This is a genomic window from Pseudomonas mosselii (genome assembly GCF_005796105.1).
Lineage (GTDB): Bacteria > Pseudomonadota > Gammaproteobacteria > Pseudomonadales > Pseudomonadaceae > Aquipseudomonas > Aquipseudomonas mosselii_C.
Map to the genome: position 1 here is coordinate 1 of NZ_VAUO01000014.1, position 55,225 is coordinate 55,225.

General features: G+C 63.1%; 53 protein-coding genes and 1 riboswitch (1 of these 54 cut by a window edge). Of the genes, 28 read left to right on the forward strand and 25 right to left on the reverse strand.

Annotated features, from left to right (window positions below; all coding sequences use genetic code 11):
• The first annotated feature begins 255 nt into the window (after positions 1-255).
• A complete protein-coding gene (ribA, locus tag FEM01_RS20880; RefSeq protein ID WP_138221357.1) occupies positions 256-873 on the forward strand; it encodes a GTP cyclohydrolase II in 618 nt (205 codons plus the stop codon).
• Complete coding sequence (locus FEM01_RS20885) at positions 870-1,289, forward strand: MFS transporter (RefSeq protein WP_138221358.1); 420 nt, start codon at positions 870-872, stop codon at positions 1,287-1,289. Before ribA ends, FEM01_RS20885 begins: the two co-directional genes overlap by 4 nt.
• Before the next feature lie 104 nt (positions 1,290-1,393).
• On the opposite strand, the gene dxs is transcribed toward FEM01_RS20885, so the two are convergent.
• The 3 genes from dxs to FEM01_RS20900 all read right to left on the reverse strand — a co-directional run bounded on the left by dxs (position 1,394) and on the right by FEM01_RS20900 (position 4,547).
• Complete coding sequence (gene dxs / locus FEM01_RS20890; RefSeq protein ID WP_138221359.1) at positions 1,394-3,289, reverse strand: 1-deoxy-D-xylulose-5-phosphate synthase; 1,896 nt, start codon at positions 3,287-3,289, stop codon at positions 1,394-1,396.
• 131 nt (positions 3,290-3,420) lie between these two features.
• Complete coding sequence (gene ispA, locus FEM01_RS20895) at positions 3,421-4,308, reverse strand: (2E,6E)-farnesyl diphosphate synthase (protein ID WP_138221360.1); 888 nt, start codon at positions 4,306-4,308, stop codon at positions 3,421-3,423.
• A complete protein-coding gene (locus FEM01_RS20900; protein ID WP_011531978.1) occupies positions 4,305-4,547 on the reverse strand; it encodes an exodeoxyribonuclease VII small subunit in 243 nt (80 codons plus the stop codon). The genes ispA and FEM01_RS20900 overlap by 4 nt, the downstream gene beginning before the upstream one ends.
• Before the next feature lie 234 nt (positions 4,548-4,781).
• Between FEM01_RS20900 and FEM01_RS20905 the strand changes: the two genes are divergently transcribed.
• Genes FEM01_RS20905 through FEM01_RS20915 form a run of 3 tightly spaced genes read left to right on the forward strand, consistent with a single transcriptional unit; the run spans position 4,782 to position 8,503 of the window.
• Positions 4,782-6,185 carry an MBOAT family O-acyltransferase gene (locus FEM01_RS20905; protein WP_138221361.1) on the forward strand — a complete coding sequence of 468 codons (1,404 nt, stop codon included), beginning with the start codon at positions 4,782-4,784 and terminating at the stop codon, positions 6,183-6,185.
• Positions 6,172-7,308, forward strand: coding sequence for an SGNH/GDSL hydrolase family protein (locus FEM01_RS20910; protein WP_138221362.1), 1,137 nt, complete (start codon positions 6,172-6,174; stop codon positions 7,306-7,308). The genes FEM01_RS20905 and FEM01_RS20910 overlap by 14 nt, the downstream gene beginning before the upstream one ends.
• A 1-nt stretch (position 7,309) precedes the next feature.
• A complete protein-coding gene (locus tag FEM01_RS20915; RefSeq protein ID WP_138221363.1) occupies positions 7,310-8,503 on the forward strand; it encodes an SGNH/GDSL hydrolase family protein in 1,194 nt (397 codons plus the stop codon).
• Between the two features lie 61 nt (positions 8,504-8,564).
• Here the strand turns inward: FEM01_RS20915 and ribB are convergent, their stop codons facing one another.
• Entirely contained in the window at positions 8,565-9,209 is a 645-nt protein-coding gene (ribB, locus tag FEM01_RS20920) for a 3,4-dihydroxy-2-butanone-4-phosphate synthase (protein ID WP_138221364.1), read from the reverse strand.
• A 79-nt stretch (positions 9,210-9,288) separates the two neighbouring features.
• A riboswitch (FMN riboswitch) is annotated at positions 9,289-9,430 on the reverse strand.
• Between the two features lie 117 nt (positions 9,431-9,547).
• Here ribB and FEM01_RS20925 point away from each other — a divergent pair.
• The gene (locus tag FEM01_RS20925) at positions 9,548-10,576 is read left to right on the forward strand and encodes a type II restriction endonuclease (protein ID WP_138221365.1); all 1,029 of its coding nucleotides are present in this window, start codon (positions 9,548-9,550) and stop codon (positions 10,574-10,576) included.
• Here the strand turns inward: FEM01_RS20925 and yhdJ are convergent.
• From yhdJ to exaC, 10 genes are all read right to left on the reverse strand, one after another.
• Positions 10,541-11,419, reverse strand: a complete 879-nt coding sequence (gene yhdJ / locus FEM01_RS20930; RefSeq protein ID WP_138221366.1) for an adenine-specific DNA-methyltransferase — start codon at positions 11,417-11,419, stop codon at positions 10,541-10,543. The two genes, FEM01_RS20925 and yhdJ, sit on opposite strands and share 36 nt — an antisense overlap.
• An 811-nt stretch (positions 11,420-12,230) precedes the next feature.
• Complete coding sequence (locus tag FEM01_RS20935; protein WP_138221367.1) at positions 12,231-12,929, reverse strand: LexA family transcriptional regulator; 699 nt, start codon at positions 12,927-12,929, stop codon at positions 12,231-12,233.
• A 162-nt stretch (positions 12,930-13,091) separates the two neighbouring features.
• Entirely contained in the window at positions 13,092-13,619 is a 528-nt protein-coding gene (ppa, locus tag FEM01_RS20940; protein WP_003255365.1) for an inorganic diphosphatase, read from the reverse strand.
• A gap of 93 nt (positions 13,620-13,712) precedes the next feature.
• Positions 13,713-14,528, reverse strand: a complete 816-nt coding sequence (locus tag FEM01_RS20945) for a zinc-dependent peptidase (RefSeq protein ID WP_138221368.1) — start codon at positions 14,526-14,528, stop codon at positions 13,713-13,715.
• Positions 14,529-14,535: 7 nt separating this feature from the next.
• Complete coding sequence (locus tag FEM01_RS20950) at positions 14,536-15,183, reverse strand: DedA family protein (RefSeq protein ID WP_138221369.1); 648 nt, start codon at positions 15,181-15,183, stop codon at positions 14,536-14,538.
• A gap of 466 nt (positions 15,184-15,649) precedes the next feature.
• On the reverse strand, positions 15,650-16,108 hold the full coding sequence (locus FEM01_RS20955) for a GNAT family N-acetyltransferase (RefSeq protein WP_138221370.1): 459 nt from the start codon (positions 16,106-16,108) through the stop codon (positions 15,650-15,652).
• 108 nt (positions 16,109-16,216) lie between these two features.
• Positions 16,217-17,035, reverse strand: coding sequence for an ethanolamine ammonia-lyase subunit EutC (eutC, locus tag FEM01_RS20960; protein WP_138221371.1), 819 nt, complete (start codon positions 17,033-17,035; stop codon positions 16,217-16,219).
• A gap of 12 nt (positions 17,036-17,047) precedes the next feature.
• A complete protein-coding gene (locus FEM01_RS20965; RefSeq protein ID WP_138221372.1) occupies positions 17,048-18,442 on the reverse strand; it encodes an ethanolamine ammonia-lyase subunit EutB in 1,395 nt (464 codons plus the stop codon).
• 49 nt (positions 18,443-18,491) lie between these two features.
• Positions 18,492-19,940: an ethanolamine permease gene (gene eat / locus FEM01_RS20970; protein WP_138221373.1), complete on the reverse strand. Its 1,449-nt coding sequence runs from the start codon at positions 19,938-19,940 to the stop codon at positions 18,492-18,494.
• Between the two features lie 215 nt (positions 19,941-20,155).
• Positions 20,156-21,676 carry an acetaldehyde dehydrogenase ExaC gene (gene exaC, locus FEM01_RS20975; protein ID WP_138221374.1) on the reverse strand — a complete coding sequence of 507 codons (1,521 nt, stop codon included), beginning with the start codon at positions 21,674-21,676 and terminating at the stop codon, positions 20,156-20,158.
• Between the two features lie 265 nt (positions 21,677-21,941).
• Between exaC and FEM01_RS20980 the strand changes: the two genes are divergently transcribed.
• The 4 genes from FEM01_RS20980 (at position 21,942) to FEM01_RS20995 (ending at position 26,253) form a co-directional block, all read left to right on the forward strand.
• Positions 21,942-23,927 (forward strand): sigma-54-dependent Fis family transcriptional regulator, encoded by a 1,986-nt coding sequence (locus FEM01_RS20980; protein ID WP_138221375.1) that lies wholly within the window; start codon positions 21,942-21,944, stop codon positions 23,925-23,927.
• A 66-nt stretch (positions 23,928-23,993) separates the two neighbouring features.
• Positions 23,994-25,343, forward strand: coding sequence for a UDP-N-acetylmuramate:L-alanyl-gamma-D-glutamyl-meso-diaminopimelate ligase (gene mpl / locus FEM01_RS20985; protein ID WP_138221376.1), 1,350 nt, complete (start codon positions 23,994-23,996; stop codon positions 25,341-25,343).
• Entirely contained in the window at positions 25,340-25,969 is a 630-nt protein-coding gene (gene ubiX / locus FEM01_RS20990; RefSeq protein WP_138221377.1) for a flavin prenyltransferase UbiX, read from the forward strand. Before mpl ends, ubiX begins: the two co-directional genes overlap by 4 nt.
• 23 nt (positions 25,970-25,992) lie before the next feature.
• Positions 25,993-26,253 (forward strand): YceK/YidQ family lipoprotein, encoded by a 261-nt coding sequence (locus FEM01_RS20995; RefSeq protein WP_138221430.1) that lies wholly within the window; start codon positions 25,993-25,995, stop codon positions 26,251-26,253.
• A 63-nt stretch (positions 26,254-26,316) separates the two neighbouring features.
• Here FEM01_RS20995 and FEM01_RS21000 read toward each other — a convergent pair whose 3' ends face one another.
• The 3 genes from FEM01_RS21000 to FEM01_RS21010 form a co-directional block, all read right to left on the reverse strand.
• Positions 26,317-26,958 carry an oxidoreductase gene (locus FEM01_RS21000; RefSeq protein ID WP_138221378.1) on the reverse strand — a complete coding sequence of 214 codons (642 nt, stop codon included), beginning with the start codon at positions 26,956-26,958 and terminating at the stop codon, positions 26,317-26,319.
• 26 nt (positions 26,959-26,984) lie between these two features.
• Complete coding sequence (locus tag FEM01_RS21005; RefSeq protein ID WP_138221379.1) at positions 26,985-28,718, reverse strand: C13 family peptidase; 1,734 nt, start codon at positions 28,716-28,718, stop codon at positions 26,985-26,987.
• Between the two features lie 115 nt (positions 28,719-28,833).
• The gene (locus FEM01_RS21010; RefSeq protein WP_138221380.1) at positions 28,834-29,289 is read right to left on the reverse strand and encodes a MaoC family dehydratase; all 456 of its coding nucleotides are present in this window, start codon (positions 29,287-29,289) and stop codon (positions 28,834-28,836) included.
• Between the two features lie 148 nt (positions 29,290-29,437).
• Between FEM01_RS21010 and FEM01_RS21015 the strand changes: the two genes are divergently transcribed.
• From FEM01_RS21015 to FEM01_RS21025, 3 genes are read left to right on the forward strand one after another with little or no spacing between them, the layout of a single operon-like run.
• Positions 29,438-29,800, forward strand: coding sequence for a CidA/LrgA family protein (locus FEM01_RS21015; RefSeq protein ID WP_138221381.1), 363 nt, complete (start codon positions 29,438-29,440; stop codon positions 29,798-29,800).
• On the forward strand, positions 29,797-30,513 hold the full coding sequence (locus FEM01_RS21020; protein ID WP_138221382.1) for an LrgB family protein: 717 nt from the start codon (positions 29,797-29,799) through the stop codon (positions 30,511-30,513). Before FEM01_RS21015 ends, FEM01_RS21020 begins: the two co-directional genes overlap by 4 nt.
• Positions 30,514-30,522: 9 nt before the next feature.
• Positions 30,523-31,113 carry an LON peptidase substrate-binding domain-containing protein gene (locus FEM01_RS21025; RefSeq protein WP_138221383.1) on the forward strand — a complete coding sequence of 197 codons (591 nt, stop codon included), beginning with the start codon at positions 30,523-30,525 and terminating at the stop codon, positions 31,111-31,113.
• A gap of 379 nt (positions 31,114-31,492) precedes the next feature.
• Here the strand turns inward: FEM01_RS21025 and FEM01_RS21035 are convergent, their stop codons facing one another.
• Together FEM01_RS21035 and FEM01_RS21040 are read right to left on the reverse strand one after the other, a co-directional pair.
• On the reverse strand, positions 31,493-32,809 hold the full coding sequence (locus tag FEM01_RS21035; protein ID WP_138221385.1) for a bifunctional DedA family/phosphatase PAP2 family protein: 1,317 nt from the start codon (positions 32,807-32,809) through the stop codon (positions 31,493-31,495).
• A gap of 2 nt (positions 32,810-32,811) precedes the next feature.
• Positions 32,812-33,498, reverse strand: coding sequence for a DNA-3-methyladenine glycosylase (locus FEM01_RS21040; protein ID WP_138221386.1), 687 nt, complete (start codon positions 33,496-33,498; stop codon positions 32,812-32,814).
• Between the two features lie 386 nt (positions 33,499-33,884).
• Between FEM01_RS21040 and FEM01_RS21045 the strand changes: the two genes are divergently transcribed.
• The 13 genes from FEM01_RS21045 to FEM01_RS21105 all read left to right on the forward strand — a co-directional run bounded on the left by FEM01_RS21045 (position 33,885) and on the right by FEM01_RS21105 (position 46,330).
• Positions 33,885-35,156 carry a glutamate-5-semialdehyde dehydrogenase gene (locus FEM01_RS21045; protein ID WP_138221387.1) on the forward strand — a complete coding sequence of 424 codons (1,272 nt, stop codon included), beginning with the start codon at positions 33,885-33,887 and terminating at the stop codon, positions 35,154-35,156.
• Positions 35,125-35,817 carry a nicotinate-nucleotide adenylyltransferase gene (gene nadD, locus FEM01_RS21050; RefSeq protein WP_138221388.1) on the forward strand — a complete coding sequence of 231 codons (693 nt, stop codon included), beginning with the start codon at positions 35,125-35,127 and terminating at the stop codon, positions 35,815-35,817. Before FEM01_RS21045 ends, nadD begins: the two co-directional genes overlap by 32 nt.
• Before the next feature lie 42 nt (positions 35,818-35,859).
• On the forward strand, positions 35,860-36,279 hold the full coding sequence (gene rsfS, locus FEM01_RS21055) for a ribosome silencing factor (protein ID WP_138221389.1): 420 nt from the start codon (positions 35,860-35,862) through the stop codon (positions 36,277-36,279).
• Between the two features lie 9 nt (positions 36,280-36,288).
• On the forward strand, positions 36,289-36,756 hold the full coding sequence (gene rlmH / locus FEM01_RS21060) for a 23S rRNA (pseudouridine(1915)-N(3))-methyltransferase RlmH (RefSeq protein WP_138221390.1): 468 nt from the start codon (positions 36,289-36,291) through the stop codon (positions 36,754-36,756).
• A gap of 17 nt (positions 36,757-36,773) precedes the next feature.
• A complete protein-coding gene (gene mrdA / locus FEM01_RS21065; protein ID WP_138221391.1) occupies positions 36,774-38,672 on the forward strand; it encodes a penicillin-binding protein 2 in 1,899 nt (632 codons plus the stop codon).
• A gap of 38 nt (positions 38,673-38,710) precedes the next feature.
• Positions 38,711-39,814, forward strand: coding sequence for a rod shape-determining protein RodA (gene rodA, locus FEM01_RS21070; RefSeq protein ID WP_171031003.1), 1,104 nt, complete (start codon positions 38,711-38,713; stop codon positions 39,812-39,814).
• A 17-nt stretch (positions 39,815-39,831) separates the two neighbouring features.
• Positions 39,832-40,842: a lytic murein transglycosylase B gene (gene mltB / locus FEM01_RS21075; protein ID WP_138221393.1), complete on the forward strand. Its 1,011-nt coding sequence runs from the start codon at positions 39,832-39,834 to the stop codon at positions 40,840-40,842.
• On the forward strand, positions 40,843-41,841 hold the full coding sequence (locus tag FEM01_RS21080) for a septal ring lytic transglycosylase RlpA family protein (protein WP_138221394.1): 999 nt from the start codon (positions 40,843-40,845) through the stop codon (positions 41,839-41,841).
• Between the two features lie 266 nt (positions 41,842-42,107).
• Positions 42,108-43,268, forward strand: a complete 1,161-nt coding sequence (locus FEM01_RS21085; protein ID WP_138221395.1) for a D-alanyl-D-alanine carboxypeptidase family protein — start codon at positions 42,108-42,110, stop codon at positions 43,266-43,268.
• Positions 43,269-43,341: 73 nt separating this feature from the next.
• Positions 43,342-43,617 carry a DUF493 domain-containing protein gene (locus tag FEM01_RS21090; protein ID WP_011535839.1) on the forward strand — a complete coding sequence of 92 codons (276 nt, stop codon included), beginning with the start codon at positions 43,342-43,344 and terminating at the stop codon, positions 43,615-43,617.
• Positions 43,617-44,264 carry a lipoyl(octanoyl) transferase LipB gene (lipB, locus tag FEM01_RS21095; RefSeq protein WP_138221396.1) on the forward strand — a complete coding sequence of 216 codons (648 nt, stop codon included), beginning with the start codon at positions 43,617-43,619 and terminating at the stop codon, positions 44,262-44,264. Before FEM01_RS21090 ends, lipB begins: the two co-directional genes overlap by 1 nt.
• A gap of 2 nt (positions 44,265-44,266) precedes the next feature.
• On the forward strand, positions 44,267-45,283 hold the full coding sequence (lipA, locus tag FEM01_RS21100; protein WP_138221397.1) for a lipoyl synthase: 1,017 nt from the start codon (positions 44,267-44,269) through the stop codon (positions 45,281-45,283).
• A 108-nt stretch (positions 45,284-45,391) separates the two neighbouring features.
• A complete protein-coding gene (locus FEM01_RS21105; RefSeq protein ID WP_138221398.1) occupies positions 45,392-46,330 on the forward strand; it encodes a S66 peptidase family protein in 939 nt (312 codons plus the stop codon).
• Positions 46,331-46,459: 129 nt separating this feature from the next.
• On the opposite strand, the gene FEM01_RS21110 is transcribed toward FEM01_RS21105, so the two are convergent.
• The 5 genes from FEM01_RS21110 to leuS all read right to left on the reverse strand — a co-directional run bounded on the left by FEM01_RS21110 (position 46,460) and on the right by leuS (position 52,529).
• On the reverse strand, positions 46,460-47,776 hold the full coding sequence (locus tag FEM01_RS21110; RefSeq protein WP_138221399.1) for a lytic murein transglycosylase: 1,317 nt from the start codon (positions 47,774-47,776) through the stop codon (positions 46,460-46,462).
• Between the two features lie 61 nt (positions 47,777-47,837).
• On the reverse strand, positions 47,838-48,002 hold the full coding sequence (gene arfA, locus FEM01_RS21115) for an alternative ribosome rescue factor ArfA (protein WP_138221400.1): 165 nt from the start codon (positions 48,000-48,002) through the stop codon (positions 47,838-47,840).
• A gap of 183 nt (positions 48,003-48,185) precedes the next feature.
• A complete protein-coding gene (gene holA / locus FEM01_RS21120) occupies positions 48,186-49,223 on the reverse strand; it encodes a DNA polymerase III subunit delta (protein WP_138221401.1) in 1,038 nt (345 codons plus the stop codon).
• A gap of 37 nt (positions 49,224-49,260) precedes the next feature.
• Positions 49,261-49,866: an LPS assembly lipoprotein LptE gene (lptE, locus tag FEM01_RS21125; protein WP_138221402.1), complete on the reverse strand. Its 606-nt coding sequence runs from the start codon at positions 49,864-49,866 to the stop codon at positions 49,261-49,263.
• A 56-nt stretch (positions 49,867-49,922) separates the two neighbouring features.
• Positions 49,923-52,529 carry a leucine--tRNA ligase gene (gene leuS, locus FEM01_RS21130; protein WP_138221403.1) on the reverse strand — a complete coding sequence of 869 codons (2,607 nt, stop codon included), beginning with the start codon at positions 52,527-52,529 and terminating at the stop codon, positions 49,923-49,925.
• Between the two features lie 241 nt (positions 52,530-52,770).
• On the opposite strand from leuS, the gene FEM01_RS21135 reads away from it, so the two are divergent.
• Positions 52,771-53,085 (forward strand): hypothetical protein, encoded by a 315-nt coding sequence (locus FEM01_RS21135; protein WP_138221404.1) that lies wholly within the window; start codon positions 52,771-52,773, stop codon positions 53,083-53,085.
• Between the two features lie 128 nt (positions 53,086-53,213).
• Positions 53,214-53,975 (forward strand): YdcF family protein, encoded by a 762-nt coding sequence (locus tag FEM01_RS21140; protein WP_138221405.1) that lies wholly within the window; start codon positions 53,214-53,216, stop codon positions 53,973-53,975.
• A 36-nt stretch (positions 53,976-54,011) separates the two neighbouring features.
• On the opposite strand, the gene lnt is transcribed toward FEM01_RS21140, so the two are convergent.
• Positions 54,012-55,225, reverse strand: partial view of an apolipoprotein N-acyltransferase gene (lnt, locus tag FEM01_RS21145; RefSeq protein ID WP_138221406.1) — the 3' portion only. Its footprint extends 304 nt past the window's final position; only the last 1,214 of its 1,518 coding nucleotides appear in the window; its start codon lies beyond the right edge, outside the window; the stop codon is at positions 54,012-54,014.

The following is a 55,225-nucleotide window of genomic DNA, read 5'->3' on the forward strand; positions in this document are numbered from 1 at the left end:
CCGGTCGTACACCGCGAACACCGGCGAAGCCGGTGCCATCCACCGCATCGCCTGCTTCGCGGCTAAAGCCGCTCCCACAGGGTTCGCATCAGCTTCCCAATGATCAGCAAGAAAGTTGTTCCCGCGTGCATGATGTGCGCGGCGCCATAAGCATCGAACTTTTCGATCTTGATCCACGGTATTCAGCCTGCGCACCTGCTCCGGGCTGCTGATACAATCGGTCGATCTGAAATTTCCTACCACCAGGAGCACAACGTGCCCGTCGTCTTTGTTGCCGCCTCAAAACTCCCGACGCCCTTCGCGACTTTCACCATGCATGGTTTCCTCGACGAAGCCACCGGCCGTGAGCATGTGGTGCTCAGCCTGGGTGACATTGCCGACGGCCAGCCGGTGTTGGGGCGCCTGCACTCTGAGTGCCTGACCGGCGACGCCCTGTTCAGCCAGCGCTGTGACTGTGGCTCGCAACTGGAAGCTGCGCTGCAAGCCATCGCCCGTGAGGGCCGTGGCGTGCTGCTGTACCTGCGCCAGGAAGGCCGTGGTATTGGCCTGCTGAACAAGATCCGCGCCTACGAACTGCAAGACGGTGGCGCCGATACCGTCGAGGCCAACGAGCGCTTGGGCTTTGCTGCCGACCAGCGCGACTACGCCATGTGCTTGCCAATGCTCGAGCACCTGGGGGTCAGTTCGCTGCGTCTGATGACCAACAATCCGCGCAAGGTCAAAGCCCTGACCGACATGCATATCAAGGTCGCCGAGCGTGTGCCGCTGCACACCGGGCATAACCCGCACAACCGCCTGTACCTGGCCACCAAGGCCGACAAGCTTGGCCACATGATGGGCAACCAGCACCAGGGCGAGGTCCCCCAGGCGTGACCCGTGGCGAGGTCAAGCGCCGACTGGCCCTGGCTTGGTGGCAGTACCTGGCGGTCGGCTTGGTGCCGTTGCCAGTGATGGCTTGGGCTTTTGGTGCTGGTGACCCGCTGATGCCGGTGCTGGCGATGCCGCTGTTCATTGCTGGCACCGCCACGTTGTTTCTCAGCTTGCCGCGCTTCGGCGCCTACAAGCGGGCGCTGATCGCCACCGACAAGGCCTTGGGCAGCGCCGAAGAGCCGGCTGCCTGGATCGCGTTGGCACAGGCGCGACGCATGGCGATGCTGTTTGCTTGTTTCCCGGCTTGGGTGGCCGCGTTGTCGGTGCTAGTGGGGCTGGAGGCGATACCGCAGTGCCTGCTTGCGCTGTCGACGGTGGTGGTGCTTTACCTCTATCGCATCCCACGCCAGCTCGGCTGAGAAAATCCCCGCAAGGCCGCTCCTGCACCGACCGCGCAAGCCAACATTCACGGGCTAGCGCGGACTATGCAAGAGCGGCCTTGCCAATGCCTGTCGCGGGGGCGTTACAGGCCGAGCTTAGCCATGCGGGCGAGTACCGCAGCCTCGATGCCTGCGGCATCCAGTCCGCACTCGGCGAGCATCTGTGCAGGCTTGGCGTGCTCGACGTAGAGGTCCGGCAGGCCCAGGTGCAGCAGCGGCTTGACCACGGCTTCGCGGGCCAGGAACTCACCGACGGCAGCACCTGCGCCACCCATGATGGCGTTTTCCTCGATGGTCACCAGCAACTCATGCTGAGCAGCCATCTCCAGCACCAGCGCCTCATCCAGTGGCTTGACGAAGCGCATGTCGACCACGCTGGCATCGAGCTTTTCAGCCACCTGCAGCGCCTCGGTCAACTGCACGCCGAACACCAGCAGCGCGACGTTGCGGCCATGGCGGCGGACTACGCCCTTGCCGATTTCCAGTGGATCGAGGTCACCGCTGATCGGTACGTTAGGGCCGGTGCCACGGGGGTAGCGTACTGCCGCTGGACCTTTGTAGTGATGGCCGGTGCTGAGCATCTTGCGCAGCTCGTTCTCATCGCTTGGGGTCATCACCAGCATGCCGGGGATGCAGCGCAGGTACGACAGGTCGTAACTGCCGGCGTGGGTCGGGCCGTCTTCGCCGACCAGGCCTGCGCGATCGATGGCGAACAGCACGTCCAGATCCTGCACTGCCACATCATGAATCAGCTGGTCATAGGCGCGTTGCAGGAAGGTGGAGTAGATCGCCACCACCGGCTTGGCGCCTTCGCAGGCCATGCCAGCGGCCAGGGTTACGGCATGCTGCTCGGCGATGGCCACGTCGAAGTAACGCTCGGGGTAGCGCTCGCTGAATGCGACCAGGTCCGAGCCTTCCTTCATTGCCGGGGTGATACCCACCAGGCGGTTGTCGGCGGCGGCCATGTCGCACAGCCACTGGCCGAACACTGCCGAATACTTGGGGCCACTGGGCTTTTTCGGGGCCACTGGCTTGTCGGCCGGCTCCAGCTTGGTGATGGCGTGGTAGCCGATTGGGTCGACTTCGGCCGGGGCGAAGCCCTTGCCCTTCTTGGTGACCACGTGCAGGAACTGCGGGCCCTTGAGGTCACGCATGTTGCGCAGGGTGGCGATCAGTGTGGGCAGGTCGTGGCCGTCGATTGGGCCGATGTAGTTCCAGCCCAGCTCCTCGAACAGGGTGCCGGGGACCAGCATGCCCTTGGCGTATTCTTCGGTGCGGCGGGCGATTTCCCAGGCGCCTGGCAGGCGCGAGAGGACTTTCTTGCTGCCTTCGCGCATGCTCGCGTAAGTGCGGCTGGAGAGGATCTTGGCCAGGTAGTTGGACAGCCCGCCGACGTTGCGCGAAATCGACATGTCGTTGTCATTGAGGATGACCAGCATGTCGGCGTTGACTTCCTGCGCGTGGTTCAGCGCCTCGAAGGCCATGCCGGCGGTCAGCGCGCCGTCACCGATCACCGCGATGGATTTGCGCGGGTCGTTCTGCAGGCGGGCGGCGATGGCCATGCCTAAGGCGGCGCTGATCGAGGTGCTGGAGTGGCCGACGCCGAAGGTGTCGTACTCGCTCTCGCTGCGCCGCGGAAAGGCCGCGATGCCGTCCTTCTGGCGCAGGCTGAGCATGCGCTGGCGGCGACCGGTGAGGATCTTGTGCGGGTAGGCCTGGTGACCGACGTCCCACACCAGACGGTCATCGGGTGTGTCGAAGACGTAGTGCAGGGCGATGGTCAGCTCGATGACACCCAGGCCAGCACCAAAATGCCCACCGGTCTGACCAACGGTGTAGAGCAGCTCCTGGCGCAGCTCGTCAGCCAGGGTCTCCAGGTCGGCTTCGGCCAGCCGGCGCAAGCCGGCTGGCGTATCGGCGCGGTCCAGCAACGGCGTGACCGGGCGTTCGCGGGGGATCTCTTGAAACGTCGTGGGCATCAGGCGAGTCGTTATAGGTTTGAAGACGCGGCAGTTTACCCCATTGTGGGAAAAGCTGCCCATTCAAGCAGGGGCATACACACCCTGTTGGCGCGGGTTGTCCACGCTCGCTCAGGCCTGGGTGTCAGGGCTTAATGGCGGCGTTCGACGATAAAGCGGGCCAGCGCACGCAGCGGCTCGGCGTGCTCGTCAAACCCTTGCAACGCCGCCAGCGCCTGGTCGCGCAGCTCCAGTGCATAGGCCTTGGCCGCGTCCAACCCGAGCAATGCCGGGTAGGTGGGTTTGTCACGGGCGATGTCAGCGCCCTGGCGTTTGCCCAGGGTGGCGGTGTCGCTTTCCACGTCGAGGATGTCGTCCTGCACCTGGAAGGCCAGGCCGATGGCTTGTGCATAGGTCTGCAACGCGTCGAGCTGGGCTTGTTCGGCGTGGCCGCTGGCCAGAGCGCCCAGGCGCACGCTGGTTTCGATCAGTGCACCGGTCTTGTGCCGGTGCATGTATTCCAGCGCCTTCTGGTCGAGCTTAAGGCCCACCGAACCGAGGTCGATGGCCTGGCCGCCGACCATGCCAGCGGGGCCTGCGGCCTTGGCCAGGGCCTGGACCATGGCCAGGCGCAGGCTATCGGGCTGCGGGCTCAGGCGCGCGTCGAGTAGGGCGCTGAACGCCAGGCTTTGCAAACCGTCGCCGGCAAGGATGGCGCAGGCTTCGTCGAAGGCTTTATGGGTGGTCGGCTGGCCACGGCGCAGGTCGTCGTCGTCCATCGCTGGCAGGTCGTCATGCACCAGCGAATAGGCGTGGATCAGCTCGACCGCACAGGCTGCGCCGTTGGCCTGTTCGGCCGGCGCGCCCAGGGCTTGGCAGGCCGCGTAGGCCAGCAGCGGACGGACCCGCTTGCCGCCGTTCATCACGCTATAGCGCATGGCCGCATACAGGCGTTCGAGTTCTTTGGAGGGGGCCTGGAACAGCGTTTCCAAGGCAGCATCCACGCGTGCCTGGCAGTGGGCCTGGTACTGCGCGATCATGCCTCGGGCTCCGCGTCGAACGGCTGGGCCGCCAGTTCGCCGTCACGCTCCAACAGGATCTGCACCTTCTGCTCGGCCTGGGCCAGGGCGCCCTGGCAGTCGCGGGTCAGGGCGATGCCCTGTTCGAAGGCGGCCAGCGATTCTTCCAGCGACAGTTCGCCGTTCTCCAGGCGCTCGACCAGGGCTTGCAGGTCGGCGAGGGATTGTTCGAAATCGATGGAGGCTTTTTTGCGGGCCATGGCGACTGTCTCGGTGGTGTTCAGAACGGCGCGACACTAGCAGAGCGGGGCAGGGGGAGCAAATCAACGCAGGTTTTGTCTTATTTTGTTGCATTTATCTGAGCGGTAACGTCTTGCACATTCAGATGTGATCGGATTGTGAGGGTCTTGGCCCTCTGCCATAATCCGCGCGCTTCGGCCCGCGGCCCCTGTGCGGCGGGTCTTTCCCCTCGATGTCACGTAACGGACTACGTTGTGAGCTTCCTCTCGATCGAATTCGGCCTCTGTTTCACGCTGTTCTTCATTGTCTACTGGAGCCTGTGCTGGAGTGCCCGGCTGCAAAACGTGCTGCTGCTGACGGCCAGCTATGCGCTGGTGGCGAGTTTCAGCCTGCATTCGCTGTATATCCTGCTGGGTTACAGCGCGCTGGTGTATTTGCTTGGAGGCTTGGCCGGGCGCTATCCCGGGCGTGGGTTCTGCAATGCGCTGTTGCTTGCCTTGGTGGTGGGCTGCTTCTACCTGTTCAAGTATCAGGTGTTCTTCGTCGAAGGGGTGCAAAACGCCTTGGCGGCGGCCGGGGTGCAAGTGGCGTTGCCGCTGCTGGACGTGCTGGTGCCCATTGGCCTGTCGTTCTACGCCTTCCATTCGGTCAGCTACGTGGTGTCGATCAGTCGGCGCGAACTGCAACCGGTCGGGCCGCTGGACCTGGCCCTGTACCTGGCGTTCTTCCCCAGCCTGGTGGCGGGCCCGGTGAACCGGGCACTGCACATGCTGGCGCAGATCCGCCCCGAGGCCATGCGCCAAGTGCTCGAGCCGCAGCGTGCGCTGGGCTTGATTGCCCTGGCGGTGATCAAGCTGTTCTTCCTCAGTGCCTGGCTGGGCAGCGAGTGGGTCGACCCGGTGTTCGACACGCCCGGCAGCTATTCGCCCGAGCAGGTGCTGTTGAGTGTGTATGGCTACAGCTTCCTGATCTACTTCAACTTCAGTGGCTACACCAACCTGGTCACCGGCATTGCGCTGCTGCTGGGTTTTCGTCTGCCGGAGAACTTCAACGCGCCCTACATGGCGCACAACCTCAAGGAGTTCTGGGGGCGCTGGCACATCAGCCTGTCGCGGTTCATCCGTGACTACGTCTATATCCCCCTGGGGGGCAATCGCCAGGGGGCCTGGCGCGGCAACCTGAACATGCTGCTGGCGATGCTGGTGTCCGGGCTGTGGCACGGGGCGAGCCTGAACTTCATCATCTGGGGCGCGCTGCATGGCGTGGGCCTGGCGATTTCCAAGCTGTTCAGCCAGTGGCTGCCCGGCTTCGCCAAGTTGCCGGGGGCCGGGCTGATGGCGCGTCTGATGACCTTCCACTACGTCGCCTTCGCCTGGATCTTCTTCCGCAGTACCACGCTCGATGGCGCCCTGGAGATGCTCGGTGATATCGCTGAGCTGAGCCTGGCTGGGCTGGCCAGCAGCACCGGCCTGATGCTGCTGGGCTGCGTACTGTTCGTGGCCAGCTACCCGCAGTGGCTGGCGCTGCTGCGCCAGTGCTTTGCCGCCAGCCAACGACTGCCGTGGCTGTTGTATCCGGTTCCGCTGGGGATCGGTGTGTCGCTGGTGATCTTCGCTTCGCAATCGGGTGTGCCGGGGTTCATCTATGCAAGTTTCTGATAGCAAACAGCTGCTCCAGGTGCAGTTGGGCGCTGCCCGTGCGTTGTACGCGATTGTGTTGACCACCGCGTTGCTGTTCTGGCTGAACCAGGACTCGATCAAGCTCTACTGCCAGCAGAAGTACCACGAGGGTTGCGAGATTCCGCTGTTGGGGCAACTGCCAGCCTGGCGCTACGGCGCGCAGTTGACCTTGGCCCTGGAAGACGGCCGCGACAGTTTCATCGAGCGCTTGCAGCAGGCCCCGCAGTTGGCCCGGTCCCCGGCGCCGGTGGAGTTGCCTGCGCCTGCGCCGGTGGTGACGATCAACCTGGAGACGCCCGCGGCGTTGGCCAAACCGTTGCCGGTGGCGAGCCCACCTGTGCCTGGCGTCGAGCCAGAGCCTGTGCCGCACACATCGGTCCCGGTGATGCGGCCAGCCGTTGTTGCCCAGGCGCCGCACCCGCAGACGTTGCAGGGCGGCACGCTGGTTTCGCTGGCGTCGGGTGACGAGGTGTTCCTGGTCGGCGACTCACTGATGCAGGGCGTCGCGCCGCATCTGGCCAACAGCCTGCGCAAGCGCTACCAGATCCGTACCGTCAACCTCAGCAAACAGAGCACCGGGCTTGCGTATCCGGGGTTCTTCAACTGGCCGAAAACCGTTGCCGATACTCTCGAACATGGCCCGAACATCCGCCTGATGGTGGTGTTCCTCGGGCCGAACGATCCTTGGGACATGCCTCAGGGCAAGGGTAAGCCCTTCCTGCGCTTCAAGTCCCCGGAGTGGGAGGTGGCTTACCGTGCACGCATCGACGCGATCCTAGACCAAGCCCGGGCACATAACGTGCAAGTGCTGTGGGTGGGCCCGCCGAACATGGAGAAGGCGCGGCTGTCCACAGCCATGGGCTACCTGAGCGGCCTGTATCAGGCGCAAACCGCGCTGTACGGCCAGCACTATGTCTCGGCCAACCCGATTCTCGGTTACGCGGACGACACCTTCTCCTATACGGTGCAGACGCCGGAGGGCAAGCGGGTCAAGGTGCGTGTCGACGACGGTATTCATTTCACCATCACAGGCCAGAAGATGATCGCCGAACAGGTACTGTCGCTGATCAGCTTCCCCGGCCTGACCGTAACAGGACATTGAGATGCGCCAATGGCATCACCTGCTGGGCCTGGCCCTGCTGATCAGCGCGGTACCCGGTTGCAGCACCGGCGCGAGCAGCGTGGCCGCCCAGCCCGCAGCACGCCCGGCGCCCGCACCTGCCGCCCGCCAGGACGGCAATCTGTCGCTGCTGGCCAACAAACTGCGCAACGCCAACCGGGCACCGGTGGCGATCGTCCAACTGGGCGACTCGCACACCGCTGCCGACCTGTTCAGCGGCGAGCTGCGCCGGCTGTTGCAGGCGCGCTACGGCGACGGCGGCATTGGTCTGGTGCCCGCTTCGCCGGTGCCAGGGATCCGCAACGACCGGGTGATCATCAAGAGCGAGAAGCGCCAATGGGAGCTGATCTCGGCGCGCAACCAGCAGAGCAGCCAGTTCCCCTTGGGCGGCTACTTGTCGTTGCCGCTGGCCAATCGTTCCAGCGTGGTGCTGCAAGCGCGCGATGAAGACGCGCAGCGCTACAAGGTGTCGGCGTTGTACCAGTCCACCACCAATGCTGCGCTGCTGGTCAACGGCGGCCAGCGCCGCGCGTTGGCGATCAGCAATGGCCAATGGCGTTTCAGTCCGGTCTTCGCGAACGCTGGTCTGCCGCTGCAACTGAGCGTCGAGGGTGGGCGCGGCGTGGCCTTGGGCGGCTGGTACTTGCAGTCGCAGAAGAACGCTGGGGTGATCTACTCGACGCTGGGCATCAATGGTGCGCGCCTGGAGGTGGTGGACAAGTGGCAGCCGGGTTGGCAGGACAGCCTCAAGGCCGTTAAGCCGGACCTGGTGATTCTCGCCTATGGCACCAACGAAGCGTTCGACGACAAGCTAGACCTAGCGCTTTACCAGACCCAGTTGGACACCACGCTGACACGCTTGCGCCAGGATCTGCCGCGTACTGCGATTCTGCTGGTGGGCCCGCCAGACTCGATCAAGCAGCGCAAGGCGCGTACCTGTGCAGCGCGCCAGCCTCAGCCGCTGGCGTCGGTGATCCGCATCCAGCAGCAGATGGCACGTAAGCACCAGGCGCTGTTCTGGGATTGGCAGGCGTTCATGGGCGGGCCGTGCGCGATTGCCGGCTGGCAGGCCAGCGGCCTGGCGCGACCCGATCTGGTGCACCTGAGCGCCGAGGGCTATCGCAAGAGCGCAGCGGGGTTGTATGAATTCCTGAAAGGGCCGTTGGGCCTGCGTTGAGGCTTGCGGCCCTGTCGCGAGACAAGTCGGGAGTGCCGACTTGCCTCGCGATGCTTTCGGGTCAGGCCGGCTCGGCCACCAGCATCGCTTCGCGATAGCGCGCCAGTTCATCGATGGTCAGCACCGGCAGGTTGTACTGCCGGGCGTACACCGCCACCTCCTCGCCCCGTGCCATGCTGCCGTCGGGGTTCATCAGTTCGCACAACACCGCAGCCGGGCGCAGGCCAGCCAAGCGCGCCAGGTCCACCGAGCCTTCGGTGTGGCCGCGGCGGGTCAGCACGCCGCCGTCGCGGGCGCGCAGCGGGAACACATGCCCTGGGCTGACGATATGGCGCTGCTGCGCTGTCGAGCGCAGTGCCGCCTCGATGGTGGTGATGCGGTCCTGTGCCGAGACCCCGGTGCTGACGCCTTCGGCGGCCTCGATGGTGACGGTGAAGCCAGTGCCATGGCGGGCCTGGTTGTTCTGTACCATCGGCGCCAGTTGCAGGGCGTCGACGGTGGCTTCGTCCAGGCACAGGCAGACAATGCCGCTGCAATCTCGGATCATCATGGCCATGGTTTGCAGCGACAGGTTTTCGGCAGCAGCGACGATATCGGCCTCGTTCTCGCGGTCGTCGTCGTCGAGCAACAGCACCGGACGCCCGGCCTTGAAGGCGGCGATAGCGGCAGTAACGCGGGGGAAGTGCAAGTGATGCGTGGTGGACATGAAACGCTCCTCGTGAATGATCGATGAACGTCTCGGGGCGAACAAAACGCGCGCGCAGGGGCACCTGTAGGCCCCTGGCAAACGCCTTCTTTCATCCGGACTATGACCGTCGGCTCTGGAGTTGCACCAGATCTGCTGACCTCCGACATGGCCGGAGCGCTCGCGGGCTCATCTTTCGATTTACCGCCGGTGGGGACTTTCACCCCGCCCTGAAGACCGCGTAAGCATAACGCGCGCTACCATCCGGTTGGCAAGCCTGGGTGGGGGGGCGATGCTTGGTTGCGACTGTCCCTGGTGTACTCTTGCGGCTCTTGGATTGACTACGCGAGCAGGAGCCTATGTCGTTTGTCGAAGCGATAGCTGAAAACCATGGAGTGCCAGTCAGCAACCTTCTGGTGCAGTATTTGGTGCGTAAGACCCGGGCCGCAGATCGAGGGAGCAAAGCGAGGCGCTCGCTGGGGAACGTGTATGCGTTGTTCGTGCTGGCCGAAGACTACAGGGACGGCAAGACTTCTCGCTTTACTGATTTACTGGCGCGCATGCGAATGCTGCCGTTTGGGTCAAAACTTCAAAATCACCCCCTTGATAATCGACTGAATGATGAATTCGCTCGTCAGCTTCGCGTAGACGGTGATTTGCTACCCGTCAGGGGGGCGAAGGTGGGCGGGCAAAAGGCCAGGGCGATATCAGAGCAACTGTTGAGTCATGGCGGTGCCGATCCCAAGCGGGTTGCGAGTGTCATTATCGATGCCGTAAATGAGTACATTGACCTGATTACAGCTAATCAAAGCAGCGTGCTGGAAGAGATTCAGGGTATTGAAACGTTGGAGGATCTCTTCAGGTTCTTCACCGCAGCGTTCGCGCCTAATGCGGATGCCAGATTGTTTGAAATTGCTTCCTATGTGCTGCTGGCGGAGCACTATCGAGGACAGACGATTTTCATCGGCCCGCGGGCTGAGAGTGTTGAGCCTAAACCGCTTGTACTTTTCCGAACTGGGCGAACCAATGCCAACGACGGTGGGATCGATTTTGTCTTGCAACCGTTAGGTCGTTTTTTTCAAGTGACCGAAACGTTGGATTTCAAGAAGTACTTTCTCGATTTTGAGAAGGTCAATCGCTATCCGATGTCATTCGTGATCAAGGTGCCTGCGGACAAAGAGACTGTGAAGAGCCGCATTCACCGCGATGCGTTGCACTCTGGGCAATACAATGTAGATACGGTCTTGATGTATATGGATCTTTTTGAAGAGATTTTCACGCTGCGGGATCTGCAAGCGGTGGCGGCCGGACTATCAGTCGCCACACTTGAACGGATCAAGCACGAACTCGCGTTACAATTCCAATTGGAATATGGGCTGTTGGGCTGATTCCTTGGTTCTCTGCTTTTTGGACAGGTTCTGAGTTTTACGAGCCTTGTGCTTGAGCAGTTCCTCGTCCGAATAGTCTGAAGGGATGCCAATGCGACGAAGTCCGATTTTTATGTAAGTTTCATTTTTTTCAATCGAAATAGAGCGGCGGCCAAGGCGCTTGGCCACCGCCCCTGTCGAAAATGAACCACCGAACGGGTCGAGCACCACTTCGCCTGGATTCGATGATGCGCGAATCACGCGCTCCAGCAGGGACTCAGGCTTTTGAGAGGGATGGTTCTCATATTCATCCATCTTGAAGCGAACGCGGGGGAATTCCCACACATTACCCGGTACTTTCGTTGTGTTGTACGGCTGTGGCGGATTCTTTCGGTAGTCCATCAGGCCGCGCTTTGCCCCAGTCTTCGCCTCAACCAGAATGTCATTGGCATTGAAGGTGTAGGATTTTGGGTTTTTCACCAAATGCAGGATTGGCTCGTATAGCGAACCGAAAAATTTCTTGGCTTGCACCCCTGAGCTGTCGTAAGCCCAGATGATCCGCGACAGAATTTCAAACTGTTTTCGGCAGTAAATGTCCAGGTGAGGCATATTTTGCGTGGAGTTCATCAAGTAGAACGTCCCGTTTGGCTTCAATATGCGGCTGCACTCGTCAATCCATTGCCAGCACCAAGAGAAATACTCTGACTCATCAATGCGGTCATGGATGCCGTCGAAATCTTTTCCAATATTATATGGGGGGTCGGCGAATATCAGGTCAATGCTGGCAGTTTCGATGGACTTGAGAACCTCGACAGCTTCTCCGTGGTATATGGTGTGGCCATCATGAGAGTATTGCTTGGTCATGACTGATAAGGTCCATTCAGGTGGGGGTAGCCCATTTCAATTGCCGCGCATGCGCAGTGCATGGTATCAATTTTCGCGCTTCGGGTAAATGCTGCTTGTCGGCTTTCGTGTTTTAGTCTATTTGTTTGGTTTTTTTGATTTTAAGTCGGTGGGTTATAGCTTTGCGAGCTGGTGTTTTTGTTCTTCGTTTAATCATTGCTCTTTAATTGTTTTGGAGTGTGAGGCACGCTTATGGGATTAATTAAATAATTGCTTTCAGGGGCGTTTATTTTGCTTTGATTTTTTGAGTCAAAAGCGGATAGGTTTGTAGTTCCTGATTATTGTTCCGCTTTGGCTCCAGCGCCTTAATTTTTTGGCGTAGTAGCGCTATGTTCAGGCGGGGGCTGATTCTGCCTACGGCCAGCGCTGAGTCGCCCCAGCCTGTTAACCGTGTCATTGGGGCGTAGCAGTAGCGCTTGCGCGAGTAAAGGGCTGACAGCCGAGCGCGTGAATGCGGGGGAGGGGGTCATGAGCCGCTACCCATAGGGCAATGCCTACCTCCGGCATAGCGAGGCTCTCGGAAAACGTAGGAAAATCTGGGCAATTAAAAAGCCGGCTTGTGGCCGGCTTCTCGGGGACGATCTTGGCTCATTTTTGATAAGCCGCAATCGCCTTAAACGGTTGGCAACATGGCCTGAAAAAGATGGCAGACGTCTGTGTGAGACGTCGCCAGGCCCTCTGGAATGCGGCTTGCACCAACAGGGGGCGTGATGTGCGGCGTAGCATACTAGGGCTTGCCAGCGATGCCCAGCAAAAAATGGTGCGAGGTGTTTCAGGCCGGACGTGCGGCGCGTAGGCACGCCCACCAGAATACCCAGCCGACGATTTCCAGCTGGCGGGTGCGGCGCTGGTTCGGCGTGAGGCGCTCGACCGGGTGGTTGAGGCGATCATGGCTGTGCAGGCAGAGCGTGTCATTCGGGCCATGGCTGAGCTGGTGGACCCGCAGGTGGCCGTCCAGGAGTAATGCGTGGTACTCGCCGTCGGCAATCCAGGTGACGCTGCGATCGATGGCCAGCAGCGCGCCTTGTGGGATTAGCGGCGCCATGTTGCAGCCGGGCATGGCGACGCAGATCGCGTGTCGCGCGTTCACGCCCAGGTTATCGAGGGCTTGGGCCGGTAAGCACTGGTGCAGCCCGGCAGATGGCGTCAACCTGCCCTCGCGGATGTGGTGCAGCGCAACCGATATGCTTGGCGAACCCGGTTCGAGCAGCGCTTTGGGAGGCTCGGCGCGAGGCACGGCGGCGCGCGGGGCGACAAGGGGGTCGGGGTGCTTGGGGCCTTCGCCCGTGCGTAGCCAGCGCGGGTGCACGCAAAACAGCTCGGCAATTTCGTCGAGTCGCGCCAAGGGCACACCGCGCTTGAACCAGTTGTTGACGTGCTGAGGGGTAATGTCGCGATGGGCAGCGAAGTCAGAAGAGGTCAGGTTGCACTCCAGCAGGAGAGCTTTGAGGCGATCACCGGATGTATTCATGGGGAGGAGTGTATCGCCGGTGAATCATCAGGGAAATGAACCTGATGTTGATGCGATCTGTCTGAAAACGCCGCATTTGTAGGGCGCATCCTCAGCTTGCGTAGGCCTTTTCCTGCGGGCAGAAAAAAGCCCCGCCGAGGCGGGGCTTGCGTGTCTGATCTATCAGCCCTTGTAGGCGGCGACCGACTTGGTGATCGCGGCGCGGGCGGCGTCAGCGCCTTCCCAGCCTTCGATCTTGACCCACTTGCCCTTCTCCAGATCCTTGTAGTTGGCGAAGAAGTGCTCGATCTGCTGGATCAGCAGGGCTGGTAGGTCGGTGTATTCCTTCACGTCGACGTACAGCTGGCTCAGCTTGTCGTGAGGAACGGCGATGACCTTGGCGTCGCCGCCGCCGTCGTCGGTCATGTTCAGCACGCCGACCGGACGGGCGCGGATCACCGAGCCTGGAGCAACCGGATACGGGGTCACGACCAGCACGTCCAGTGGATCACCGTCGTCGGCCAGGGTGTTGGGGATGAAGCCGTAGTTGGCCGGGTAGAACATCGGGGTGGCCATGAAGCGGTCGACGAACAGGGTATCGCTGTCCTTGTCGATCTCGTATTTGATCGGCGCGTGGTTGGCCGGGATCTCGATAGCGACGTAGATGTCGTTCGGCAGGTCTTTGCCAGCCGGAATCTTGCTGTAGCTCATTGGGCAATGCCCCCGTGTTTGATCAAAAAAGTGGCGGCGATTATAGGCACATTCCACCGCTGCATGCCACGCCCGCCCTGATGCGTGGGGCATTCAGGCGGGGGGCTGGCGGTAGTCCGGGTGCTCGGCCTGCAGGCGCCGCAGGCGCGCCAGCGGGTCTTGGCGATAGAAGCGTGCCAGCTGTTGGTAGACCTTTGGATAAGTCGCGTGCAGCAGGTCGGGGGCGCTGAAAAAATACTCGCTGGTGACGGCGAAGAATTCGGCGGGGTTCTCTGCCGCGTATGGGTCTATTGCGGTTTCGCGGTCTGGGTCGGCGTCCAATTGGCGGTTCAGGTCGTCGTAGGCGTGTTGCATCGCTTCGGCCCAATCTTCGATACGCATGTCGTTGTGCAGCGGTGGCAGGCCGTTGGCGTCGCCATTGAGCATGTCCAGCTTGTGCGCCAGTTCGTGGATCACCAGGTTGTAAGCTTCCCAGCCGCCGCCAGCCAGTACGCCGTCCCAGGCCAGGATCACCGGACCTTGCTGCCAGGCCTCGCCGCTGTGCTCGGCGTCCCAGACATGCTCCACGCCGCTGGCGTCGCGGTGGCGCTGCGGGCTCTTGAAGTCGTCGGGGTAGAGGATGATCTCGTGAAAGCCCTGGTACCAGTTCAGCTCGCCCAGGTGCAGCAGGGGCAGCTGGGCCTGGGCGGCGAGGAACAGGCGCTGGCCATCGTCCAGTTCGACCCCCGGCAAGGTGGTCAGGTGCTTGTCATGCAGGAACAGCACGCAGGCCTCGCGCAGCCAATGGTCTTCTTCGTCAGTCAGCCCGTCGAGCAGCGGCAGGCGCTCGCGCAGCGTGCGCCACTGGGCGTCGTCCACCGGGTATCGGGCCAAGGTACGCCGGCGCCGCCAGGCGCTGAACGACCACATGTGCGGCTTAGTGGGCCTTGGCCGCGCGGCCCAGGCGCCCGCGCAGCAAGCCGAGAATCATCGGCACCAGTGACAGGACGATGATGCCCACGACCATCAGCGACAGGTGCTGCTTGATGAATGGCACGTTGCCGAAGAAGTAACCCAAGGTGACCAGACCGCCGACCCACAGGATCGACCCGGCCACGCTGAAACCGAGGAAACGGGGGTAGTGCATGTGGGCGATACCGGCGACGAAAGGCGCGAAGGTCCGCAGGATCGGCAGGAAGCGCGCCAGGGTCACGGTCTTGCCGCCATGGCGTTCGTAGAACTCATGGGTACGTTGCAGGTAGTCCTGGCGGAAGATCTTCGAGCGCGGGTTACTGAACAGGCGCTCGCCTGCCGTGCGCCCGATCACGTAGTTGGTGCTGTCACCGAGGATCGCAGCGGCCATCAGCAGGCCGGCCAGCAGTACAGGGTCCATGCCGCCCCCGGCGGCTACGGCGCCAGCGATGAACAGCAGGGAGTCACCCGGCAGGAACGGCATCACCACAAGGCCGGTCTCGCAGAAGATCACGGTGAACAGGATGGCGTAGATCCAGGGGCCGTAGTTGTTGACCAGCAGATCGAGGTAGGCATCGAGATGCAGGATAAGGTCCAGCGGGTTGAAATCCATGTACAGCACCTGTGTTCTTGTCCCGCTTCTACGGGCGCGCGATGACGGACGGCGTCTAGGGCGTGGGCAGATTCACCTGGGAGAAGGTAACTTTTCACACATGACTGGAAAGGGATTATACGGCGAAGACGGGAAAGTGCCCGGAGAGTTTGTAGCGGGGGGTTACGGCATTGTCAGCCGGCACTGCGCAATTTTCTGTAGGAGTTCACCCAGCCCTGCCGGGCTGCGCTGTCGTGCAGAGAACTGATTTCGCAAGCGCGCCACGTACCCTGTGGGAGCGGGCTTGCCCGCGAAGCAGGCGACTCGGTGTATGGCACCGGCTTCGCCGGTGTTCGCGGGCAAGCCCGCTCCCACAGGTCTCTGCTAAATCAAAAAGTTATGTGTAGTTCTATGAGAGCGGCCTTGTGCCGCGATGGGGCGCAAGGCCGCTCCTACAGGTTTTTGCGCAAAGCCTTGCCGCTTGGAGTCACTCCTGGCTGAGCGGCAACACGTAGTTCTCGAACTCGGTATCCTTGCGAAAGCCCATTGATTCGTAGGTCTTGCGCGCGACTTCGTTGCTGCTGCTGGTGGACACGCGCATGCGCACGGCGTTGGATTCGCGGGCCATTTTCTTGGCCTCGCGCATCAGGTGATCGGCCACCAGCATACGCCGTGAGTCTTCGGCCACGTAGATGTCGTTGAGGATCCACACACGCTTGAGCGACAGCGAAGAAAAACTCGGGTAGAGCTGGCAGAAACCGAGCAGCTTGCTGTCGTCGTCCAGCGGCATGGCCAGGTAGATCACCGACTCGCCACGTTCCAGGCGTTTTTTGAGGAAGGACTTCGAACTGTCAGGGTAGGGCAGCTCGCCATAGAACTCGCGGTACTTCACGAACAGCGGGGTGAGCAGGTCGAGGTGTTCCAGGGTTGCCTTGATGATGCGCATGGGCGGGCCTCAGAGTCCATTGGGGGATACGGCGAATTGCCAGCAGCGTTCATCCGCATGCTGCCTAAAGCAGGCGACAAGCGCAATCGGCCATCGGTGACAGGTTTTTTACCCTTCACCAAGCAGGAAGTTCCCGTTTTTGTTGCCTGAATCATCGCTTTCGAGGCTTTGGATTTCGGCTTCGTCCTTTAGGTTCACGCCCGAGAGCTGGCGCCGGCAGGCTTCACGCATCAGATATAGCAGTCGATGGGCGGCCATGCCGTAGCTCAGGCCTTCAAGGCGTACGTTGGAAATGCAGTTACGGTAGGCATCGGTCAGGCCGACCTTGGGCGCATAGGTGAAGTATAAGCCCAGGCTGTCGGGGGAACTCAGCCCAGGGCGCTCGCCGATCAGCATCACGGTCATGCGTGCGCCGAGCAGCTCGCCCACTTCGTCGGCCACTGCCACGCGGCCCTGCTCCACCAGCACCACCGGGGCGCGGCTCCAGCCGTCGGCGGCGGCCTGTTCGTCGAAACGCGTCAACAGCGGCAGGGTGTGACGGTGTACGGCCAGCGCCGACAGGCCGTCGGCGACGACGATTGCCAAATCGACCCCGCCGGGGTTGGCCTGAGCGTGCGCGCGCAGTTGCTGGGCTGAGTCCTCGTGCAGGCGCCGGCCCAGGTCGGGTCGTTGCAGGTACTGGTGGCGGTCACTGGCGGCGCTGCGCAGCAACAGGCTGTCGCGGCCACGCTCGCTGAGCTGCTGGCGCAGGCTGGCGTGGTCGAAGGGCAGGTGCACGGCGTCGCGGGCTTGGGCGTGGGCGTACTGGAAATCCAGCTGGGCGCCAGTGGGCAAGCTGATGCCGGTGCGGCCCAGGGCGATACGCGCCGGGGTGAGGTTGCGCAGGGCCAGCCAAGGGTTTTCAGGGGTGGGGCTGTGTCGGTCCATGGTCGGTCGTCCCTATGCCAACTGCGCCAGGGCCTGGCGGAAGGCTGGCGGCAGGTTGTCGCCGAAGCGGATGCGCCCGTCGGCTTGGGTGAAGATGCCGGTGCGCTCGAGCCAGGCCTCGAATTCCGGGCCGGGGCGCAAACCTAGGGTCTGGCGCGCGTACAGCGCGTCGTGGAACGAGGTGGTCTGGTAGTTGAGCATGATGTCGTCGGAGCCGGGAATGCCCATGATGAAATTGATGCCGGCCACCCCCAGCAGAGTCAGCAGGGTGTCCATGTCGTCCTGGTCGGCTTCGGCGTGGTTGGTATAGCAGATGTCGCAGCCCATCGGTACGCCCAGCAGCTTGCCGCAGAAGTGGTCTTCGAGCCCGGCGCGAATGATCTGTTTGCCGTTGTAGAGGTATTCCGGGCCGATGAAACCGACCACGGTGTTGACCAGAAACGGCTTGAAATGCCGTGCCACGGCATAGGCACGGGTTTCGCAGGTCTGTTGATCGACGCCATGGTGGGCGTTGGCCGACAGCGCACTGCCTTGGCCGGTTTCAAAGTACATGAGGTTTTGCCCGACGCTGCCGCGCTTGAGCGAAAGCCCGGCCTCGTAGCCTTCCTGCAAGACGTTGAGGTTGATGCCAAAGCCGGCGTTGGCCGCCTCGGTGCCGGCGATGGATTGGAACACCAGGTCCAGCGGCACGCCGCGGTTGATCGCCTCGATCGAGGTGGTTACGTGGGTGAGTACGCAGGCCTGGGTAGGGATGTCGTAGCGTTGGATGATGGCGTCGAGCATTTCCAGCAGCGCGCAGATCGAGGCAATGCTGTCGGTGGCTGGGTTGATGCCGATCATGGCGTCGCCATTGCCGTACAACAGGCCATCGAGAATGCTCGCGGCGATACCGGCGGGCTCGTCGGTGGGGTGATTGGGTTGCAGGCGCGTCGAGAGCCGCCCACGCAGGCCCATGGTGCCGCGAAACGCGGTGACTACGCGGATTTTCTGCGCCACCAGCACCAGGTCCTGCACGCGCATGATCTTCGATACCGCCGCTGCCATTTCCGGCGTCAGGCCCGGTGCCAGGGCGCGTAGGCTGTGTTCATCGGCCTGCTCGCTGAGCAGCCAGTCGCGCAGGCCACCGACGGTCAAGTGGCTGACCGGGGCGAATGCTTGGGTGTCGTGGGTGTCGACGATCAAGCGGGTGATTTCGTCGTGTTCGTAGGGGATCAGGGCTTCGTTGAGAAAGTGCTTGAGTGGGATGTCGGCCAGGGCCATCTGCGCGGCGACCCGTTCGCCGTCATTGCTGGCGGCGACGCCGGCCAGGTAATCGCCCGAACGCGCTGGGCTGGCCTTGGCCATCACCTCCTTGAGGCTATCGAAGCGGTACAGCTGGTTACCAACGGTGTGTACGAAAACGGCCATACAGAATCTCCAGGGCGCCACCGGGCGAACCGGTGGCGCAAGTCTGCGATCAGTGCAAGGCCTCTTCGGCCTTCTGGATCGCGGCGAATTCCTCTTCCGGCGTACCGGCTACCAAGTGGTGGCGGCTGTAGAAGGCGAAGTAGGCGATCAGTACCGCGTAGATCAGCGCTGCACCAATCACTACCCGTGGGTCCACCAGGAAGCCTGCGACCACCGCGATGCAGGCCAGCACCAAGGCGACACCGGAGGTGAAGATGCCGCCGGGGGTGCGGTACGGACGCTCCATCTTCGGCCGGCGAATGCGCAAGGTGATGTGCGCGGCCATCATCAGCACATAGGACAGCGTAGCGCCGAATACCGCCACCAGGATCAGCAGGTCGCCTTGACCCGTGAGCGACAGGGCGAAACCGATCAAGCCCGGAATCACCAAGGCCAGCACCGGGGCCTTGCTTTTGTTGGTTTCCGAGAGCTTGCGCGGCAGATAGCCTGCACGCGACAGCGCGAAGATCTGCCGCGAATAGGCGTAGATGATCGAGAAGAAGCTGGCGATCAAGCCTGCCAGCCCGACCAGGTTGACGAAGCCGCCCATCCAGGTGGACCCGCCGTAGGCCTTGGCCAGTGCCTCGACCAGTGGGTTGCCCGAGGACTTCAGGGCTTCGGCGCCCGCGCCACCTGGGCCCACCACCAGGATCAGCAGGGCAAAGGCCAGCAGTACCAGCATCGCGCCGATCAGGCCGCGCGGCAGGTCACGCTTGGGGTTCTTGGTTTCTTCTGCGGCCAGCGGCACGCCTTCGACCGCCAGGAAGAACCAGATCGCGTAGGGAATCGCCGCCCACACCCCGACATAGCCGAATGGCAGGAAGCTGCTTGCACCGACAGCGTCGGTCTTGGCGATGTCGAACAGGTTGGCTGCATCAAAGTGGGGCACCATGGCGATCAGGAACACTGCCAGGGCGATGGCCGCGATGGCGGTGATGATGAACATCAGCTTCAGCGCCTCGCCCACCCCGAAGATGTGAATGCCGATGAATACGACGTAGAACGCCAGGTAGATCATCCAGCCGCCAATCCCGAACAGTGACTCGCAATAGGCGCCAATGAATACGGCGATGGCCGCCGGGGCGATGGCATATTCGATGAGGATCGCGGTACCGGTGAGAAATCCGCCCCAGGGGCCGAAGGCGCTACGGGCAAAGCCATAACCACCGCCTGCGGTGGGGATCATCGAGGACAGCTCGGCCAGCGAGAAGCACATACACAGGTACATGGTCGCCATCAGCAAGGTGGCGAGGAACATCCCGCCCCAGCCGCCTTGGGCCAGGCCGAAGTTCCAGCCGGCGTAGTCGCCGGAGATGACGTAGGCCACTCCCAGGCCGACCAGCAGTACCCAGCCAGCAGCACCTTTTTTCAGTTCGCGTTGCTGGAAGTAGTCGGAGCCGACTTTTTCGAAGTCGACGGAGGAGTTTGCCGGCGCGCCGGCGGATTGATCGCTTGGCATGGATTCACCTGTTTTTTTGAGTTATGGAGCAGCTTCAAGCTGCAAGCGGTAAGTAGAAGCAGCCCGCGTGAGGCTGCTATCACTTGTCGCCAGAAGCTCGAGACTGCTCTTCTTGGTGATGGGTACTGCATGAAACGAGCCACAAGCGCCAGGAAGCGGCTTCACAGCGGCCCGCTCTTTCTTGGCGCTTGTAGCTTCAAGCGTGCAACGGGTGCTTAGAAGAAGCCCAGCGGGTTGATGTCGTAGCTCACCAGCAGGTTCTTGGTCTGCTGATAGTGATCGAGCATCATCTTGTGGGTTTCACGGCCGACGCCGGACTTCTTGTAGCCACCGAACGCGGCATGCGCCGGGTACAGGTGGTAGCAGTTGGTCCACACACGGCCGGCCTTGATGCCACGGCCCATGCGGTAGGCGCGGTTGATGTCGCGGGTCCATACCCCGGCGCCGAGGCCGAACTCGGTGTCGTTGGCAATGGCCAGGGCCTCGGCTTCATCCTTGAAGGTGGTGACGCTGACCACCGGGCCGAAGATCTCTTCCTGGAACACGCGCATCTTGTTGTTGCCCTTGAGCAGCGTCGGCTGGATGTAATAGCCGGTAGCCAGCGAGCCTTCGAGCTGTTCCACCTTGCCGCCGGTCAGCAGCTCTGCGCCTTCTTCCTGGGCAATCTTCAGGTACGACTGGATCTTCTCGAACTGCTGTTGCGAGGCCTGGGCACCGACCATGGTGTCAGTGTCCAGCGGGTCGCCGCGCTTGATTTGCAGCACCTTTTTCATCACCACTTCCATGAACTGCGGGTAGATCGACTCCTGCACCAGCGCCCGCGACGGGCAGGTGCATACCTCGCCCTGGTTGAAGAAGGCCAGCACCATGCCCTCGGCGGCCTTGTCGATGAAGCTTGGCTCGGCCTGCATGATGTCTTCGAAGTACACGTTGGGCGACTTGCCGCCCAGTTCGACGGTGGACGGAATGATGTTCTCGGCGGCGCACTTCATGATGTGCGAGCCCACCGGGGTGGAGCCGGTGAAGGCGATCTTGGCGATGCGCTTGCTGGTGGCCAAGGCCTCACCGGCTTCGCGGCCATAGCCTTGCACCACGTTGAGCACGCCCTTGGGCAGCAGGTCGCCGATCAGCTCGAGCAGTACAGTGATGCCCAGCGGTGTTTGTTCGGCGGGTTTGAGCACCACGCAGTTGCCGGCAGCCAGGGCCGGTGCGAGTTTCCAGGCGGCCATCAGCAGTGGGAAGTTCCACGGGATGATCTGTCCGACCACGCCCAGCGGCTCGTGGATGTGGTAGGCCACGGTGCTGTCGTTGATCTCGGCGGCGCCGCCTTCCTGGGCGCGGATGCAGCCGGCGAAATAGCGGAAGTGGTCCACGGCCAGGGGGATGTCGGCATTGAGGGTTTCGCGGATCGGCTTGCCGTTGTCCCAGGTTTCGGTGATCGCCAGCAGTTCGAGGTTCTGCTCGATGCGATCGGCGATGCGCAGCAGCACGTTGGAGCGGTCCTGGACCGAAGTGCGGCCCCAGGCGTCGGCGGCGGCATGCGCGGCATCCAGGGCTTTTTCGATGTCTTCGGCAGTGGAGCGAGGGAATTCGGCGATCAGCTGGCCATTTACCGGAGAGGTGTTTTCGAAATATTGCCCTTTCACCGGAGCGACGAACTCACCACCGATGTAGTTGCCGTAGCGAGTCTTGAAGGAAACCTTCGCACCCTCGGTGCCGGGATGTGCGTAACGCATGGTGTGTCTCCTGATCGTTGTGATTGTTGCGGAGTTTCAAAGCGTAGAGCAAAGCTTGGGCCAGCGCCTGGAGTCCCTTGCCAATCAATGACTTGGGTCATTTTTCGGCACGCTGACAGGCGCTGGCGTGCCAGCGCTGGTACAGCGGGAGTGACACTTTGTACCGTTTATGGCGCGCTCGGTGACTAGGTGGTCAGGGCAGCATTGCAAAGCGCACCGGCCTGGGGGATGCTGGGGGCACGCGTATCTGCGGAGAACAACAAAAATGCAGAGCAACCCTTTCAGCCGCCATGCCCAGCAAGTGCTCACCGTCGCCCACGGCAAGGCCTGCGGGCCGGGCAGCGACCCTTCGATTGCCCGCTCCTGGCTGCGTTGCCTGGAGGACTACCACCTCGACCCCGAGCGAGCCCAGGCGCCAGTGGTGCTGGAACATGGCCGCCTGCTGGAGAGCCGTGAGGGCCTGCGCCAGGTGCTGCAGATTGCCGACACCGAGATGAACAGCCTGCACCAGCAGTTGTCCGGGGCAGGGCATGCGGTGCTGCTCACCGATGCGCGTGGCGTGATCCTCAACTGCGTCACCGCCGCCAGTGAGCGGCGCATCTTCGAGCGTGCCGGGCTGTGGCTGGGCGCCGACTGGAGCGAGGCCCGCGAAGGCACCAATGGGATCGGCACCTGTCTGGTCGAACGCCAGGCCCTGACCATCCATCAGGATGAGCATTTTCGTGGTCGCCACACCGGTCTGACCTGCTCGGCCAGCCCGGTATTCGACCCGCATGGCGAGCTGCTGGCGGTGCTCGATGTCTCGTCGGCGCGCCCGGATGTGTCGCGCCAGAGCCAGTTCCACACCATGGCCTTGGTCAACCTGTCGGCCAAGATGATCGAAAGTTGCTACTTCCTGCGTCATTACGAGCAGCAATGGCTGCTGCGTTTCCACTTGCAGGCTGAGTCGGTCGGGCTTTTCAGCGAAGGCCTGCTGGCCTTCGACGGCGATGGGCGGATCTGCGCGGCCAACCAGGGCGCGCTGCACCTGCTTGGGACCGTGCGTGGCGAGCTACTGGGTAAGCCGATGGAGCAGTTCTTTGCCTGTAGCCATGACGCGCTGTTCTGCCGTGCCACGCCCCAAGGCAGCACAGCCTGGCCTTTGCATACCCGCGATGGGCGGCAGGTGTTCGCCAGCCTGCGGGGCCGGGCACGCACACCGGTGTGGTCGGTGCCGGTGGCGTTGGGTGAGCCGCGTCGGCTCGTCGAGCCGGGCATCTGCCTACTCGACGCTGCCTTGCAACATGAATTCAGCCGCGCCGTGCGCGTGTTCGAGCGTGATGTGCCATTGCTGCTGCGGGGCGAGACCGGCTGCGGCAAGGAGGCATTCGCCCAGGCTGTGCACCAGGCCAGTGCGCGTCGGCAGAAGCCCTTCGTGGCTATCAATTGTGCGTCGATCCCCGAGAGCTTGATCGAGAGTGAGCTGTTCGGCTACCGGGGCGGCAGTTTCACGGGGGCGCGCAAGGAAGGCATGCGCGGCAAGCTGTTGCAGGCCGACGGCGGTACGTTGCTGCTGGATGAGATCGGCGACATGCCGTTGGCCTTGCAGACCCGCCTGCTGCGGGTGCTGGAGGAGCGCCAGGTGGTACCCATCGGCGGCGAGCCGCAGGCGGTGGATGTACGCATCATCAGTGCCACGCACCGTGATTTGCTCGAACGGGTAGCGCAAGGCAGCTTCCGCGAAGACCTCTATTACCGCCTCAATGGCCTGGAAGTGTTGCTGCCGGCGCTGCGCGAACGCAGCGACAAGAGCCAGTTGCTGGACGCTCTGCTGCATCAGGAGGCCGAGGGGCAAACGGTGACCCTCGATCCGGCTGCGCGTCAGGCATTGCTGGCGTTCGACTGGCCGGGCAACGTACGGCAGATGAAGAACGTACTGCGCACCGTGGTGGCGTTGTGTGAGGAAGGGGTGGTTGGTTTTCATGATCTGCCCGCTGTCATCCGCAGCGCTGCGGTCCCTGTAGGCGCGGCCTTGTGTCGCGAAAGGGCCGCAGAGTGGCCCCCGATATCCAGCGGCGTTGGCAATTGCGCCGGGGCTGCTGCGCCGCCCTTTCGCGACACAAGGCCGCTCCTACACGCCGAACGCGATGCGCTGCTCAGCGTGCTCGAGGCAAAACGCTGGCACCTGACCCAGGTCGCGGAGCACCTGGGCATCAGCCGCAACACCCTTTATCGAAAACTGCGTAAACACGGCATCGCCAGGGCCGGCTGAGCGAAACATCGGGTGCGATTTCCCGCGCCGTGGGCTACCCTGCCTCGACGTTTTGCGAGGTCGAACATGCACATTCACATTCTCGGTATCTGCGGCACTTTCATGGGTTCGCTGGCCGTGCTGGCCAAGGAGCTTGGCCACCGCGTCACGGGCTCCGACGCCAATGTTTATCCCCCCATGAGCACCCAGCTCGAAGCTCAGGGCATCGAACTCACCCAAGGCTATGACCCGGCCCAGCTGGAGCCGGCGCCAGACCTGGTGGTGATCGGCAACGCCATGTCGCGGGGTAACCCGGCGGTGGAGTACGTGCTGAACAAGGGCCTGCCCTACGTGTCAGGCCCACAGTGGCTGGCCGACCATGTGCTGCAAGGCCGCTGGGTGCTGGCGGTGGCCGGGACCCACGGCAAGACCACCACCAGCAGCATGCTGGCGTGGGTGCTCGAACATGCTGGCATGAGCCCAGGCTTCCTGATCGGCGGCGTGCCGCAGAACTTCTCGGTGTCCGCACGTCTGGGCGGCACGCCGTTCTTCGTGGTCGAGGCCGACGAGTACGACAGCGCCTTTTTCGATAAGCGTTCGAAGTTCGTGCACTACCATCCGCGTACCGCGATCCTCAATAACCTTGAGTTCGATCACGCAGACATCTTTCCCGACCTGGCGTCCATCGAGCGGCAGTTCCACCATTTGGTGCGGACTATTCCGAGCGAAGGCCTGGTCATCCATCCAACCACCGAGCCTGCCTTGGAGCGGGTGATCGGCATGGGCTGCTGGACCCCGGTACAAACCACTGGCGAGGGGGGGCAGTGGCAGGCACGCCTGCTCAGCGCCGATGGCTCGCGCTTCGAAGTGCTGTTCGATGGCCAGGTGCAAGGTGTGGTGGACTGGGCTCTGACTGGCCAGCATAACGTCGCCAACGCATTGGCTACCCTGGCAGCGGCACGCCATGTCGGTGTGGTGCCGGCCATGGGCATCGACGGCCTGAGCGCGTTCAAGAGCGTCAAGCGGCGTATGGAGAAGGTCGCCGAGGTGCAGGGCGTGACCATCTATGACGACTTCGCCCACCACCCGACGGCTATCGCCACCACCCTCGACGGTTTGCGCAAGCGCGTCGGCGAGGCGCCGGTGATCGCGGTGATCGAGCCGCGCTCCAACTCCATGAAGCTCGGCGCCCACCGCGCTGGCCTGCCGGAAAGCGTCAACGACGCCGATCAGGTGATCTGGTATGCACCGCCCAATCTCGGTTGGGACCTGGCCGGCACCGCCGCCGAGTGCACCGTGCCGAGTATCGTTGCCGACAGCCTTGAGGCAATCATCACGCGTATCAAGGGCCAGGCGCGCCCAGGCACCCATGTGGTGATCATGAGCAACGGCGGCTTCGGCGGCCTGCACGGCAAACTGGCCGAGGCCCTCCAATGAGCGGCCCGGAACGTATCACTTTGGCCATGACCGGCGCCTCCGGGGCGCAGTATGGCCTGCGCCTGCTCGATTGCCTGGTGCGCGAAGACCGCGAGGTGCACTTTCTTATCTCCAAGGCCGCGCAACTGGTGATGTCCACCGAGACCGACGTGATGCTGCCGGCCAAGCCCCAGGCCATGCAGGCGTTTCTCACCGAGTATACCGGTGCCGCCGACGGGCAGATCCGCGTGTACGGCAAGGAAGACTGGATGTCGCCGGTGGCCTCTGGGTCTGGTGCGCCGACGGCGATGGTGGTGGTGCCATGCTCTACCGGCAGCCTGTCGGCGATTGCCAGCGGCGCCTGCAACAACCTGATCGAACGTGCCGCCGACGTGACGCTGAAGGAGCGCCGCCAGTTGATTCTGGTACCACGTGAGGCGCCGCTGTCGACCATCCACCTGGAAAACATGCTCAAGTTATCGCAGATGGGCGCGGTGATCCTGCCGGCAGCGCCGGGGTTTTATCACCAGCCGCAGAGCATCGACGACCTGGTGGACTTTGTCGTGGCGCGCATCCTCAACCTGCTGAATATTCCACAGGACATGCTGCCGCGCTGGGGCGAGCACCACTACGGGGCTGACGATTGAAACGCACGCTGCTGGGCTTGCTGATGTGCTGCACCCTGGGGGGGTGTGCCACGCTACGTACGCTGGATGCCAACAAACCTGGCGCGCCGGTGGTGTATGCCGGCACGCGGCTGGATCTGTATGCGTTGAACGGTGGATGCTGCCCGCTGGATCGCTTCGGGGCCGAGGCCCCGGCGTATCCGCGTCTGGATCTGCCAGGGAGCGCGTTGCTGGATACCTTGTTGCTGCCGTTGTCGCTGCTGACGGCGGCAGGGGTGGGGTTCAATGCCAGGGGCGGGCTGTAGGCTGGCGACAGTCAGCTAATCCTGTTGCCGTTACGTTGTCGCCCCCGGCAGGGCTCTCGCCGACTACTTGCCCAGCTTGCGTAACTCGTCCGACTCGATCACCCGCACCCCGTCCTCTTCTTCAAGCGCCAAGCGCCACAGCGCCCGAGCCAGGGTGCAGGCTTCGATTCCACGGTACTTGCCCGGAATCAGCTTGGAGAACGGCGCCGCGAGCGTTTCGCCCAGGCGCGGTTGGATGCGCTCGCCGAGCAACAGCGAAGGCCGCACGATGGTCAGTTGCGGCCAGTCCTGGTCCTTGAGCGCTTGCTCCATCTCGCCCTTGACCCGGTTGTAGAAGATCGACGACTTAGGGTCTGCACCCAGCGCACTGACCACCAGCAGATGGCGCGCGCCCATCTCGCGGGCACGCTTGCTGAACGCCACCACCATGTCCAGATCGACCGCGCGAAACGCCGACTCGGAGCCCGCCTGCTTGAGCGTGGTGCCCAGACAGCAAAAGGCGATATCGACGCGGCCGGCCAGCTGTGGAAGAAACACCGCCGGGTCGCCCACGGGGTTTTCCAGGTGTGGATGTTCGGCCAGCGGCCGGCGGGTCGGTGCCAGCACACGGCTGATGGTGGGTTCGTTGAGCAACCGGTCGAGCAGGTGTTCACCTGTCAGACCCGTGGCACCGGCAAGCAGGACATGCTGAGGCGTCAAGTACATGATGTCTCTCCCTTGTTACACACAGCTTAGTGGTCGGCAGGTGTTTTTGCCTGTTCCACCGGCGCTGGTTGGGCCTCGTTGCGCAGTGCTGTCTCGGCCTGTTGCTTGCGCAGTCGCTGCCAGTGCGCGAGCACTGCCTGCGGGGCCCAGAGCTGCGGTTCGGAGGCGTCGAATCCTTCTCTTCGCTCTCGTTGGGCAACGCTTTGTCGCGCCAGTTCAAACGCCTGTTTCAGATCGTCCGTCTGGTTCAGCGCCTGGGCGAACAGGGCGTCGCCGAAATAGGTGAAATCAGCCTCTTCCGAACAGCCGAACGACACCCGGTCAGGTCGGGCGGCGGTCATGATCAAGGTTCGTTCATCCTTGAGCGGGGCGATGTAGCCACCGGAATAGCAGGCAGAGATGACAATCACCTTGTCGCGGTTCTTCAGCGGGGCCAGGGCGCTGGCCAGTTCGTCGGCGGACAGGTCGGCCAATTGCAGGCGCGGCTGGTCGAGCACCAGTTGGTGGTCGGGGCTGCCGTGGCTGGTCAGGTAGACGAATATCAGGTCCTCCGGGCCGCTGCGCTCGGCAATCACCCGGGCTGCACGGGACAGGCTTTCGCGGGTGGCCATGGGGCGGTCGGCCATGTGCTCGCGGTGGTTGACCAGTGTCACCTGGCCAAGGGCGCCGAAGCGTACCCTGAGCATGTTGCTGACGTAGTCGGCCTCGCGCATGAACACGCTCTGCTGGCCATCGCCGGCCACCACCAGGCTGTATAGCTGCACCGGGGGTATCGAGTGCGGCACCTTGGCCAGCGCGTCGTCGAGCAATTTGCCTTGCTTGAGCAAGGCCAGGTCCAGCGGGTCGGGCAGCAATTTGCCCTTGTCGTCGCGCACGCGCACGCCGTTGACCCAGTAGCCGGCCTCGAGACGGCCATCGGGGTGGGTCAGCCGGCCATTTCCCTGGTAGACGTCGTCGGCGAAACCACCGCTGAATTCGCTGCCGTCGGCCAGTTGCAGGGTGCCCTTGCCATTGAAGCGCCAGTCGCGGAAACCGCCCTTGTAGTGGCTGCCGTCGCTGCCCAGCAGTTCGCCTTCGCCGGTGAGCGAACCGTCCTTGAAATCGCCGATCCAGACATCGCCGTCGACGTTTTCGTAACGCCCACGGCCTTGCAGGTGGTTGTCCTTGAATTCGCCGATGTACTGCTCGCCGTCGGCGCTGTCGTAGGTGCCGGCCCCTTGCAACTGGCCGTCGATGAAGTGGCCACTGAAGCGGTTGCCGGCAGCATCGCTGCGCACCCCAGCGCCATTCGGTTTGCCGTTGGCGAACAGGCCTTGGTAGCGGCTGCCGTCGGCCAGCTCAAGCAGGCCGGCGCCGTTGTACTGGTCGTCCTTGAACTGGCCACGGTAGGTCTGGTCGTGCTGTTTGAGGGTGCCTTCGCCGTCGCGTCGGCCCTGCTTGAAGGTGCCCGCGTAGTGGCTGTCCGGTGTATTCAACTCGCCCAGGCCTTGGAACAGGCCTGCGCTGAACTGGCCACGGTAGATCTCGCCGTTGCTGCCGTGCCACTCGCCCTGGCCATGCCATTGACCATCCTTGAAGCCGCCGGCGTACCAACTGCCGTTGGGATAGTCGATGCGGCCTTCGCCTTGCAGCAAGCCGTCGACGACCTGGCCCCGGTAACGCCCGCCATCGGGCAGGCGTGCATCGGGTGGCGACAGGGGTTCACCTTCGCCACAGGCAGCGAGCAGCAGGGCAAGGGTCAGGGGCAGCAGTGGGCGCATGTTGGTGTCCGGCGAAACGATGCGCCGAGTATGCCGTACTGGCCTTATCGCAGGCTATCGCCAGCACCCACAGGTCCAGCGCGGCTCGATCCTGTGGGCGCAACCCCGGCGCGGCTCAGACGAAGCAGAGCGAGAGCGGCTCGGCGATGTAGGCAGGTTTCTCCTCGCCTTCGATTTCCAGGGTTGCGGTGACCTTGAGCAGCCACTGCCCGGGCTTTTTCTCGATGGCGTCGGTCAGCTCGACTTTCAGGCGCACCTGGCTGTCGACTTTTACCGGTTGAATGAAGCGCACGCTGTCCAGGCCATAGTTGACTGCCATCTTCAGCCCCTCGGGCAGCACCAGGATATCTTCCATCAGCTTAGGGATCAGCGACAGGGTCAGGAAACCATGGGCGATGGTGGTGCCGAATGGGGTCTTGGCGGCTTTGACGGGATCAACGTGGATGAACTGGAAATCGCCGGTGGCTTCGGCGAACAGGTTGATGCGCTGCTGGTCGATCTTCAGCCAGTCGGAACGTCCCAACTCCTTGCCAACGTACTGCGAAAGCTCTGTAACCGGTACATAGGGCATCGCGACTCTCCTGAGTGTCATTTGGTACGAGGGTGCAAGATCAGCACGCCGAACCGATTCAGTCAAGTTGGCCGTTTTTCGGCGAATATCGCCTTATAGCCAGTTGCTTAGCGTGCTTATAATGGCCGCCTGCTTTCAGGAGGTCCGTATGCTGTTGCGTGGTTTGACCTGGCTGGTGCTGTTCCAGCTGCTTGGGACAGCGATCAATCACCTGTTCCTGCACATCCTGCCCGGGCCGATCATCGGCCTATTGCTGCTGCTGGCCTACCTGATGCTGCGTGGCGAAGTGGGCAAGCCGCTCAACGAGGCAGCCAGCAGCCTGTTGCGCTATCTGCCGCTGCTGCTGGTGCCACCGGCGGTGGGGGTGATGGTGTACGCCCGCGACATCGCCGCAGATTTCTGGGCCATCGTCGGCGCGCTGTTCATCTCGTGTCTGGCGACGATGGTGTTCGTCGGCGTGTTGATGCAGAAGCTCATTCATCGCCAGGGGCGGCGTGAGGAGCAACCATGAACCTCGACTGGCACGGCGCGCTGGAGGCTGTCATCCACCACCCGCTGTTCGGCATCGGCATCACTCTGGCGGCGTATCAGTTGGTGCTGGGAGCCTACGAGAAAACCCGCTGGATCTTCTTGCAGCCGGTACTGGTGTCGATGCTAGTGGTGATTGGCATCCTACTGGTGTGCGGCATCGACTACGCCGAGTATCGCAAGAGCACCGAAATCATGAACATCCTGCTCGGGCCTGCCACCGTGGCCTTGGCAGTACCGCTGTACCTGAACTTGCGGCGCATTCGCCAGTTGTTCTGGCCGACATTTACTACGCTGGTAGTCGGAGGCCTGTTCGCCACCGTGGCGTGCCTGGCGCTGGGCTGGTGGTTTGGCGCCGAGCACATGATCCTGATGACCATGGCGCCCAAGTCGGTCACCTCGCCGATTGCCATGCTGGTTGCCGAGCAGATTGGCGGCGTGGCGGCGTTGGCGGCAGTGTTCGTGTTGATCACCGGGGTGATCGGGGCGATCTTCGGCCCTGCGCTGCTCAGCCGTTTTGGTGTGCTCAGCCCTGAAGCACGGGGCATGGCCCTTGGGGTTACTGCGCATGCCGTGGGCACTTCGGTGGCCCTGCAAGAAGGTGATGAATGTGGCGCCTTCGCCGCGCTGGCGATGAGCCTGATGGGGGTGGCCACAGCGGTGTTCCTGCCGTTGGCGGTCAGCCTGGTTGTTTGAGGAATCGTGATGACGCTACCGCTGTTTCCCCTCAATACCGTGCTGTTTCCCGGTTGCCTGCTCGATTTGCAGATTTTCGAGGCGCGCTACCTGGACATGATTGGCCGCTGCATGAAGCAGGGCGAAGGCTTTGGCGTGGTGTGCATCCTCGAAGGCGAGCAGGTGGGCAAGGCTCCACCTGCGGTGGCATCGGTGGGCTGCGAGGCGGTGATTCGTGACTTCGTGCAGCAGGATAACGGCTTGCTGGGCATTCGGGTCGAGGGTGTGCGGCGCTTTCGCGTGGCGCAGACCGAGGTGCGCAAGGACCAATTGCTGGTCGGCCAGGTGCATTGGCTGCCGGAGCAGGCCGACAGCCCCTTGATCGAGCAAGACGACGACCTGCTAGCGCTTCTGGTGGCACTGGGCGAGCATCCCATGGTCGAGGCGCTGGACATGCCGCGCGACGTTGACGGGCGCCAGGCGCTGGCCAACCAGCTGGCCTACCTGCTGCCGTTCATGGAGGAAGACAAGCTCGACTTGCTGGCGATGGACTCACCGCAATTGCGGCTTGAGGCGATCCAGACCCTGTTGGAACGGATCCAGGGCGAGTTGTTTGCCTGACCACGATCTCCTGTAGGAGCGGCCTTGCCGGAGCGCCGGACCGGCCGGAAAGGGCTGCGCAGCAGCCCCGGCAATTTTGCATGAGGCCGCAATCCTGGGGCCGCTACGCGCCCCTTTCGCGACACAAGGCCGCTCTCATAGAACTACACATAACTTGTTGATTTAGAAGGAATCTGTGGGGGGCGGGCTTGCCGGAGTGCCGGACCACCGCGAACACCGGCAAAGCCGGTGCCATCCACCGAGTCGCCTGCTTCGCGGGCAAGTCGGGGCGCCGAGCCGCCGCTCCCACAGGGTACGCGGAGCGCTTGCGAAATCAGTTCTCTGCGCGACAGCGCAGCCCAAAGGGCTGGGTGATCTCCTACAGGGATTTGCGCTCGGTTCAATACTGGTACCGCAACAACGCCTTGGGCAGCGCATGCAGCGCAAAGAATGACAGCAACGCGATGCACGCCGGCAAGACCAGCCACCACACCCGTTGCGACAACGCCGTGAGCGGCTGGCGGTATTGCACCAGGGTTAGGCTCAACGCACACACGCAGCAGGCCAGCAGCGCGCCTGCGAGAATGTCGGTGGGCCAGTGCACCCCCAGGTACACCCGCGACAGGGCAATCGAAAGTGCGGGAATGCAGCCCAGCAGCACCCAGGTCAGGCGCATGCGCGGGGGTTGGCCGCGCCCGGCCAGTACCGCCAGCACCAGGAAAAACGCGAACGACGCCGAACTGTGGCCGCTGGGCATGCTGTAGCTGGTTAGCGGGTCGCTCAGCACTTCGGGGCGGGCGCGGGCGAACAACCATTTCAACGTGCCGTTGGCGGTCGCCGTGCCGATCAGTGCGGCGCCGGCGAACAGCGCGTGACGCCATTGCCGGGCCAGCAGCAGCAGGCCGGTCAGCAGGCCGCCCAGGAAGAACTGGGTGCGGAAATCACCCAGACGGGTCACGACCACCACGATGCTGTCGATGGCCTGGCTGCGGTGTTCCTGCACCAAGGTCATCACGCCTTGGTCAAAGGCGCTCAGGTATGGCCAGCCGATGAACAGCGCGGCCACAGCCACGCCGCTCATGGCCGTGATCAGCCGGGTGCCGTGGCGCTGGTCGCGAATACTGCTGTTCAGGCTCAGGCCAATCAGCACCGCCAGGGTGCCGAACACGATGCCAGCGTCCAGCCAGAAGCCCTCCGGCAGTGGCAGGCGCATGGCCGCACCGGTGGCCCAGCCCGGCAGCAGGTAGGCGACCGACCAGCCAGCGCCGGCCACCAGGCTGACGGCGATAAAGCGAGGCAGCGGCATGTCGCACATGCCGGCGACCATTGGCAGCATCGGCCGCAGCGGCCCAATGAAGCGGCCTACCAGCAGGCTGGCGATGCCGTAGCGCTGGAAGTACGCCTCGGCCCTGCCGATCCATTCGGGGTGGTCGCGCAGCAGTGGCAGGCGGCGAATGTTCTGGTGGAAATACTTGCCCACCGCGTACGACAACGCATCGCCCAGCACCCCGCCGAGAAAGCCCAGCAGCAGCGTTTCACCCAGACTGAAGGTGCCACTGCCTGCGAGCACCGCTACGGCGAACAGCAATACGGTGCCCGGCACGATGATGCCGGCGATGGCCAGGCACTCGATGCATGCCACCAGGAAAATTGCCAGGCCAAGCCACTGAGGGTTGGCGCTGAGCCAGCCGGTCAGGCTGTCGATCCATTCGCCCATGTTCAGTTTCCTTGTTCGAGAATGACGAAGTCGCGGCCTTCGACTTGGCCGCGACGTAACGGGTTCCGCGTGCAGAAACGCGCATATTGGGCATCGACGAAGCGGTAGGGCAGGTGCTCGTCGCGACCGTGGGGAATGCCCAGGCGCGCGGCCTGGATGACCCGTGGCACGGCGAGGCCGCAGTCTTCGACGTACAAACGCGCGTGGTCGAAGCGTTGAGCGTCCCAGTCCGGCACCTTCAAGCCCATGGCCCGGCACAGCAGGGTCTGGCCATTGCACAGGCGCTCGGGCGGGCGCAGCTTGCCGCTGGCATCGGGGTTGTTCAACTGCATCTGCGCCAGGCTGTTCGAATCCGAAAGCGCATCGGTAAAAGGGTAGGCGGACTTGATCAGCACCGCATTGCCTGGCCCCTTTGCGCTGAAGTTCAGCGAATCGCCGCCGCGCGCGTAATACATGTAGATATGTCCGCCATCGAGAAACAGCGCCTTGCGTTTCTCGGTGTAGCCGAGCGAGGCGTGGCTACCCTTGTCAGTGAGGTAGTAGGCCTCGGTCTCGATGATTCGCGCGGCCAGCCACAGCTCGCCCTGGCGATGGCGAATCACCTTGCCCAGCAGTTCGCGGGCGAGGGTCTGTGCATCGCGGTCGAAAAAACTGTCGGGCAGGGCGCGGTCGGGGCAGGGGGCTGGCATGCAGGCAGTTCGTGGCGATAAAGCCGGGGATCATAGCAATGAATGGCTTAATCGAGGCTGAATCGCTTTGCGGGCATGCTTTGCGAGGGCTGTTTCATAGGTGCCCGATTTGAGCCTGTTGGGGCTGCTGTGCAGCCCTTTCGCGGCACAAGGCCGCTCCTACAGAGCCCGCGTGAGCCCGTGAATATTGGCTTGCGCTGTGGTTGTAGGCGCTGCCTCGTGCCACGAAAGGATTGGATCTGGCTCGGATAATTCCGATACGGGTGGTTACATCTTTCCTACGCATTCTTTCCACCCATTTTCTACCATCCGCCACCCGCCGCTGGGCGTACCCGAGCGCGCCAGTTATAATCAGCCGATTTCCCCTTTGACAAGACATCGAGCCCATGACCGAGTCCGTTCTTGACTACATGACCCGCCTGGGTCGCGCCGCGCGCGAGGCCTCGCGGGTGATCGGCCGTGCCAGCACCGCGCAGAAGAACCGCGCCCTGCAGGCCGCTGCCGACGCGCTGGACGCCGCCCGCGATGCGCTCACCGCAGCCAACGAACAGGACCTAGCCAAAGGCCGCGCCAACGGCCTGGAGCCGGCGCTGCTCGACCGTCTGGCGCTCACGCCGGCGCGCATCGACAGCATGATCACTGGCCTGCGCCAGGTGGCCAGCCTGCCGGACCCGGTCGGCGCGATCCGCGACATGAGCTACCGCCCGTCGGGCATCCAGGTCGGCAAGATGCGCGTTCCGCTGGGTGTGATCGGCATCATCTACGAGTCGCGTCCGAACGTGACCATCGACGCTGCCAGCCTGTGCCTGAAGTCGGGCAATGCCACCATCCTGCGCGGCGGCTCCGAGGCCATCCACTCCAACCGCGCCATCGCCGCGTGCATCCAACAGGGCCTGGCCAAGGCCGGCCTGCCGCCAGCGGTGGTGCAGGTGGTCGAGACGACCGACCGCGAGGCGGTTGGCGCGTTGATCAGCATGCCGGAGTTTGTCGATGTGATCGTCCCGCGTGGCGGCCGTGGCCTGATTGAGCGCATCAGCCGTGACGCGCGGGTGCCGGTAATCAAGCACCTGGACGGTATCTGCCACGTGTTCGTCGACGCACACGCCGACCTGGACAAGGCCTGGCGCGTGGCCTTCAACGCCAAGACCTACCGCTACGGCATCTGCGGCGCCATGGAGACGCTGCTGGTGGACCAGCAGGTGGCCGAAGGCTTTCTCCCGGAAATGGCCCGTCGCTTCGTCGAGAAAGGCGTCGAGCTGCGCGGCTGCCCACGCACCTGCGCACTCATCGACAGCAAGCCTGCCAGCGAAGACGACTGGCACACCGAATACCTCGACGCGATCCTGTCGATTCGTGTGGTCGATGGCCTGGACCAGGCCATCGAACACATCAACCACTACGGCTCGCACCACACCGACTCGATCATCACCGAGCATCAGGGCCAGGCTCGGCGCTTCATGGCCGAGGTCGATTCGGCGTCGGTCATGCTCAATACCCCGACCTGCTTCGCCGATGGTTTCGAATATGGCCTGGGCGCCGAGATCGGTATCTCCACCGACAAGCTGCACGCCCGTGGCCCAGTCGGCCTGGAAGGCCTGACCTGCGAGAAGTACGTGGTGATCGGTGATGGCCAACTGCGCGGCCAGGAGTCCTGCTGAGTTGAGCAAGGCTGCGGCAGTCCGGCGTATCGGCATGCTTGGCGGAACCTTCGATCCGGTGCATATCGGTCACTTGCGCAGTGCGCTGGAAGTGGCCGAGTTCATGGACCTGGACGAACTGCGCCTGTTGCCCAATGCCCGCCCGCCGCACCGCGACACCCCGCAGGTGGCGGCGCAGGACCGGCTGGCCATGGTGCGCAGTGCGGTGCAGGGCGTTGCGCGCCTGAGCGTGGACGACCGCGAACTGGCCCGCGACAAGCCGTCGTACACCCTCGACACGCTGGAGTCGGTGCGCGCCGAGCTGGGGCCCGACGACCAACTGTTCCTGGTGTTGGGTTGGGATGCCTTCTGTGGCTTGCCCAGCTGGCACCGCTGGGAAGAATTGCTGCAACACTGTCACATCCTGGTCCTGCAACGCCCGGATGCCGACGTAGAACCCCCTGATGCGCTGCGCAACTTGTTGGCAGCGCGTCAGCAGAGCGATCCCACCGCCATGTCCGGCCCGGCGGGGCACATTTCGTTCGTCTGGCAGACACCGCTCGCGGTGTCCGCCACCCAGATCCGACAGCTGCTGGCCAGTGGCAAGTCGGTTCGGTTCCTGGTGCCGGACGCCGTACTGGCCTACATCGAGGCGCACGATCTGTATCGTGCGTCCAACTGACGGCGCCACGGCGCCTCATTCAATGAGTTGAACGAGTTTTATATGACCAAGCAGAAAATCAATGGCGAAGAACTGGTCGAACTGACCAAGGCCGCGCTGGAAGACGTCAAGGCCCAGGATATCCAGGTCATCGACGTGCGTGAGAAGCACAGCCTGACCGACTACATGATCATCGCCACCGGTACCTCCAACCGCCAGATCAACGCGATGCTGGAAAAGGTCCGCGAGGCGGTCAAGGCCAAGGGCGCACAGCCTCTGGGCGAAGAAGGCAAGGGCGACAGCGACTGGGTGCTGCTGGACTTGAATGACGTCATCGTGCACATGATGACCGCCGCTGCGCGTCAGTTCTACGACCTTGAGCGTCTGTGGCTGGGTGCCGAGCAGAGCCGTTCGGCTGATGGTCGCCACCACAGCCCGGAGAACGCGCATGACTATTCCGAAAAGCTCAAGGATCGGGAATAAGGTCGCGCTGTGCGTCTGCGTCTGATTGCGGTTGGCTCGCGCATGCCCAAGTGGGTCGAGGAAGGCTGGCATGAGTATGCCAAGCGCCTGCCCCCGGAGCTTGCGCTGGAGCTGGTGGAAATCCCGCTCAACACCCGTGGCAAGAATGCCGATGTCGCCCGCCTGATCCGTCAGGAGGGCGAGGCGATGCTGAGCAAGGTGCAGCCTGGGGAACGCATCGTCACCCTGGAGGTCCATGGCAAGCCGTGGAGCACCGAGCAGTTGGCGAGCGAGCTGGATCGCTGGCGCCTGGATGCGCGTACGGTCAACCTGATGGTGGGTGGCCCGGAGGGGCTGGCGCCGGAGGTCTGTGCGCGCAGCGAGCAGCGTTGGTCGTTGTCGCCGCTGACCTTGCCGCATCCGCTGGTGCGGATTCTGCTTGGCGAGCAGATCTATCGTGCCTGGACCGTGCTGTCCGGGCACCCCTACCACAAATGAACCTGTAAGCCCGCCCGATGCCGCAGCAGATCCCCCTCAAGGACCACGAGAAAGACGCCCGCCTGGTGCGTAAACGCGTCGTCGTGGGTGCGGTGGCGATCATGCTGCTGATCTGCGTGCTGATTGCGCGCCTGTATTTCCTGCAGGTCATTCAGTACGACTATCACTCGACGCTGTCGGAGAACAACCGGGTGCATGTGCAGCCGATCCCGCCGACCCGCGGGCTGATCTTCGACCGCAACGGGGTGATCATCGCCGACAACCGTCCAAGCTTCAGCCTGGTGATGACGCGCGAGCGCGCCGGCAATCCCGGTAAGTGGCAGGAAGTGCTGGATGTGATCGTCGAGGTGCTGGAGCTGACCCCGGATGACCGGGCGTTGTTCGAGAAGCGCATGAAGCAGGGGCGACGGCCGTTCGAGCCGGTGCCGATCCTGTTCGAACTCACCGAAGAGCAGATCGCCCGTATCGCCGTGAACCAGTTCCGCCTGCCAGGCGTCGAGGTGGCTGCGCAGTTGGTCCGTCACTACCCGCAGGGCACGCATTTCGCCCATTCGGTGGGGTATGTGGGGCGCATCAACGAGAAGGAGCTCAAGACGCTCGACCCGGTCAATTACAGCGGCACCCACCATATCGGCAAGACCGGCATCGAGCGCTTCTACGAAGACGAGCTGCACGGCCAGGTGGGTTACGAGGAAGTCGAGACCAATGCCCGTGGCCGTGTGCTGCGGGTACTCAAACGCACCGACCCCAAGCCAGGCAAGGACATCGTCCTGAGCCTCGACATCAAGTTGCAGGAGGCTGCCGAACAGGCGCTGGGTGGACGCCGTGGCGCGATCGTGGCACTCGATCCGCGCACTGGCGAGGTGTTGGCGATGGTCAGCCAGCCGAGCTTCGACCCTAACTTGTTCGTCACCGGCATCAGCTTCAAGGCCTATGCCGAACTGCGCGATTCGATCGACCGTCCGCTGTTCAACCGTGTGTTGCGTGGCCTGTACCCGCCGGGTTCGACGATCAAGCCGGCAGTGGCCATCGCCGGGTTGGACAGCGGCGTGGTCACAGCGTCCAGCCGGGTTTTCGACCCCGGTTACTACCAACTGCCCAACTATGACCATAAGTACCGCAACTGGAACCGTACCGGCGATGGCTGGGTGGATCTGGATGTGGCGATCATGCGCTCTAACGACACGTACTTCTACGATCTGGCGCACAAGATGGGCATTGATCGGTTATCCAGCTACATGAACCGCTTCGGCATTGGACAAAAAGTCTCGCTCGACATGTTCGAGGAATCTCCAGGGCTCATGCCATCGCGCGAGTGGAAACGCGCCACCCGCCGTCAGGCCTGGTTCCCGGGGGAAACCCTGATTCTCGGGATTGGCCAGGGCTACATGCAGGCGACACCCCTGCAACTGGCCCAGGCCACCGCGCTGATCGCCAACAAGGGTGTGTGGAACCGCCCGCACCTGGCCAAGACCATCGAAGGTCAGCCGCCAGTGGACCAGAACCCCATGCAAGACATTGTCCTGCGTGACAAATCCGACTGGGCCAAGGTTACCCATGGCATGGAGCAGGTGATGCACGGCGCCCGGGGGACCGCGCGCAAGGCGGCGCTGGGCTCGCAATACCGCATCGCAGGCAAGAGCGGCACGGCGCAGGTGGTGGCGATCAAGCAGGGCGAGAAGTACGACCGCAACAAGCTTCAGGAGCGCCACCGCGACCACGCGTTGTTCGTCGCCTTCGCCCCGGCCAACGACCCGAAGATCGTGGTCTCGGTGATGGTCGAGAACGGCGAGTCCGGCTCAGGTGTCGCCGCCCCCGTGGTACGTCAGGTCATGGACGCCTGGCTGCTCGACGAGAATGGCCAGCTCAAGCCTGAGTTTGGCCCCGCCACAGTCGCCCAGGAAACGGCCCCGTGAAGAACAATTTCGATCGCATGCTCTCCAGCGAGGACGTGATGCGCAGGCGCGCCAGCTTCCTGCAGCGCATCCACGTCGACGGTCCCTTGCTGCTCATCCTGCTCACACTCGCCGCTGGCAGCCTGTTCGTGCTGTATTCGGCCAGCGGCAAGAATTGGGATCTGCTGATGAAGCAGGCCAGCTCGTTTGGCATTGGTCTGGTGTCGATGTTCATCATCGCTCAGCTCGAACCGCGCTTCATGGCACGCTGGGTGCCGCTGGCGTACCTGGCCGGTGTGCTCCTGCTGGTGGTGGTGGACGTGATGGGCCACAACGCCATGGGTGCCACGCGCTGGATCAACATCCCCGGGGTGATCCGTTTTCAGCCCTCAGAGTTCATGAAGATCATCATGCCGGCGACCATCGCTTGGTATCTGTCCAAGCGCACCCTGCCGCCACACCTCAAGCATGTGGCGATCAGCCTGGTGCTGATCGGCGTGCCGTTCATCCTCATCGTGCGTCAGCCTGACTTGGGGACTGCACTGTTGATCCTGGCCTCCGGCGCCTTCGTGTTGTTCATGGGGGGGCTGCGTTGGCGCTGGATCATCAGCGTGATCACCGCGGCAGTGCCGGTGGCGGTAGGCATGTGGTTCTTCGTGATGCACGACTATCAAAAGCAGCGCGTACTGACCTTCCTCGACCCTGAAAGCGACCCCCTGGGCACGGGCTGGAACATCATCCAGTCCAAGGCGGCGATTGGCTCAGGCGGCGTGCTGGGCAAGGGCTGGCTGCTCGGCACCCAGTCGCACCTGGACTTCCTCCCGGAAAGCCACACCGACTTCATCATCGCGGTGCTGGGGGAGGAATTCGGCTTGGTGGGCATCTGCCTGCTGCTGATCATCTATCTGCTGCTCATCGGCCGTGGCCTGATGATCACTGCCCAGGCGCAGACATTGTTCGGCAAGCTGCTGGCGGGCAGCTTGACCATGACCTTCTTTGTGTACGTGTTCGTCAATATCGGTATGGTCAGCGGCTTGTTACCCGTGGTGGGCGTGCCGCTGCCCTTCATTAGCTATGGCGGAACTTCGTTGGTGACGCTGCTGTCAGCGTTTGGCGTTCTGATGTCGATCCACACGCACCGCAAATGGATCGCACAGGTTTGAAAAAGGTGATGAATTTGATGCAAGCAGTGCGTAACTGGGCTGCCCGTTGTGCGCCGTGGATCGGTGCGGTGGGCCTGTTCGGCGCTGTCCAGCAGGCCCATGCCGGCGACTATGACGCCTCTCCTGAAGTGGCCGCATTCATCGGTGAGATGAGCCGCGACTATGGATTTGCCGGCGAGCAGTTGGTGGGCGTGTTCCGCGAGGTGCAGCGCAAGCAAGCGATCCTCGATGCGATTTCGCGTCCGGCCGAGCGGGTCAAACCGTGGAAAGAATACCGCCCGATGTTCATCACCGATGCGCGCATCGCCCGTGGCGTGGACTTCTGGCGCCAGCACGAGGCCGCCCTGGCGCGGGCCGAGCAGCAATACGGGGTGCCGGCGCAGTACATCGTCGCGATCATCGGCGTGGAAACCTTCTTTGGGCGCAACACCGGCAATTACCGGGTCATCGATGCACTGTCCACCTTGGGCTTCGATTACCCGCCGCGCGCCGAGTTCTTCCGCAAGGAACTGCGCGAGTTCCTGCTGCTGGCCCGCGATGAACAACTCGATCCGCTCACGCTCAAGGGCTCGTATGCCGGTGCGATGGGCCTGCCGCAGTTCATGCCGAGCAGTTTTCGCAATTACGCCGTGGACTTCGACGGCGATGGCCACATCAACATCTGGACCAACCCGGACGATGCCATCGGCAGTGTTGCGAGCTACTTCAAACGCCATGGCTGGGTTGCCGGAGGGCCGGTGGTCAGTCGCGCGACGGTCTCCGGCGAGCTGGCCGATCAAGGGTTGACCAGCGGCATCGAACCGGTGAGCACCGTGGGGCAGTTGCGGGCGCTGGGCTGGTCGAGTCATGATGCGCTGCGCGATGATATGCCGGTCACCGCCTTCCGTCTGGAAGGCGAAAAGGGCCCCGAATACTGGATGGGCCTCAAGAACTTCTACGCGATCACTCGCTACAACCGCAGCGTGATGTATGCCATGGCGGTGCATCAGCTTTCGGAACAGCTGGTTCAGGCACGGGGCGTCAACTAAATGCGCGAGTTTTTTACAGCCAATACGTTCAAATTGCTGACCTGCGTGGCCGTCGGCCTGGTGCTGGCCAGTTGTTCTTCCAGCCGACCGACCTCGCAAAGCGGCGGTAACGTCGTGCGTGCGCAGCCGGGCCTGGACATCAACCGTGCCCACAAGGATGGCGCGCCCTGGTGGGACGTGGACGTCAACAAGATCCCCGATGCCACCCCGACCGTGCACAACGGCGCCTACAAGGCCAACCCGTACACGGTGCTGGGCAAGACCTACTACCCCATGCAGGATTCGCGCAACTACCGCGCCGAGGGCACGGCGTCGTGGTACGGCACCAAGTTCCACGGCCAGAATACTGCCAACGGTGAACTGTATGACCTGTATGGCATGAGCGCGGCGCACAAGACCTTGCCGCTGCCGGCTTACGTGCGGGTGACCAACCTGGCCAACGGTCGCAGCGTGATCCTGCGGGTCAACGACCGCGGCCCGTTCTACTCCGACCGGATCATCGACCTGTCGTACGCGGCGGCGAAAAAGCTCGGTTACGCCGAGATTGGCACCGCGCACGTGCGTGTGGAGGGTATCGATCCGCAGCAGTGGTGGGCCGATCGTGGCCAGCAGCAGCCGTTGATGCTCAAGGAGCCGCAAGTGGCCCAGGCGCAGCCGATGACTGCCAGCACCGGTCGTGTCGAGCAGTGGACGCCGCCTGCGCAGCAGCATGCAGCGCCCGTGGTGCCGGTGCAGGTCGCGGGCAACAACGTGCCCTCCAGTGCCGGTGGCAGCATCTTGCAGGTGGGCGCCTTTGCCAACCCGGACGCCGCCGAGCTGCTGCGTGCCAAACTCAGTACCATGGTCAGCGCGCCGGTGTTCATCAGCTCCATCGTACGTAACCAGCAGACGCTGCACCGCGTACGCCTGGGCCCGATCAACAGCCAGGGCGAGATCCAACAAGCCCAGGACAGCATTCGCCTGGCGAACCTTGGCCAGGCCAAGGTTGTCACTGACTGAGCGGACAAGCGGCAAGCTGCAAGAAGGGGGGAAGCGTACATCGTCGCTTTTTCTTGAAGCTTGCAGCTCGCAGCTAGAGCCGCTCTAGCTGTCGGTTTGTTCATGAATTGCCGGGCCTTGCCATGTACAATGCCCGCTTTTGCCCTGGGCGGCATTACGCCGCACTTTTTTGGGCCAGGCCTAATGGCCACATAACCAGACTGACGCGGCGTCGGGCACCCTGTTGCCGACGGAACATCAGACCATTAGCGATTTACGAGAGACGGATGAATATCACCAACCTTGCCAAACGACTTTGCCTGCCCGTTCTGCTGATGATCATGCCGGCCGCCTTCGCGGCCGAGCAGATGATGCCGGCACCGCCACAACTGGCCGCCAAGTCCTACGTACTCATGGACGCGTCCAGCGGCAACGTGCTGGTCGAGAACAACGGTGACGAGCGCCTGCCGCCAGCCAGCCTGACCAAGCTGATGACCGCCTACATCGCCACCCTCGACATCCGTCGCGGCCAGATTGGCGAGAACGACCCGGTCACCGTCAGCGAAAACGCCTGGCGTACCGGCGGTTCGCGCATGTTCATCAAAGTCGGTAGCCAGGTCACCGTCAGCGACTTGCTGCACGGCATCATCATCCAGTCCGGCAACGATGCCTCGGTTGCCCTGTCCGAGCACATCGCCGGTAGCGAAGATGCCTTCGCCGACATGATGAACAAGACTGCCGCCGACCTCGGCATGTCCAACAGCCACTTCATGAACCCGACCGGCCTGCCGAACCCGGAGCACTACTCCTCGGCTCACGACATGGCCCTGCTGGCACGCGCGATTATCAACGAAGATCCTGCGCACTACGCCATCTACTCGCAGAAAGAGTTCTTCTGGAACAACATCAAGCAGCCTAACCGCAACCTGCTGCTGTGGCGTGACAAGACCGTCGACGGTCTGAAAACGGGCCACACCGAAGAAGCCGGCTACTGCATGGTGGCTTCGGCGGTACGTGACGGCCAGCGCCTGATTGCCGTGGTATTCGGCACCAACAGCGAGCAAGCCCGCGCTGCCGAGACGCAAAAGCTGCTGACCTACGGTTTCCGCTTCTTCGAAACCCAGACCTTCTACCAGAAGGGCACCGAGCTGACCCAGGCGCCGGTATGGAAGGGCGCCACCTCGCAAGTCAAGGCTGGCCTTGCCAACGACCTGACCATGACCCTGCCAAAAGGCCAATTGAAACGCCTTCAGGCGTCCATGACCATGAACCCGCAGCTGACCGCGCCCATCGCCAAAGGTGACGTGATCGGTAAAGTGGAAGTCAAACTGGACGAGAAAGTGGTTCACAGCGCTGACCTGATCGCCCTCGACGGCGTCGAGGAAGGCGGATTCGTGCGCCGTATGTGGGATAGCATCCGCCTGTTCTTCTACGGTTTGTTCAACTGATACGTGACCTGCATGCCCCCGTGAACCAGGCGGGGGCATTGTTGCTGCCACGGCTTACGAGGCCGTTACCGCCATGAGCGAAGAAGACGTCAAGTCGCACAAGATTGAATTCCCCTGCGAGGACTACCCGATCAAGGTGATCGGCGATACCGTTGTCGGTTTCCGTGATACCGTGATCGAGATCCTCAGCAAGCACGCCAAAGTCGACCTGTCGACGCTCGCCGAGCGTCAGAGCAAGGAAGGCAAGTACACCACCGTGCAGCTGCATATCGTCGCTGAAAGCGAAAACCAGCTGCACGATATCAACAGTGCCCTGCGTGCCACCGGCATCGTGAAAATGGTGCTGTGATGAACGCTTGTCTCGGTATTCGCGAGCTTGGCCTACAGCCCTACGAACCGGTGCTGGAGGCCATGCGCCGTTTTACCGAGCAACGCGGCCCGCACAGCCAGGACGAAATCTGGCTGGTCGAGCATCCCGCCGTGTTCACCCAGGGCCAGGCCGGCAAGGCCGAGCACCTGCTGGTGCCGGGTGATATCCCGGTGGTGCAGACCGATCGCGGTGGTCAGGTCACCTACCACGGCCCTGGCCAGTTGGTGGCCTATTTGCTGCTGGATGTGCGTCGCTTGGGTATCGGCGTGCGTGAGCTGGTCAGCCGTATCGAACTGACGCTGATCGAGCTGCTCGCCAGCTACGGCGTGCAGGCGGTTGCCAAGCCCGATGCGCCGGGTGTCTATGTCGATGGAGCGAAGATCGCCTCCCTCGGCCTGCGAATCCGCAACGGTCGTTCTTTCCACGGCCTTGCTCTGAACGTGGACATGGACCTTGCGCCATTCCGCCGAATCAACCCCTGTGGGTACGCGGGGCTGGCCATGACCCAGCTGCGTGACCTGGCAGGCCCGATCGAACTCGACGAGGTCAGGACAAGGCTGCGCGGACAGCTGGTCAAGCACCTCGACTATGCTGAGCAGACGACCCTCATGGGCGGAATCGACTGAATATGACAACTGTGCAAGAAGCCGTGCCTAACCAGATCCCCACGCAAGACGTGACCCCGCGTCCTGCCCCGAAAAAAGTCGAAGCCGGTGTGAAGCTGCGTGGCGCTGAGAAGGTCGCGCGCATCCCGGTGAAGATCATCCCTACCGACGAGTTGCCGAAGAAGCCCGACTGGATCCGCGTGCGTATTCCCGTCTCCCCGGAAGTCGACCGCATCAAGCAACTGCTGCGCAAGCACAAGCTTCACAGCGTCTGCGAAGAGGCTTCCTGCCCGAACCTGGGCGAGTGCTTCTCGGGTGGTACCGCCACCTTCATGATCATGGGTGACATCTGCACCCGTCGCTGCCCGTTCTGCGACGTGGGGCATGGCCGTCCGAAGCCACTGGACCTGGACGAGCCCAAGAACCTGGCTGTCGCCATCGCCGACCTGCGCCTGAAGTACGTGGTGATCACCTCGGTGGACCGTGACGATCTGCGTGACGGCGGCGCCCAGCACTTCGCTGACTGCATCCGCGAGATCCGCGCGCTGTCGCCGGGCGTGCAGCTGGAAACCTTGGTGCCGGACTACCGTGGGCGTATGGACGTGGCGCTGGAAATCACCGCGCAGACGCCTCCTGACGTGTTCAACCATAACCTTGAGACCGTGCCGCGCCTGTATAAGGCTGCGCGTCCGGGTTCGGACTACGATTGGTCGCTGGACCTGCTGCAGAAGTTCAAGCAAATGGTTCCGCACGTGCCGACCAAGTCCGGCCTGATGCTCGGCCTGGGCGAGACCGACGAGGAAGTGATCGAAGTCATGCACCGCATGCGTGAGCACGACATCGACATGCTTACCCTTGGCCAGTACCTGCAGCCTTCGCGTAGCCACTTGCCGGTGCAGCGCTTCGTGCACCCGGATACCTTTGCCTGGTTCGCCGAGGAAGGCTACAAGATGGGCTTCAAGAACGTTGCCTCCGGCCCGCTGGTGCGTTCTTCGTACCATGCCGACCAGCAGGCTCACGAAGCCAAGATCAAGCTCTGAGCGGGGCTTGAGCGTAACAGGCCGATGCACGCCATGAGGCGGCATCGGCTTTTTTGTTTTTGAGCTGCGAGCTTCATGTGGCAAGCGGCAAGCTGTAGGAGTGATGCGATGAATTGTGTGGAGAGCGCCGCCTCGCGCTTGCCCCAAGCCTTGCAGGTCGGGGCCCGCTTCGCCATTGTTGCCCCGGCTGGCCCAGCGCGGCTGGATCCCGGCAAGGCACACGATTGGTTTGCGCGGCGCGGCTACCGATGCCGTCTCTATCCGGGCGTCAGCCAGGCCGAAGGCTACCTTGCCGGTAGCGACGGGCAGCGCCTGCAGGACCTTCACGACGCGTTTGCCGACCCTGACATCGACGCCATCCTGTGCATGCGCGGTGGCTATGGCAGCATGCGCCTGCTCGATGGGCTCGATTTCGAACTGATCCGCCGTCATCCCAAGCCCTTGGTGGGCTACAGCGACATTACCGCGCTACACACGGCCATCAACCAGCGTGTCGGGCTGATCACCTTCCATGGCGCGATGCTCAATGCCGATCTGCTAGGGGAAAAACAGGCGCCCACCGCTTCCTCGCTGTTAGAGCAATTAGGCGGGCAAGTGGGCAGCGGCAGTGCGATTGTGCACCCTGCGGCCTATCCGTTGAGCACCGTGGTGCCAGGCAACGCGTGCGGCCGCTTGATCGGTGGCAATCTGTCGATGCTAGGGGCCACGATGGGGACCTTGGCTGAAATCGACAGCCAGGACAGTATCCTGTTCATCGAGGACGTCAACGAGCCGCTGTATCGCATTGATCGTCTACTGACCCAACTACGTCTGGCGGGCAAGCTACGAAGCGTGAAAGGGGTGCTGGTGGGGGACTTTGCCGGGGTCACGGTGACGGCGTTGACGCCCTTGCTGCTCGATGTGTTCGGCCCGTTGGGAGTGCCGGTGCTGGCCGGTTGGCGCAGCGGGCATTGCGACCCGAATGTGTGCCTGCCGCTGGGGGCCAAGGTACGCCTCGACAGCGCCGCTCAAAGCCTCACGCTGCTACAGCATCTGTTCAGGCGCTGAAGCACGCGCGAGCGGCCTCGTGCCGCGAACACCGGCGCAGCCGGTGCCATCCACCGCAGCCAAAGCCGCCCAATAGAGGAAAGGCGGCTTGGATTTGGAGTACGGCGGTGACGCCGGGCACCGGGCTGGCTATCTGCGGCGCAGGCTGTCGAGCAGCTTGTGCGTCGGATACCCATCGGCAGGCCAGCCCTGCGCTTGCTGCGCGTTGCGGATCGCCTTGCGCGTGTTGGCGCCGATGATGCCATCGGGGTTGCCTGCTTCGTGGCCGCTGGCATTGAGCAGGGTTTGCAGCTCGATGCGCTCGCTACGGCTGAGCGGCAGGTCATCCTTCGGCCAACTGCCGGCGATGAAGCCCCAGTTCGAGAAACGATCGCCCAACAGGCTTACCGCCAGCGCATAGGACGACGAGTTGTTGTACTTGAGGATCGCGCGGAAGTTGTCCAACACCAGGAACGCCGGACCGCGTGCGCCCGCTGGCAGCAGCAGGGCCGCCGACAGTTGGTTGCTACCCGGTGGCAGCTGAGTGCCGGTAGGTAGTGTCACGCCCAGTTGCAGCCACTCGCTGACTGTCTTGCGCTGGCTGCCATCGGCCAGCCACCAATCGAAGCCGTCCGGCACCTGGACCTCGAAGCCCCAAGGTTGGCCGCGCTTCCAGCCTGAGCTTTGCAGGTAGTGGGCGGTCGAGGCCAGGGCGTCGGGGGTGCTGCTCCAGATATCGCGGCGGCCGTCACCGTCGAAGTCCACCGCATGGGTAAGGTAGGTAGTCGGTATGAACTGGGTCTGGCCCATGGCACCCGCCCACGAACCGCGCATGGCATCAGGCTGGATATCGCCGTTCTGCAGGATCTGCAACGCGGCGATCAGCTGGTCCTGGGCGAACTGCGGGCGGCGGCCTTCGTAGGCAAGAGTGGCCAGCGAGCGGATCACTGACTTGTTGCCCTGGAACTGGCCGAAGTTGCTTTCCATGCCCCACACCGCCACCAATACCTGGCGATCGACGCCGTAGCGCTGTTCGATACGGCTCAGCAACTCGGCGTTCTGCTCCAGCAGTTTCTTGCCATTGCGCACGCGCACCGGCGACAGCGCGCCATCCAGATATTCCCAGACCGGGCGGCTGAATTCGGGTTGGCTGCGGTCAGCCTTGATCACGTCCAAGTCCGGGGTAACACCCAGAAACGCACGGTCGAACAGGCTGGCGCTGATACCGGCTTGCAGGGCTTGCTGACGGAACCCGGCCTGCCATTGGGCGAAGGTTTGCAGCGGCTGGATTTCGGTACTGACCGCAGGCGTGGTGCCGGGGAGTGTCACCACCGGGGCGGGCTGGGCCGGAGCCAGCGGCAGGGCGTCGGCGGCGGTGGGTTTTTCCGCGCAGGCGACGAGGAGGATGAAACTTGTAGCCGCGATCAGCTGACGGGGTTGCCAGCGCAGGGTGAGACGAGAGGGCATGCACAGATCCAGAATTGCAGGTCAGGTGCCGACCATACCATGCTTGCGCTTTTCATGCCTTTCATGCGGCCATAAAGCAGGAAGCCTCCCAATCTCTCGATTGGAAGGCTTCGCGGCGGTAGCTGCCTTTGCCTTTTGCGGCTCGCTCCTGGCGGCAGCGGAACAGCGGTTGGGCGACGATGGACTTGGCCTTGTTGGGGCCGTGCTTGTTCGGCTTCTTGGACATGGCGGGTTCCCGATTGGGTGGATGTCGGGGCGCACTTTAGGCCTGAGCGGGCGAGCGGGCCAATTGATTGTGTTTATGGTTTTGGCAGACGGGCGCGCCGCTCGCACATGAGGTCGTGTCAACTCAACGAGCAGTGATTTGCGCTGATAGAAATGGGCGTGTGCAGCGTCTGAGGCGCGGAACCTACTCAGCCGGCAAGCTCAGGCGCTGCCCGGCCATCAGCAGCGAGAGCCGCGCCAGGCTGGTCCAGGGTGAGCCTTCGGCCTGGCCTTTGATCTGTGCGTCGATCCGCTGTGCGTCCTGCAACAGGGCCGCCCAACGTTGTGCCGAAAGGCGTTGCAGGGCTTTACTGACCAATGGGCGGCGCTTATCCCAGATCGGTGGTCGCGCTTGGCTGAAGGCCTTGTCCAGCGGTACGCCCTGGCTGAACTGTTGGGCCAGCCCGGCCAGTAGACGCAGTTCGCGGGCCAGCGCCCAGAGAATCACCGGTGGTTCGACCCCTTCGCCACGTAGCCCTTCGAGCATGCGCAAGGCATGGCCTGCCTCACCGTTGAGGATGGCATCGACCAGGCCGAACACGTCGAAGCGAGCACTGTCGGCCACGGCTGCCTGAACTGTTTCGACCGTGATCTGGTTACCGTCGGCCAGGAGCTTGAGCTTTTCGATTTCCTGGGCCGCGGCCAGCAGGTTGCCCTCTACCCGCGCGGCGATCAGGTCGACTGCGTCGCGTTGGGCCGACAGTCCGGCCTGGGAAAGGCGCTGGTTGATCCATTGTGGTAGCTGCTGCGCGTCCACCGGCCAAATCTGGATGAACTGGCACTGGTTGCCCTCGATGAGGGCTTTGCCCCACTTGGTTTTCTGTGCGCTAGCGTCGAGCTTGGGCAGGCTGATCAGTAACAGCGTGTCTTCAGCCGGGTTGGCGCAATACTCCAGCAGCGCCGCAGCACCTTTGTCGCCGGGCTTGCCCGAAGGCAGGCGCAGTTCCAGCAGGCGGCGTTGGGCGAACAGCGACAGGCTGGCACCGGCCAGCAGCAGGTTGCCCCAGTCGAAGTTGGCGTCGGCGCTGAACACCTGGCGTTCATCGAAGCCCTGCTGGCGCGCCGCGCCACGGATGGCATCGGCGGCTTCCTGGCACAGCAGCGGGTCGTCGCCGCTGACGATATAGACCGGCGCCAATGGGCCTTGCAGGTGCTTGTTGAGTTGCGCGGGGGAGAGTTTCATGGTGGTAGGCGGGGCACCCGAGGTGCCCCGCTCGGACTCACTGGGCCGGTACTTCCAGCGGGGATTGCTGGGGCGTCTCGTCCTGAATGCGCTGGGCTTCCTGCGCGGCCTGGGCTTCGGCCTTGGCGCGCTCGTCAGCCCTGCGTTGCAATTTGGCCAGGTGCGCGGGGTCGATGTATTGCAGGCGGACCAGCATGGCCTGGACCAGGTCGTTGCGGATTTCCTCGCGGACCTGCGTAACTTCCTGGTCGCCGGCGGTGATGTTGTTGCCGTCGCGCACGTAGTAGCGGCGTACTTCCAGCTTGTCGCTCAGCAGCGGCGTGTTGTCGCGCCCGTTGATGGTGTATTCCAGGGTCGTGCTCAGCTCGTACTCGGCCGAACGCGAGGAGCGGGTGTAGGTGGCGGCGCGACGCTCTTCTTTCTCGTCGGCGAGCACCAGTGTGTAAGGTGCGGTGTTGGTGACCGTCACCCCGTTATTGGTGAGCGCTTGGCGCAGCTGAACCACGGTGGCACCGTAGCTGTTGCGAGCGCTGAGGCCCAGCTCCTTGACGGCGATTTCATTGGTGCCGGTGCCGCGCAACTGGAAACCGCAGGCGCTGAGCAGCACGGCCAGGCCCATTACCAGCAGATTGCGTTTGATCATGTTGTAGCTCCCTCGTGGGCCGATACGCCCGCCCTGTGCATGGGCGGGCGTTGCCATCAATTGGCGACGATGTTGACCAGCTTGCCTGGCACCACGATGACCTTGCGGATGGTCAGGCCGTCGGTGAATCGCAGGACGTTTTCGTTGTTGCGGGCGGCTGCCTCGATCTCTTCGCGGCTGGCGGCGGCAGGCATGTCGACCTGGCCACGCAGCTTGCCGTTGACCTGTACAACCAGGGTCACGGTGTCCTGCACCAGGGCACTTTCGTCGACGCTCGGCCAGACCGCATCGATCACTGCCTGCTCGTGGCCCAGGTGGTTCCACAGCGCGTGGGAGATGTGCGGGGTGATCGGTGCCAGCAGCAAGGTCACCGCTTCCAGGCCCTCTTGCAGCAGTGCACGGTCCTGAGCGGTGGCCTGTGGGGCTTTTTCCAACACGTTCATCACGGTCATCACCTGGGCGATGGCGGTGTTGAACTTGTGGAACTGACCCACGTCGTTGCTGGCCTGCTTGATCGCGGCATGAATGGCACGGCGGATGACTTTCTGCTCATCGCTCAGCGCGGTGGTGTCGAGCTTGCCTGGCAGGCCTTGCGCAACGTGGGCCTGGGCCAGGCGCCAGACACGCCGCAGGAAGCGGCTGGCACCCTCGACGCCGGAGTCGGACCACTCCAGGCTCATGTCGGGCGGCGAGGCGAACATCATGAACAGACGGCAGGTGTCGGCACCGTACTGGTCGATCATCGATTGAGGGTCGACGCCGTTGTTCTTGGACTTCGACATCTTCTCGGTGCCGCCGATTTCCACCGGCAGGCCGTCGGTCTTCAGGCGCGCGCCGATTATCTTGGCTTTGGCGTCACGCTCGATTTCGACATCGGCGGGGTTGAACCAGTCCTTGCCACCGTTGCTGGCAACGCGGTAGTAGGTTTCAGCAACGACCATCCCTTGGGTAAGCAGGTTCTTGAACGGCTCGTTGGAGGTCACCAGGCCTTCGTCGCGCATCAGCTTGTGGAAGAAGCGTGCGTACAGCAGGTGCAGGATGGCGTGCTCGATACCGCCGATGTACTGATCGACCGGCAGCCAGTGGTTGGCGGCTTTCGGGTCGACCATGCCACCTTCGTAGTTCGGCGAGGCGTAGCGGGCGAAGTACCAGGACGACTCGACGAAGGTGTCCATGGTGTCGGTTTCGCGCTTGGCCGCAGCGCCGCATTTCGGGCACGTGCACTCATAGAACTCGGGCATGCGCGCCAGCGGCGAACCGGCGCCGTCTGGCACCACGTTCTCGGGCAGGGTGACCGGCAGTTGGTCTTCCGGCACTGGCACGTCGCCGCAGGACGGGCAGTGGATGATCGGGATCGGGCAGCCCCAGTAGCGCTGGCGGCTGATGCCCCAGTCGCGCAGGCGGAACTGGGTGCGCGACTTGCCGAGTTCCTTGCGGATCAGCGCGGCTTCGATGGCGTCGAAGGCGCCCTGGAAGTCCAGGCCGTCGAACTCGCCGGAATTGATCAGTTGGCCGTGCTCGCCATAGGCAGCCAGCCATTCGCGGCCGACTTCGTCGCCAGCACTGGTGCGCACCACAGCTTTGACCGGCAGGTTGTACTTGTGGGCGAACTCGAAATCGCGCTCGTCATGCGCCGGCACGGCCATCACTGCGCCGTCGCCGTAGTGCATCAGCACATAGTTGGCGACCCAGACCGGCAGCTTTTCACCGGTCAGCGGGTGCTGGACGAAGAGGGCGGTCGGCATGCCCTTCTTCTCTTGGGTAGCCATGTCGGCCTCGGCCACGCTGCCGCTCTTGCATTCATCGATGAATGCTTGCAGCGCAGGGTTGCCCTGGGCGGCCTGGGTGGCCAGCGGGTGCTCGGCGGCGACGGCGACGTAGGTCGCGCCCATCAGGGTGTCCGGACGGGTGGTGAAGACTTTCAGCGCGCCGTCATGGCCGATGCTGGCCTGATCGAACGGGAACTGCACTTCCATACCGCGCGACTTGCCGATCCAGTTGCGCTGCATGGTCTTGACCTGCTCAGGCCAGCCCGGCAGCTCGTCGAGGCTTTCCAGCAGCTCGTCGGCGTAGTCGGTGATGCGGAAGTAGTACATCGGGATTTCGCGCTTTTCGATCAACGCGCCCGAGCGCCAGCCACGGCCGTCGATGACTTGCTCGTTGGCCAATACGGTCTGGTCGGCCGGGTCCCAGTTCACCGTACCGTTCTTGCGGTAGATCACGCCTTTTTCGAACAGACGGGTGAACAGCCACTGCTCCCAGCGGTAGTAGTCCGGCTTGCAGGTGGTGACTTCACGGGCCCAGTCGATGGCCAGACCCAGGCTCTTGAGCTGGGTCTTCATGTAGTCGATGTTCTCGTACGTCCATTTGGCCGGGGCGACGTTGTTTTTCATCGCGGCGTTTTCGGCCGGCATGCCGAACGCGTCCCAGCCCATCGGTTGCAGGACATTCTTGCCCAGCATGCGCTGGTAGCGGGCAATCACGTCACCGATGGTGTAGTTGCGCACGTGCCCCATGTGTAGCTTGCCGCTCGGGTACGGGAACATCGACAGGCAATAGTAGGTGTCTTTGCCTGGCTGTTCGCTAACAGCGAACGACTGTTGCTCGTCCCAGAAGGTCTGGGCGGCGGCTTCGATATCACGGGGCGTGTATTGTTCGTGCATGGCTACTTTTTTGCTGAGAGAGAAAAGACCCTGTTTCCAGGCAGCGCAACCTCGCTGCGACCGGCACTGCGGTGTCGATAGAGTGAACGCCGTAGCATACATGAGCGCTGTGTATCGTGGGAAACCTTGATTGCATCGCCCGCCGCACGGGCCGTTGGTCGCAGCGCCCGGCTGCTTTTCCCAGCGACGCTAAGCTCATCGGGAGGGGGGGAGATATTCTGACCTTCAATGAGGTGAACGGATGGGAGAGTCGCAACTAACCACGAATAAACCGGATCTTTATGAGCGCCTGATCGATCGCCTGGGGCTGGCACTGGAAATGGCCAGGACTTCAGTGCGATTGCGTGACGAGATGCCTGCCGAACTGGAGTTGCGTGGTCTGAGCCATGCCGAGTTCGAAGTCATCAAGGCCTACCTGGAGTCGCTTCCAGAAAACCGTCACGCCAGCGCCAGTGCTTATCCGCAAGCGCAATCGTCGTCTGACAGGATCATCTGGCTGAAAGATCGCAAGCGCCCCGCTGCATCGGCAAGGTCCAGGACGCTGTCCTCGCGTTAGTCGTCCAGCGTCGCAGGTGCGCGTTTGCGCGCCGATTTCCAGATACCCAGCATCGTTAGGCGCCGGCTGCCTCTTGAGGCCCGGCGCCGTTCCTCTTAGGCTGCATGCCCTGCATGGAGAGGTGTGCGATGCCACTGCGATTTTTCATCAAACAATGGCTGATGCCGCCGGGGATTCTGCTGCTGTTGCTGCTGCTTGGCTGGTGGTTGCGCAAGCGCCGCCCGCGCCTGGCGGCAGGCTGCTTCGGGCTGGGCTTCGGTGCACTGTTGCTGATGAGCCTGCCACTGGTGGTTGAGCAGGCCGCGCGGCAGTTGGAGACTGAACCTGCCTTGCCCCTTCAGGCCTGGGCCGATCTGGCCACACGTGCCGATGCCATCGTGGTGCTCGGGGCCGGCCGTGAGCGCGGCGATCCTGCCTGGCAAGGTGCCGACCAGCCCACCTACGTCGCCCTGGAGCGCATGCGCTATGCCGCCGCCTTGGCCAAGGCTTCCGGGTTGCCGGTAGCCACCAGCGGTGGCCTGCACTACGGAACGCCGCCCAGTGAGGCGCAGTTGATGGCCGATCGCCTGCAGCAGGATTTCGGGGTGGCGGTCAGCTGGAAGGAGCAGGCCAGCCGCACCACCTGGGAGAATGCCGAACTGAGCGCGCAGCTGTTGCAGCCGCTGGGTATCCGCCGCGTCGTGGTGGTGACCCAGGCCTGGCACATGCAGCGTGCCCGCTGGAGTTTCGAACAGGCGGGTTTCGAAGTGATCCCCGCGCCGGTAGGGTTCCTGGGACGCGAGCATGCGCGGCCGTTCGCGGGGCTATTGCCTGAAGGGCGCGCGATTTGGCAGAGCGGGCAGTTGCTCAACGAGGCGCTCGGGTTGGTCGGCTATCGGGTGTTCTACTGATCCAGGCGACTCCCGCACGGGAGCCGCCTGGTGGGCTCAGACGGTCTTGGCCATACGCCGCGCCAGTAGCGCCCAGCCCATCAGCAGGGTACACACGATCGCCAGCGGCCACGAACGCCATTGCAGGTAAGGCGTCAGTTGCTGCATCGGCACGACTTCGCCGTACAGGATGTCGCGCTGGAACTGTGGGATCTGGGTGCTGATGCGGCCGAACGGGTCGATCAGTGCGGTCACGCCATTGTTGGTGGCTCGGATCATCCAGCGACCGGCTTCCAGTGCGCGCATCTGGGCCATTTGCAAGTGTTGCAGCGGGCCGATCGAGGTGCCGAACCAGGTGTCGTTGCTGATGGTCAGCAGCAAGTCGCTGCGCGCGGCAAGGCTGGCGGCGAACTCGGGGTAGACCACTTCGTAACAGATGTACGGTGCTACTTGGTAGCCCTTGGCTTGCAGCAGTGGTTGGTCATCGGGGCCTCGGGCGAAGTCCGACATCGGCAGGTTGAAGAACTCGATCAGCCCGCGCAGCATGTCTTGAAGGGGCACGTATTCGCCGAAGGGCACCAGTTTCTGCTTGAGGTAGGTGCCGTCGCCCTGGCCGGTGACCGTGACGCCGTTGAAATAGCGGCGCTGGCGGTGAACCACTTCGCGCACCGGCACGCCGGTGATCAGTGCGGTGTTACGCTCGGCGGCGAAGCGCCCCATCATGTCGATGTAGCCTTGCGCCTGGTCCTTGAGCACGGGCACTGCGGTTTCCGGCCATACCAGAAGATCGACCGGCTTGCTGCTCAAACTCATGTCACGGTACAGCGCCAGCTGGGCGTTGACGTGTGCCGGGTCCCACTTGAGATCCTGCTCGACGTTGCCTTGTACGGCTGCGACCTTGAGCGCATCGCCCGCCGGCTGCGTCCAGGCATGGCCCTTGAGTGCCATGCCGATGATCCACGGCGCGACCAGCAAGACCAGGGCAGTGGCCAGGAATCCGGGGCGTGCGCGCAAGCGGTGCAGGTTGCACAGCAAGGCGGCGCTCAAGGCGAGGGCGAACGAAATCAGCCATACCCCGCCGATTGGCGCAAGGCCGGCGAGCGGGCCGTCGAGCTGGCTGTAGCCCGAGTAGAGCCACGGGAAGCCGGTCAGGAACCAGCCGCGGAAAGCTTCTTGCAGTAGCCACAATGCTGCAAAGCACAAGGCGTCTGCCAAGGGCGCTGCATCGCGCCGCAGCCAGCGTGCCCACAACCAGGCGGGCAGCGCGAAGA

What these genes read in the sequence shown, in the direction of transcription:
- FEM01_RS21035 (WP_138221385.1), bottom strand. Translation starts at nt 32,809, where the DNA reads ATGGGCGAATGGATCGACAGCCTGACCGGCTGGCTCAGCGCCAACCCT.
- FEM01_RS20945 (WP_138221368.1), bottom strand. Translation starts at nt 14,528, where the DNA reads ATGTGGTCGTTCAGCGCCTGGCGGCGCCGGCGTACCTTGGCCCGATAC.
- FEM01_RS21020 (WP_138221382.1), top strand. Translation starts at nt 29,797, where the DNA reads ATGAACCTCGACTGGCACGGCGCGCTGGAGGCTGTCATCCACCACCCG.
- eutC (WP_138221371.1), bottom strand. Translation starts at nt 17,035, where the DNA reads ATGGACCGACACAGCCCCACCCCTGAAAACCCTTGGCTGGCCCTGCGC.
- FEM01_RS21140 (WP_138221405.1), top strand. Translation starts at nt 53,214, where the DNA reads ATGCCACTGCGATTTTTCATCAAACAATGGCTGATGCCGCCGGGGATT.
- FEM01_RS21080 (WP_138221394.1), top strand. Translation starts at nt 40,843, where the DNA reads ATGCGCGAGTTTTTTACAGCCAATACGTTCAAATTGCTGACCTGCGTG.
- FEM01_RS20995 (WP_138221430.1), top strand. Translation starts at nt 25,993, where the DNA reads ATGTGCTGCACCCTGGGGGGGTGTGCCACGCTACGTACGCTGGATGCC.
- rsfS (WP_138221389.1), top strand. Translation starts at nt 35,860, where the DNA reads ATGACCAAGCAGAAAATCAATGGCGAAGAACTGGTCGAACTGACCAAG.
- ubiX (WP_138221377.1), top strand. Translation starts at nt 25,340, where the DNA reads ATGAGCGGCCCGGAACGTATCACTTTGGCCATGACCGGCGCCTCCGGG.
- mpl (WP_138221376.1), top strand. Translation starts at nt 23,994, where the DNA reads ATGCACATTCACATTCTCGGTATCTGCGGCACTTTCATGGGTTCGCTG.
- eat (WP_138221373.1), bottom strand. Translation starts at nt 19,940, where the DNA reads ATGCCAAGCGATCAATCCGCCGGCGCGCCGGCAAACTCCTCCGTCGAC.
- ispA (WP_138221360.1), bottom strand. Translation starts at nt 4,308, where the DNA reads ATGATCGCGCAGTACCAGGCCCACTGCCAGGCACGCGTGGATGCTGCC.
- FEM01_RS20935 (WP_138221367.1), bottom strand. Translation starts at nt 12,929, where the DNA reads ATGAATACATCCGGTGATCGCCTCAAAGCTCTCCTGCTGGAGTGCAAC.
- mltB (WP_138221393.1), top strand. Translation starts at nt 39,832, where the DNA reads ATGCAAGCAGTGCGTAACTGGGCTGCCCGTTGTGCGCCGTGGATCGGT.
- FEM01_RS21025 (WP_138221383.1), top strand. Translation starts at nt 30,523, where the DNA reads ATGACGCTACCGCTGTTTCCCCTCAATACCGTGCTGTTTCCCGGTTGC.
- lptE (WP_138221402.1), bottom strand. Translation starts at nt 49,866, where the DNA reads ATGATCAAACGCAATCTGCTGGTAATGGGCCTGGCCGTGCTGCTCAGC.
- FEM01_RS20950 (WP_138221369.1), bottom strand. Translation starts at nt 15,183, where the DNA reads ATGGATTTCAACCCGCTGGACCTTATCCTGCATCTCGATGCCTACCTC.
- exaC (WP_138221374.1), bottom strand. Translation starts at nt 21,676, where the DNA reads ATGCGTTACGCACATCCCGGCACCGAGGGTGCGAAGGTTTCCTTCAAG.
- FEM01_RS21135 (WP_138221404.1), top strand. Translation starts at nt 52,771, where the DNA reads ATGGGAGAGTCGCAACTAACCACGAATAAACCGGATCTTTATGAGCGC.
- rodA (WP_171031003.1), top strand. Translation starts at nt 38,711, where the DNA reads ATGCGCAGGCGCGCCAGCTTCCTGCAGCGCATCCACGTCGACGGTCCC.
- FEM01_RS21085 (WP_138221395.1), top strand. Translation starts at nt 42,108, where the DNA reads ATGAATATCACCAACCTTGCCAAACGACTTTGCCTGCCCGTTCTGCTG.
- dxs (WP_138221359.1), bottom strand. Translation starts at nt 3,289, where the DNA reads ATGCCCACGACGTTTCAAGAGATCCCCCGCGAACGCCCGGTCACGCCG.
- FEM01_RS20900 (WP_011531978.1), bottom strand. Translation starts at nt 4,547, where the DNA reads ATGGCCCGCAAAAAAGCCTCCATCGATTTCGAACAATCCCTCGCCGAC.
- arfA (WP_138221400.1), bottom strand. Translation starts at nt 48,002, where the DNA reads ATGTCCAAGAAGCCGAACAAGCACGGCCCCAACAAGGCCAAGTCCATC.
- mrdA (WP_138221391.1), top strand. Translation starts at nt 36,774, where the DNA reads ATGCCGCAGCAGATCCCCCTCAAGGACCACGAGAAAGACGCCCGCCTG.
- FEM01_RS21090 (WP_011535839.1), top strand. Translation starts at nt 43,342, where the DNA reads ATGAGCGAAGAAGACGTCAAGTCGCACAAGATTGAATTCCCCTGCGAG.
- leuS (WP_138221403.1), bottom strand. Translation starts at nt 52,529, where the DNA reads ATGCACGAACAATACACGCCCCGTGATATCGAAGCCGCCGCCCAGACC.
- FEM01_RS20955 (WP_138221370.1), bottom strand. Translation starts at nt 16,108, where the DNA reads ATGCGCATCATCAAGGCAACCCTGGAACACCTCGACCTGCTCACCCCG.
- lipA (WP_138221397.1), top strand. Translation starts at nt 44,267, where the DNA reads ATGACAACTGTGCAAGAAGCCGTGCCTAACCAGATCCCCACGCAAGAC.
- nadD (WP_138221388.1), top strand. Translation starts at nt 35,125, where the DNA reads ATGGCCAACTGCGCGGCCAGGAGTCCTGCTGAGTTGAGCAAGGCTGCG.
- FEM01_RS21040 (WP_138221386.1), bottom strand. Translation starts at nt 33,498, where the DNA reads ATGCCAGCCCCCTGCCCCGACCGCGCCCTGCCCGACAGTTTTTTCGAC.
- FEM01_RS21105 (WP_138221398.1), top strand. Translation starts at nt 45,392, where the DNA reads ATGAATTGTGTGGAGAGCGCCGCCTCGCGCTTGCCCCAAGCCTTGCAG.
- ppa (WP_003255365.1), bottom strand. Translation starts at nt 13,619, where the DNA reads ATGAGCTACAGCAAGATTCCGGCTGGCAAAGACCTGCCGAACGACATC.
- FEM01_RS21015 (WP_138221381.1), top strand. Translation starts at nt 29,438, where the DNA reads ATGCTGTTGCGTGGTTTGACCTGGCTGGTGCTGTTCCAGCTGCTTGGG.
- holA (WP_138221401.1), bottom strand. Translation starts at nt 49,223, where the DNA reads ATGAAACTCTCCCCCGCGCAACTCAACAAGCACCTGCAAGGCCCATTG.
- FEM01_RS20915 (WP_138221363.1), top strand. Translation starts at nt 7,310, where the DNA reads ATGCGCCAATGGCATCACCTGCTGGGCCTGGCCCTGCTGATCAGCGCG.
- FEM01_RS21000 (WP_138221378.1), bottom strand. Translation starts at nt 26,958, where the DNA reads ATGTACTTGACGCCTCAGCATGTCCTGCTTGCCGGTGCCACGGGTCTG.
- FEM01_RS21005 (WP_138221379.1), bottom strand. Translation starts at nt 28,718, where the DNA reads ATGCGCCCACTGCTGCCCCTGACCCTTGCCCTGCTGCTCGCTGCCTGT.
- FEM01_RS21045 (WP_138221387.1), top strand. Translation starts at nt 33,885, where the DNA reads ATGACCGAGTCCGTTCTTGACTACATGACCCGCCTGGGTCGCGCCGCG.
- FEM01_RS20910 (WP_138221362.1), top strand. Translation starts at nt 6,172, where the DNA reads ATGCAAGTTTCTGATAGCAAACAGCTGCTCCAGGTGCAGTTGGGCGCT.
- FEM01_RS21110 (WP_138221399.1), bottom strand. Translation starts at nt 47,776, where the DNA reads ATGCCCTCTCGTCTCACCCTGCGCTGGCAACCCCGTCAGCTGATCGCG.
- FEM01_RS21010 (WP_138221380.1), bottom strand. Translation starts at nt 29,289, where the DNA reads ATGCCCTATGTACCGGTTACAGAGCTTTCGCAGTACGTTGGCAAGGAG.
- ribB (WP_138221364.1), bottom strand. Translation starts at nt 9,209, where the DNA reads ATGTCCACCACGCATCACTTGCACTTCCCCCGCGTTACTGCCGCTATC.
- lipB (WP_138221396.1), top strand. Translation starts at nt 43,617, where the DNA reads ATGAACGCTTGTCTCGGTATTCGCGAGCTTGGCCTACAGCCCTACGAA.
- FEM01_RS20980 (WP_138221375.1), top strand. Translation starts at nt 21,942, where the DNA reads ATGCAGAGCAACCCTTTCAGCCGCCATGCCCAGCAAGTGCTCACCGTC.
- FEM01_RS20965 (WP_138221372.1), bottom strand. Translation starts at nt 18,442, where the DNA reads ATGGCCGTTTTCGTACACACCGTTGGTAACCAGCTGTACCGCTTCGAT.
- FEM01_RS20925 (WP_138221365.1), top strand. Translation starts at nt 9,548, where the DNA reads ATGTCGTTTGTCGAAGCGATAGCTGAAAACCATGGAGTGCCAGTCAGC.
- yhdJ (WP_138221366.1), bottom strand. Translation starts at nt 11,419, where the DNA reads ATGACCAAGCAATACTCTCATGATGGCCACACCATATACCACGGAGAA.